The organism is Candidatus Allofournierella merdavium (assembly GCF_944382735.1).
GTDB lineage: Bacteria > Bacillota > Clostridia > Oscillospirales > Ruminococcaceae > Allofournierella_A > Allofournierella_A merdavium.
In genome coordinates, this window is sequence record NZ_CALWND010000005.1 from 108,681 (window position 1) to 164,522 (window position 55,842).

A 55,842-nucleotide genomic window follows, 5' to 3' on the forward strand; every position below is an offset into this window, starting at 1 on the left:
ACCCACGACCAGAGTTACCGCTATTTCATGAACACCAACCTGTTCGACCACATCAACATCGACAAGGCCAACACCTATGTGGCCAGCGGCATGGGCGACCCCCAGGCCAACGCGGCCGCGCTGGAGGCCAAGGTGCGGGAGGGCGGCGTGGCCGACCTGCAGCTGCTGGGCATCGGCAACAACGGCCACATCGCCTTCAACGAGGCGGCGGACAAGCTGCACGCCACCGCCCACATCGAAAAGCTCACCGAGAGCACCATCCATGCCAACTCCCGCTTCTTTGAAAAGGAGGAGGACGTGCCCACCACCGCCATCACCATGGGCATGGGGGACATTCTGGCCGCCAAGTGCGTGGTGCTGATCGCCACCGGCCTGGCCAAGACCGAGGCCATCCGGGGCCTGGTGATGGACGACGTCATCACCACCCACAACCCCAGCACCATGCTGAAGATGCACGGGAACGTGTATGTGGTGATCGACCGCGAACTGGCCGACGCCGTGGGCTACAAGGGCTGAGCCGAATCATACAAAAGGCGGGCTGCCGGCTGTTTGCCGGCGGCCCGCCTTTTTGCTGTTAAATGGTCCTGTTCTCGCTGTCGGAGGGCGCGTCCTCCTGATCCGCCTTTTGACCGGAGACCGTCCCCATGGCCCCCTCCGGCGCAGCGCCCGGATCGGTTACTGCCGGATCCCGCATTACCTCCGCGCGGCAGGCGGCCCGCAGCGGACCTTCGATGAGGATTCCCGCGGGCAGGCCGCTGAATCGATCCGCCCCGTTTCCAAGATTTGACATGGTCGTTTCCTCCTTTGTTCTACAGGCGGGCGGAGCCGGCCGGGGGGCAGGGGTCCGCTTCATAGAGCGTGCGGCACAGCTGCCTGCCCGCCTGCGTCCGGAACACCCGCTCCAGCGCCGCGTGCACGGCGTCCGGCCCCGCCTCGTCCTCGTAGAGGTTCACAAGGAAATCCGCCTCCACAAGGATCTGGTAATCCATGCCGTCAATATGGGTATAGGTGTGATGGTGCCCCACAAGGTAGCAGATCCGCTCCACGTCGGCCCCGTCGAACCCCAGTTCCGTCAGCAGCGCGCGGGCATAGGCCGGGCCTTCCTTTTCCTGCAGCCTGCCGTCGCAGCTGCCATACTTCTCCTCTGCCGGGCGGATGCCGATGTCGTGCACCAGCGCGGCGCATTCCACGAGCCACTGGGTGTGATCGTCCAGCTTCTCCATGCGCCCGATCAGCTGCGCGAAGCGGTGCACCTTCACAAGATGCTGGATCCGCTTTGCATCGCCCCGGTTGAACGCGAACATCCGCAGTGCCAGCCGGTCTATTTTCTCCAGATCCTGCACGGTTCCTTCCCCCTTTTTCCATATGTATACAGAAAGATCCCGGACGCGAAAGCGTCCGGGATCTTGGTGGGAGCGGGTGGATTCGAACCACCGAAGCAATTATGCAACAGATTTACAGTCTGCCCCCATTGGCCGCTCGGGAACACTCCCACATGTTCCGCGCTCAATCGAGTGCTTAACTATTATAGCAAGGAGGTCAAAAAAAAGCAAGTGTTTTTTTCTTTTCGGCGGATATTTTTTTGAGCGTTCCTCGGGAGGAGTCTTTCTGTTCAAAAATTCGTCACATTTATAGGGAATTTTTATGGTATGATAATATAGTAAAGTATTTAGCAGGTGAATCAATACGGCGGTCGCCGCCGGAAAAGGAGGCGTTTATCATGGCGGAAATTTCAGAGTACTCCCGCATCACCCCCCAGCTGGAGGCGTTGGCGGCCATCTGTCTTTCCAACAACCAGATCAACAAGGAAGACTATGTGCGCTACAACGTCAAGCGGGGCCTGCGCGATCTGGACGGCACCGGTGTGCTGGCGGGTCTCACCGAGATCAGCGAGATCATCAGCAGCAAGGTGGTGGACGGCAAAAAGGTGCCCTGCGACGGTGAACTGTACTACCGGGGGTATCCGGTGGAAAAACTCACCGGCGGCTTCATCCGCGACAAGCGCTTCGGCTTTGAGGAGACGGCCTATCTTTTGATGTTCGGCCAGCTGCCCACCGCCGAACAGCTGAAGGAGTTCAACGACCAGCTGGCTTTCTACCGCAGCCTGCCCACCAACTTTGTGCGGGACGTCATCCTGAAGGCCCCCAGCAGCGACATGATGAACACCCTGGCCCGCTGCGTGCTGACCATGGCCAGCTACGACGACAAGCCGGATGACATCAGTCTCGCCAACGTGGTGCGCCAGTGCATCGACCTGATCGCCATCTTCCCGCTGATCGCGGTGTACGCCTACCAGGCCTACAACCACTACAAGAACGGCAACAGCCTGTACATCCACACCCCCCGGCCGGACCTGTCCACCGCGGAGAACATCCTGACCCTGCTGCGGCCCGACGGCCAGTACACCCCGCTGGAGGCGCACATCCTGGACCTGTGCCTGGTGCTGCACGCCGAGCACGGCGGCGGCAACAACTCCACCTTTACCACCCATGTGGTCACCAGTTCGGGCACCGACACCTACAGCTGCATGGCCGCCGCGCTGGCCAGCCTGAAGGGTCCCCGCCACGGGGGCGCCAACATCAAGGTGGTGCAGATGTTCGAGGACCTGAAGGCCAGCGTGAAGGACTGGACCGACGAGGACGAGATCCGCGCCTACCTGCTGGGCTGCCTGGAGGGGCAGCGCTTTGACAAGAGCGGCCTGATCTACGGCATGGGCCACGCGGTGTACTCCATCAGCGACCCCCGCGCCACCCTGCTGCGCACCTTTGTGGAGCAGCTCTCGGAGGAGAAGCACATGCACGAGGAGTACGCCCTCTATTCCGCGGTGGAGCGGCTGGCGCCCCAGGTCATCGGCGAGAAGCGCAAGATCTACAAGGGCGTTTCCGCCAATGTGGACTTTTACAGCGGCTTCGTATATCGGATGCTGGGCCTGCCCACCGAACTGTACACCCCCATCTTTGCCATCGCCCGGGTGGCGGGCTGGAGCGCGCATCGCATGGAGGAGCTCATCAACATGGGCAAGATCATCCGCCCGGCCTATATGGCGGTGCAGCCCCACCGGGAGTATGTGCCGCTGGAGGACCGGGGCTGACCGCGTCGGAAAACAAACGATGGACAAGGAGGTTTCTTATGGGCATCGGTCTGGGACCGCACGCCGCGGGCCTCTTCGCGGGTCTGGGCTGGCTGTTCAACGGGGCGTTGGGCCTGTTGCAGGCGGCCGCCTGTGTACTGGTGATCCTGGCCTGCATCAAGTATCTGAAAAAATGACCTTTGTCAGAATCGCGGCCCCGCGGCGGCGCCCGCACGGCCGCGGCGCAAAAACCGCCAACAGCAAAACCGCCCGCCCCGAAATTCGGGGCGGGCGGTTTTTGTTTGTCTCAGCCCTCGCTCACGGGCGCACGATGACGCCCTTGGGGCAAACCTCCACGCACTGACCGCAGCCGGTGCACTTGGAGTAGTCGATGCTGGCCAGGAAGTTCTCCACCTTGATGGCCTCGCTGGGGCAGGTCTTCTGGCACTTCATGCAGCCGATGCAGCCGGTCTGGCACTCCTTGTTGGTGAGAGCGCCCTTCTCGGTGTTGTGGCAGAGCACCCGGGGTTTCTGCTCCATGTTGGCGGACAGCTCGATCACGCTCTTGGGGCAGGCCGCCGCGCAGGCGCCGCAGCCGGTGCACTTTTCCGGGTCCACCTTGGCGATGCCGTCCACCACATGAATGGCGTCGAACTTGCAGGCCTTCACGCAGTCGCCCATGCCCAGGCACCCGAAGACGCATGCCTTGGGGCCGCCGTACAGGGCAGCGGCGGCGGCGCAGCTGGAAACGCCGTGGTAATCAAAATTCTGGGTGCAGACGCCGGGTTTGCCCTGGCAGCGCACCGTCGCCTTGATGGTGGCGGTGGCGCCGGCCTCCACGCCCATGACCTTGGCCACCTCGGCGGCCGCCTTGGCGCCGCCGGGCACGCATTTGTTCACCGGCGCGCCGCTCTCCACAATGGCCTTGGCGTAGTCGGCGCAGCCGGCATAGCCGCAGGCGCCGCAGTTGGCGCCGGGCAGGCAGCCGGCCACCTCGCCGATGCGGGGATCCTCCTCCACCGCCATGAACTTGGCGGCCAGCACCAGAATGACAGAGCCCAGAAGGCCGGCCACGGTAACGATCGCAATAGCAAGTGCAATGTTCATCTCAGCCGCCTCCTCACATAGTACCGAAGATGTTTTCGACGATGCCGCCAAAACCGCCGAAGCTCAGCGCGGCCACCGACGCGGCCACCAGGGTGATGGGCAGGCCCTCAAAGCACTTGGGGGGCTGCGCGTCCTCCAGCCGCTTGCGCACGCCGCTGAACATCACCATGGCCAGCATGAAGCCCACGCCGGCGCCTACGGCGCACACCATGCTCTCGGCAAAGTTGTAGCCGTTGTCGATGTTCAGCACGGTGACGCCCAGCACGGCGCAGTTGGTGGTGATCAGGGGCAGATACACGCCCAGGGCCTTGTGCAGGGGAGGCATGAATTTCTTCATGATGACCTCCACCAGCTGCACCAGCACGGCGATGACCAGAATGAAGACGATGGTCTGCAGGTAACCCAGGTCCCACTTGGGGGTGCCGTCGGCGTTCACCGGGGTCAGCAGATAGGTCTGGATGGGCCAGGTGACGGCGGTGGCCAGGGCCATGACGAAGATGACCGCGCAGCTCATGCCGAAGGCGGAATCCAGTTTTTTGGACACGCCCAGGAAGGGGCAGATGCCCAGAAATTGCACCAGAACGTAGTTGTTCACCAGGATCATGGTGAAGAAGATAGCAGCCAAACCTGCCATTATTCATTGCCCCCTTTCGCGCCACAGGCGCCCCTGGAGGGGCAACCCTCGCAGCCGATGCTGCGCTTTCTCCGGTCGCCCAGCTTGGTCTCCACGAAGATCACCAGAGCCATCAGCAGGCCGAAGGTAAAGAAGCCGCCGGCGGGGCTGGTCATGAAGGTGAAGCGGTCGATGGACTCGGGGATGATCTTGATGCCGTACCAGGTGCCGGCGCCCAGCACCTCGCGGATGGTGCTCATGAGCAGCAGGGTCAGGGTGAAGCCCAGGCCCATGCCCAGGCCGTCCAGCGCGGAGTCCACCACGCCGTTCTTGGAAGCGAACATCTCGGCGCGGCCGAGGATGATGCAGTTCACCACGATCAGGGGCAGATACACGCCCAGAGCGGCGTCCAGGTCAGGCAGGAAGGCCTTGACCAGGTTCTGCACGATGGTCACGAAGGTGGCGATGACGGTGATATAGGCCGGCAGGCGAACCTGCTCGGGGATCACCTTGCGCAGCGCGGAGATGGCGATGTTGGAGCAGATCAGCACAAAGGTGGCCGCAAAGCCCATGCCGAAGGCATTGGACACCGCCGTGGTCAGAGCCAGCGTGGGGCAGGTGCCCAGCACAAGGCGGAGCACCGGGTTTTCCTTCACGAGGCCGTTGGTAAGAATTTTCAGTTTACCCATGGTTCAAACAGCCTCCTCTCTCAAGACGCGGACGAGGCGCTGGCGGCCCCGCTGGAAGCGGCGGACGCAGCCTCGCTGGCCGGGGCGCTGGTGGCCTCGCCGGCCGGGGCGCTGGTGGCCTCGCTGGCCGGGGCGCTGGTGGCCTCGCCGGCCGGGGCACTGGTGGCCTCGCTGGCGGGCGCGCTGGTGGCCTCACTGGCGGGGGCGCTGGTGGCGCCGGCCGCGGCGGCCATGTTGGGGTTCAGCGCCGCCATGGCCTGCACGCACTTGCGAACCGCCTTCTTCACGCCCACGGTGGACTCGGTGGCGCCGGCCACGGTGTCCACACCGTCCAGCCCGGCCTCACCGGTGATGCCGGTGTACTGGCCCAGGTAATCCTCGCTGCCGGCCACGTCGCCGATGCCCGCGGTCTGGGTGGACACATCCACCCACACGCCGGTGATGGCGCCATTGGCGTCAAAGCCCACCGCCACGGTCATGGGGGCGGTGGCGTACTCCCAGCCCTTGTCCTCGGCGTAGAGCACATAGCTGCCGTCATCGCCCTGCCAGGCCTCGGTCAGGCCCTCGGGGGTGTCGATCTGGGTCATGGAGGTGGCGTTCGGCGCCAGCTGCGCGCGCACTTCCTCCGGGCTGAGGGTCACGGGGCCCTCGTCCACCACAGCGGCCTGGCCCAGAGCCACCTCGTTGAAGCAGTTCATGGCGCTGGTCACCGCGGACGCGGCAGCCTTGGAGGAAACGGTGGCGCCGGTCATGGCGTCGATGTTGGTGCCCACCACGGGCGCCTCGCTCATGCCGATGAACTGCTGGGTGAAGGTCACGCCCTTCTCGCTGCCGTCCACCAGCTGCTGGCCGTAGCCGGAGGTCTCGTTGTTGGCCAGGAACTGAATGCCCACGATGGTGCCGTTTGCGTCAAAGCCCACGATCACGGGCACGTCGCCGCCGAAGCCCTTGCCGTAGGCCTGGATGGCCCAGCCGGCGCCGTTGGAGGCCTTCATCACGGCCTGGATGTTGCTGGTCTGGTAATCGGTGACCGCCTCAAAGGTGTCGGCGTCGGGCAGGACGGCATAATAGGCCTCGTTGGCCGCGGCGTCCTCCTGCGCCTTGATGATGGGGGCCGTCACCTCATTGACGGCGGCCAGCGCGCCGCTGGCCACCAGGCAGATGGCGCCCAGAACCACGATGGGTTTTACGATCTCGCTCCAGGTTTTGCCTTTCATGCCTTCTTCGCCCCTTTCTTGTGTTTTTTATAGCCCAGGGGCACCTGCCGGGTCAGATCGTTGATATACGGCACGAACAGGTTCATGAGCAGGATGGCGTAGGACACGCCCTCGGCCATGTTGCCGAAGGCCCGGATGCCAAAGGTGATCAGGCCCAGGCCGATGCCGAAGACGATCTTGCCCTTCAGGGTGAAGGGGCTGGTGACATAGTCGGTGGCCATGAACACCGCGCCGAAGAGCAGGCCGCCGGCCAGCACCTCGTGCAGCACCAGCATGGCCGCGTCCGCCGCGCCCAGCTCGCCCACATTGAGCAGGAAGCTGAACACCGCGTAGCTGCCCACATAGGTGACGGGGATCGCCGCGCTGATGGTGCGGGTGAACAGCAGGATGGCAAAGCCGATCAGGATGGCCAGGGCGCAGGTCTCGCCCATCACGCCGCCGTGGGTGCCCAGGAACAGATCCATCAGGGGGTACTTGCCCACGCCGCCGGGCACCTGCAGGGGGGTGGCGCCGGAGGCGGCGTCCACGCCCAGCATCAGGAAGGTGCGGGTGCACTTGTCGGGGTAGACCCAGGCGGTCATGCGGCTGGCAAAGCCGGTGAACAGCACGATGCGGGCCAGCAGCGCGGGGTTGGCAAAGTTCATGCCGATGCCGCCGAACAGCTGCTTGGCGATGACGATGGCGATGAACGCGCCCACCACGGCGATCCACAACGGCATGCTGACCGGCATGTTCATTGCCAGGATGATGCCGGTGACCACGGCGGAGAGATCCCCCACCGGGTTGGGCTTTTTCATCAGGAAACAATACAGATACTCGAACAGCACGCAGGCCGCCACGGTGACGCCGGTCACCAGCAGGGTGTTGGCCCCGAAGATGATGGTGCTGGCCGCAACACAGGGCAGCAGCGCGATGATCACGTTCAGCATCAGCTTGCGGGTGCTGGAGTTGTCCTGAATGTGCGGGGAGGCGGTAACATTCAAACGGTTTTCCATATTACTTGCTCGCCTCCTTCTTGGCAAATTCCTTGGCCAGGCTCATGGTCTGGGTGACCGGCCGCTTGGCGGGGCAGACAAAGCTGCAGCTGCCGCACAGCATGCACAGGTCGATGCACAGCTTGTTCAGCTCCTCGGCGTTCTTCTTGCTGAAGGCGCCCGCGATCACCACCGGCTCCAGGCCCATGGGGCAGGCGTCGATGCAGCGGCCGCAGCGGATGCAGGGCTGGGGAGCCGGCAGGGTGGCCTTCTGGGCGCTGAGCACCACCAGGCCGTTGTTCTGCTTGAGCACCGGAGTGGCGGGATCGGCCACTGCCACGCCCATCATGGGGCCGCCCATGATGATCTTGCCGATCTGCACGCCCTCTTTCAGGCCGCAGAAATCCAGCACCTCCTGGATGGGGGTGCCCACGATGACTTCAACGTTCTGGGGCTTTGCCACGGCGTCGCCGTCAATGGTCATCCGGCGGGTGACCAGAGGCATGCCGGTGGCCAGGTACTTGCCGATGGTGGACACGGTGGTCACGTTCAGCACGATCACGCCCGCGTCGGCGGGCAGGCCGCCCTGGGGCACCTCACGGCCGGTGACCGACTCGATCAGCACCTTCTCAGCGCCCTGGGGGTAGCGGGTGGGCAGAGGCTTGACCTCCACGCCGGCCACGCCCTTGGCCAGGCTGCACATCAGGTCGATGCACTCGGGCTTGTTGCGCTCGATGCCGATGAGGCACTTTTTGATGTCCAGATACTTCATCACGGCCTGGATGCCGCTCATCACCGTCTCGCTGTTCTCCAAAAACTCCCGGGCGTCGGCGGTCAGGTAGGGCTCGCACTCGGCGCCGTTGATGACCAGGGTGTCCACCGGGGTCTTGGGGCTCAGCTTCACGGCGGTGGGGAAACCGGCGCCGCCCAGACCCACAAGGCCGCAGGCCTGCACCGCAGCGATCAGGCTCTCCTTGTCGGTCACCACAGGCGGTTTCACCGCCGGGTCCACAGTCTGCAGCCCGTCGGGCTGGATGGTCACTGCCGGGCAGGATCTGCCGTTGGACAGGCGGATATCTTCCACACCGGTGACCGTGCCGGACACGCCGGAGTAGATGTTGGCGCCCACAAAGCCGCCGGCCTTGCCCACCAGGGTGCCCACCTGCACAGTGTCCCCCTTTTTCACCACCGGCGCACAGGGCGCGCCAATATGCTGCTGCATGGGAAGAACCACCTTGGAGGGAACGGGCATCCTGACCGTTTCCATCCCGGCGGTTCCTTTCTCATGCGGGACGCGGGCGCCCAGCGCCGCGCGCTTTAGCTTTTTCAACATAAGTTGAACGATCCCCCATTTCTGTTTGTCTCGGGCAGCCGTTCCGCCCGGCTGGCGGACGCAAAATGCCCGTTAACTTATATTTTAACATTTTTCTTTTTCAAGTCAACTGTTCCTTGTACCTTTCCCACTGGATAATTCCACCTTTTGCCGCCCTTTTGCCGGCACGAAAACTGTTTGCACAAACAGTGCGGGATGTGGTATACTATATAATAAATAGAAGTGCACTCACCCGGCGGGCGGCCTGCCGCCCGCTTTCGATACAAAAGGAGGTCGCGTTTCATGAAACTGCTTGGCAAACTGGTAATGCTCATGCTGGCCGCCGGGGCCGTGATCTTCGGCCTGGCCCTGCTGCGGGAGACCCGGCCGGATTACATCCCGGTGTACGACACCGAGGAGGACGATCTGTATTGATCTCCGGGGCCTGTTCCCCACCGAAAAAAGGACCTGCCGCGAGGCAGGTCCTTTTTTGTCTTGTACGAAACGCGGGTCAGCCCTCCCCTTCCGGGGCCAGCCGGCAGCTGCCTTTGTAGGGGGGCTTCGCGGTCACTGTGACCGTTCCGTCCGCCGCCGCGGCACAGGTGTACTGCTCCGGCTTCAGCGTCACCACCTCGGCCACACCGTCCAGGTTGCCGTCGGTGTAAAGGGTGACCTTCAGGATGCCGTCCGCCTGCCGCTCCGCTTCCAGGCCGGGGCGGTGCAGGGTCAGCTCGGCGGTGCCGGTGGTCTTGAGCAGCCGCCCGTCGCCGTCCACCGCCCAGGCCACCACCGTGAGGAACAGCGGGACGTGGGGCTTTTTCATCGCAGCGCCGGTGAGGTTCAGCACCAGGGTGGCCTCGCTGCCGACGCCCGCCACCACCGGTACCACCGCTTTCAGCCCCTCGGGGCATACGGCGGCGGGCAGGTAGTGCCAGCGCAGGCCCTCGCCGCCCGACACAGTGAGTTCGATGTCCACCGCCGCGCCCTTGGTGTTCACCAGGTCGTCGAAGGGCCGGTAGAGGGTGAGGCTCACCGAGGGGGTGTCCTCCTGGGGCAGGTCCGGCGTCTCCTCGGGCAGACCGCTCTGGTCAAGATCCTCCCGGCGCCGGGAGGCGGGCACGTTCTCCAGCACCGAGGACAGGCCGTTCAGCACCGCGGAGCCGCCCAGGCCCAGGGCCGCCGCGCCGGCGCTGACCGCCGCCGCGCGCCGCACCGCGGCGCTTCCCTCCCGCATCGGGATGCCGGTGGAGACCGCGTCATCCGCCATCACCAGCAGCGAGCAGCCGAACTCCAGGGGCGTATCCTCCAGGTGCTTCACCTCGTACGTCTCCCCCTGGAGCTGCCAGACAAGGCTCGCCTTGTTGCCGCTGCCCGCCCGGGGATACCCGATGCGCCATTCAACGGGCACGCCGCCCGACCTCCAGTCCGGATTAGAGGCCGGGATGTCGCCCCGGAAGGTCATCTCCAGCACCGCCTCCTTCGGCTGCGGCAGCTGTGCCGCCGGGTCGTCCAGCGCCTGCTGCACCAGCGCGTCGTATTCCAGCGCCAGTTCCTCCTCCGGGAACTTCCAGTCGCCATCCTCCTGTACCGCGCCCTCGGGCAGCGGGACCCGGGCTACCGCCTCCACCATGCAGCGCACCTGCACCTGAGCGTCCGCCGTGAGGTCAGGCCGGACGGCGGGCCAATCGTCGGACAAAAGCACACTGGCTTTGTTGCTGAGGCGCAGATCGGAAAATTCCATGTGGATGGTCACCTCCGACTTCGGCACCGGCCGGGCAAAGGTGACCGTGTCGCCGTCGCAGGCGAGGAGCATATACTCCTGCGCATTGTCCAGATTGGTATCATAGCGCAGCTTCGTGCAGGCCAGGAGGCCCCAGGAAGCGTAGGCGCTTTCCACCGCATTAAAGGAGGCGTCGGCGGTGATCTCATACCGTTTTCCTTTTTCCAGGAGAAGGGCGCCGTCCTGGGCGTCCCGGCCGCTGAGCGTCACCGAGGGGCGCGTTATGATGGAGTGGGCATAGTTGGTGCCCACCCGCGTCTGCTTCAGATATTCCCACTCCGTTTCCTCCGCGAACGCCGGCGCGGCGCAGGCAAGGCACAGGCCAACCGCCCCGGCCAGGGCCAGCGCCCGGCGAAAAAGCTTGCGGCTCATCATGCCCGCGCCTCCTTTCCGCCGGCAGGGCCGGCTTTCTTTTTCCGCCACCAGGGCATCACAAGGCAAAGCACGCCCCCCGCCGCCAGCAGGATGGGCAGGCCCCAGGCCAGCAGCGGCCAGACGAAGGCCGGCGCCATGGTCTTGGTGACCGAGACGGGCACCGCGACGGCCATGCCCACCGCGAAACCGGCAAAGATGCGGTCGATGAGGCTGCGGTTCACCGTATGCAGCGCCTTTTTGGCCAGCAGCAGGTTGAGCAGGGTGATGAGCAGGCCCCGCTGGCGGGCGATCTGACCGCCGATGCTCAGAAACAGCGCCACGCAGACCATGCTGTTCACCGGGCTGCCGTCGCCGGTGAGAAAGGGGTAGGCCGCCAGCGCCAGCGCGCCGCCCAAAAGGCCCGCCGCCAGCATGCGGGGCGAGCGGTCCTTCCAGAGCAGCTTCAGATTGGAATACTGGGGGATGCGGCTGAGCAGCTGGGCCTTGGTCTGGCTTTTCAGCTCGCTTTTCACGTTGTCCCGACGGCGTCCGTCCCACTTGCGGTGCATCAGCAGCCCCCGGAACAGGCTGTTGAAGCACACCAACAGGATCGCTTTGCCGATGGTGCCGCCCAGCGCGCTGCCCTCCATGCCGGCCAGCGCGCCGGTGAGAAAGTTCAGCGGCCACAGGATCGCCCACTGGATGCCTGCCGACCGCACCCAGCTGAGCACCAGCCACAGCACCGCCAGGATGGCCGTGGGGGCAAGGCTTGTCTTGAGGGTCTCCAGCATCGTTCTCCAGAATCCCGGTTTTTTCTTCATCTGCGGCTGTGCCGCCGCGTTCAGGGTCTCTTCCATGATCCTTCCCCTTTTCCCTTTTTTCCGCAAAAGAATCCGGCTTTCGCCTCCATTTTATCCAATTATAATACAGGTCTTTTCCTTTGGAAAGCCCTCTTCGAAAAAAAACGCCGCCGTCCCCGAAGGGGCGCGGCGGCTTGCTCATCCTTGTTTTTGGGTTGCGGCGGGCATGCGGCGCACCAGCGCGGTTTTGACCTGATGGGAGCGGAACTCCGCCTCCCGTATCTCCAGCCCCGCCGTGTTTACCTCGGCAGCGGCGCCGTCCGGCGGGATGAAGCCCAGGGCGCTGAGCACCAGCCCGTTGAAGGTGTCGAATTCATCGCAGGGCAGCGGCATGTCCAGCGCGGCGGCCACCGCGGTGAGAGGCGCGTCGCCCCGCACCCGCCAGATGCCGGGGCTCACCTGCTGCACCGGCGCGGCCTCCTCGCCGCCGCGGCCGTCCAGTTCGCCCACCAGCTGTTCCAGCAGGTCGTTCATGGTCACGATGCCCTCGAAGCCGCCATATTCATCCAGCACCACGGCCATGGGCTCGCCGGTGCGCTTCATGTTCCGGAACAGCACGTCCGCACGCACGCACTCCGGCACAAAACAGGCGGGGCGCATCGCCTGTTCCATCACGGTGGCGCGGCTTTTATCCTCCAGACAGAGGTAATCCCGCACGTCCAGCACGCCCACCACATTGTCGGCGCTGCCCTCGCAAACGGGATAGCGCGAGTGGCGGCCGGTGCGAATGGTACGGTCCCATTCCTGCTGCCCATCCTCCGTCCAGAGCAGCTGCACCTCGGTGCGGTGGGTGGCGATCTCGCCGGCGGTGCGGTCGTCAAACTCGAACACGTTCTGGATGAACTCCTTTTCGGTGGGGTCGATGACACCCTTTTCGTTGCCCGCATCCACCATCATGCGGATCTCCTCTTCGCTGACAGTCTCCTCGTCGGCGTCGGGGTCCACTCCCAGCAGGCGCAGCACGCCGTTGGTGGAGGCGGTGAGCAGCCAGACGATGGGAGCGAAGGCCCGGGCGATGGTGCACAGCAGGGCGGACATGCCCAGGGCCAGGGGCTCGGCCTTGCGCATGGCCAGTCGCTTGGGCACCAGCTCGCCAAAGACCAGCGTGAAATAGGAAAGCACCAGCGTGATGAGCACCACGGCCACCGCGTCCAGCGTGGCGGCCGGCACCGGCGCGCCCAGGCTCAAAAGCCAGCTCACCAGCCCGTCGGAGAAATTTTCGGCCGCGAAGGCGCTGCCCAGAAAGCCGGACAGGGTGATAGCCACCTGGATGGTGGCCAAAAAGCGGGCGGGCTGGCTGGTGAGGCGGGCAAGGCGGGCGGCCCGCTTGTCGCCGGATGCGGCCAGCCGCGCCAGGCGTGTGTCGTTCATGGAAATGACGGCGATCTCGGCGCAGGCGAACACGGCGTTGAGACCGATGAGGGCCGCCTGAAGCAAAAGCATGAGAGCAAGGGAATTTTTCAAAGCAACGTTCCTCCTTGAGAACTGAAAGCACTGTTTTGAAACGCAAACGGACACAGCCCGGCGCCTACTCTCGCAGGCACAGGCTATGTCCGATAAAACTGCATATGTGCGGTAAAGGAGGGTTTTCTCCGCCGGTACTGTCGCCGTCGTCCATGGTTTTGCGCGTCACGCTTCCCTTTCATACGATTTGCAAAATAGCATAGCATACTCGCCAGCCCCTTGTCAAGGAGCGGGCGGCCGGGGCCCCCGCGAAAGTTTGCGCAAGCAAAGTTTCGCGGGGAAACGACTGCGCCCGCAGGCGCGTTTCGAGGCCAACCGCCGCAGCTGCGGCGGCTCTTGGGCCGAGATGGAGCAGCAGAGTGAGCGCGCGATGAGCTTTTTCGTGAAACGAAAAAACTCGTCGCAAGCGATACGCCGCTTGCACTTTACCGCCCACCGGGCGGCCGGGGCCCCCATGAAAATTTGCACAAGCAAAATTTCATGGGGAGGAGGAGGAATGACGGAGCGGTATGAGAAAAGCCCAGCCAAACGGCTGGGCTTTTTGAATGGAGCGTAGTCCATTCCGACGTGGAGCCGGCAGACGGATTCGAACCCCCGACCTGCTGATTACAAATCAGCTGCACTACCAGCTGTGCTATGCCGGCAAAGGCGGCGCGGCGCGCCGTAAGGACATTATAACAAAACTTGCCCTGCGGGGCAAGGGGGATTTTGGCCGTCCCTTCAGCCGCCAAAGGCCGCCAGCTGCCGCTGCAGCCGGGCGAAATCTTCCAGGGTGAGCTGCTCGGGCCGGGCCGTCGCCGGCAGGCCCGCCGCCTCCAGCGCCGCCGTCACCGCGGCCTTGGGGATGCCCAGCGCGCCGCTGACAGCGTTGGCCGCCGTCTTGCGACGCTGGCTGAAAGCCGCCCGGATCAGCCGGAAAAAGCCCGCCTCGTCCGCGGTTTCCACCGCCGGCGCCTGCCGCACCTCCAGCTGGATCACCGCGCTGGTGACCTTGGGCGGCGGGTAGAAGCTGCCCGGCTGCACGCTGAACAACAGGCGCGGCGTTGCGTAGTAGGCCACCGCGTAGCTGATGGCCCCCGCCTGGCGGCTGCCCGGCGCAGCGGTGATGCGCTGGGCGGCCTCCTTCTGCACCATCACCGTGATGTGGCGGATGGGCAGTTTTTCCTCCAAAAGGCGCATCAGGACGGGGCTGGTGATGTAATAGGGCAGGTTCGCGCACACCGCCACCGGCATCCCCGCGAATTTCTCCCGGATCAGCGCCGCGATATCTACTTTTAGTATATCCCGCAATACAATTTCCACATTGTCAAATTCCGCCAGCGTCTCGGCCAGCAGGGGCGGCAGGCGCTTGTCCACCTCCACCGCCACCACCTTTTTGGCCCGCAGGGCCAGTTCCTTGGTGAGCACCCCGATGCCGGGGCCGATCTCCAGCACGCCCCAGTCCCCGTCGATGCCGGCGGCCCCGACGATCTTGGGGCAAACGCCGGGGTTGACGATGAAATTCTGGCCAAACCCCTTGGAGAGGGCGAAATCATACCGCGCGCACAGGTCCCGGATGGTGGAGAGGTCGGTGAGGTTGGGCATAAACAGCCTGCCTTTCTGATAAAAAGACGGGCAGCGCCCCGCGGGCGGGTCGCTGCCCTCTGTGTTTCTGGTTATTCCTCGCCGGAGGTGGCGGGGGCGGAGGAGGTATCCTCCCCGGCCGCCGCGTCGCCGGCGGAGGCGGGCTCGGAGGTGCCGGCAGAGGTGCTGCCGGAGGTGGAGGCGGGGCTGTCCGTGGAGGAGCCGGTGAGCAGCTTGGCCGCCGCCAGGGCGCGGCTCACCTGGGGATCGCTGGTGAGCGGAGCGCCCGCGTCGGTATTGCTGGAGGCGGCCACTTCCACATCCACCGAAAGGCCGGTGCCGTCAAAGCTCTCGCCATTCGAGGTGATCATCTTGGCCACCGTCACCACCACGGCGCTGCCGTCGCTCATGCGGTGGGGCTCCGCCTGGATGGTGCCTTTGCCATAGGTGTTCTGGCCCACCAGCTGCGCGCCGGAGAACTGCCGCAGGCTGGCGGCGAACAGTTCGGCGCTGCTGGCGGTCTGGCCGTCCACCAGCACCACCATGGGCAGGTCCACGCTGGAATCGTCGCTCTCACCCAGCAGGGTGCGCTCGCCGGTCTTGTACTCGGCCCAGACGATGTTGCCCTTGGGCACCAGCAGGTCGATGCAATCCACCGCGGCGCTGAGCAGGCCGCCGGCGTTGCCCCGCACATCAAACACCAGCGCCGCGGCGCCCTGGCCGGTGAGGTCGTTCACCGCCCGGCTGAACTGGGTCAGGGTGGTGGAATCGAACTGGATGATCTTGATGTAGCCGATGGAGCCGTCGGTCATCTGGTACTCCACGCTGGGGATGACATACTTGCTGCGGATGACGGTGTACTCGGCGGTCTCCGAGTCGGGCGACATGTAGCCCAGCACCACCTGGGTGCCGCTCTCGCCCTGCAGACGGGTGAGGACGTTGTCGCGGGTGAGGTTCTTCACGTCGGCGCCGTCGATGGCGGTGATGAAGCCGCCCACCTGCAGGCCCAGCTCCTCGGCGGGGCTGCCGGAGTAGATCTGGGTGATGCGGGCATAGCCGGAGGTGTCCTTCACCACGTCCACGCCCACGCCCACGATGTTGCCGCTCTGCACCTCCAGCAGTTCGGTGTACTGCTTAGCGGAGTAATAGGTGGCGTTGCGGTCGCCGGTGCCCAGGATGTAACCGTAGCTGATCATGTCAAAGAGGGTGGAATCCTGGATGTCGCCGTAGTAGTTGGCGCGCACATATTTATCCAGCTCGGCCAGTTTCGAGTACATGCTTTCCTTTTCCTGCACCGAGGGAATGGTCTGATCGAAGATCTGCCGCGCCAGAATCATGGTCACCGAGAAGGTCACCGTCATGGCGATGATGGCGATGGTAAGCGCCAGACTGACGCTGATTTTTTTGTTCATGGGCTCTCCTTTTCGGGTCAGAAACCGTATGCCAACTCAAGGATCACGGTGCTCAGCACCGAGGCGACCATCAGGGCCGCGATCACAAAGCAGACAACGCGCACAAAGGGTTTATGCTTCATCGAATTTTCCTCCATCCCGTCACGGGGGACTGACGTAGTTGCGGGGATTCTGACGCACCCCGTTCACCCGCACCTCGAAGTGCAGGTGGTTGCCGCTGGAATTGCCGGTGGAACCCACATAGCCGATCACCTGGCCCTGGGTCACCGTTTGACCCACGCCGACAGCGATGCTGGACATATGGGCATAGAGGGTGGAGATGCCGTCGCCGTTGTCGATCATGGCCACGATGCCGTAGGTCCAGGAGGTAGGCGGCGAGACCACCGTGCCGTTGTGGGCGGCGTAGATGGGGGTGCCGCCGGCGATGGCGATATCCAGCCCCTTGTGGCCGCTGCTGAAGACGCCGTTCACCCACTGGTCCGCGCCGAATTCGGTGGTGATGCGGCCCGCGGAGGGCAGCGGCCAGATGAAGCCCTCGGCGGACACGCCGCTGCCGGTGGAGGCGTTCTGCCGCACCCACTGCTCATAGGCGGCCTCCGCCTCGTCGGCCAGCTTCTGCTTTTCGGCCACCACCTGCTCCTGCACCTTGGCGTCGGCGTCCAGCTTGCTGATGGTGGCGTCCTGGGCCTGGATGTTGGCGCTCAGCTGGTTGGATTTTTCGTCCAGGGCGGCCTTGGCGCTTTCCAGGTCGGCCTTGGCCTGCTCCAGCTGCTGCTTTTCCTCCTCCAGTTCGGCCTTCTGGACGTTCATCTCCTCCAGCACGTCGGTGTCCTTCTGGCTGATCTGCTGCAGGGTGGTGGAGAAGGTGAGCAGGTCGTAGAGGCTCTGGGCGCTGGTGATCATGGCCACCGCGCCGGAGTCGTGCATCACCTGCATGGCCTGCATCCGGTCCTTGAAATCGGCCCAGCGGGCGTCGATCTCGGCCTGTTTGTCGGCGATGACCTGCTCCTGATTGGCGATCTCCACATCCTTCGCGTTGATCTGCTCCAGGGCCTGACTGATCTGGTCCAGAATGATGGTCTGCTGGTTTTTCAGGCTCTGCTTTTGCTGCTGGGCCTGCTTTTTATCGTCCTCGATCTGCTCGTACTTTTCCTTTTCCTCTTTCAGTTCCTGCTCTTTCTGCTGCCAGTCGCTCTTGTAGTCGGCAGCGGCCGTGCCCGCCAGCAATGCCGCCGACAGCAGACCGCAGGCGAGGCGGCGCAGCGCGGATCTTGTTCGCTTCATGGCGGTCCCTCCCTGTCAGACGGTCAAACTTTGAGATACTTGCGGATGGAACTGGCGGTGCCGATGCTGCCGATGAGCATGCCAAAGGCGAGGAAGCCCCCCAGCACCAGATACCACACCTTGTCCAGGGGCAGCAGCGTGCCGCCCAGCAAAGTGCCCCAGAACCCGGGCAGCTTCACGGCGTAGATCAGCAGCAGCTGGTAGCCGCCCAGCACCAGGGCGGTGGAGATGAGCCCCGCGATGAGGCCCACGGTGATGCCCTCCACGAAGAAGGGCAGGCGGATGAAGCCGTTGGTGGCGCCCACATACTTCATGATGTTGATCTCCTTGCGGCGGGCGAAGACGGTGAGCCGGATGGTGTTGCTGATGACCACCACGCTCACAAACCCCAGCACCGCCACCAGCACCACGCACACTGCGCTGACGCCCTGGTGCACGCTGGTGAACATCTGGCTGAGCTGCATGGGCGCGCCCACGCTCTCCACACCCTCGATGGCCTCCAGCTGAGGCTGGATCTCGGGCAGGTCGCTCACGTCGTCCAGCACCACCCGGTAGTTGGCCAAAAAGGGGTTTTCGCTGCCCTCGAACACGTCGAAGAGGTAGGCGCTGTCGCCCATGCTCTCCTTCATGCGCTCCAGCGCTTCCTCCTTGGAGACATAGGTCACTTCCCGCAGGCCGCTGATGCTGCGCAGGGCGCTGTCCACCGCGGCCAGGCCCTCCTCGGTGAGGTCCTCTTTCAGATAGACCACCGTCTCGTTCTGGCTGCCCAGATAATCCATCAGGCTGCCCACGTTGAGGGTGAACAGGCCGGCCACGCCGGTGATGAGCAGGCAGACGGTGAGCACGCCGATGCTGGCGACGCTCATCAGCCGGTTTTTGACCATGCTGTGCAGGCCCTGATGGGCCAGATACTTGAAACTGGACCAGTTCACAGCAGCACCTCCCCCACCGGCTCGGCGGTGTCGTCCACCACGTTGCCGTGGTCGATGCGGATGACCCGCTTGCTGAAGCGGCGGGCCAGTTCGTGCTCATGGGTGACCACCACCACCGTGATGCCCACCGAGTTGATGGCGCTCAAAAGGCCCATCATCTCCACGCTCAGTTCGGGGTCGATGTTGCCGGTGGGCTCGTCCGCGATGATCAGCTGGGGGCTGTGCACCAGCGCCCGGGCCAGCGCCACCCGCTGCTGCTCGCCGCCGGAGAGCTCGTCGGGGTATTTGTCCATCTTGCCGGACAGCCCCACCAGGTTGAACACATAGGGCACCCGGGTGGCGATCTTCTTTTCGGCGATGTTGGTCACCCGCATGGCGAAGGCCACGTTCTCGTAGGCGGTGAGGGACGGGATGAGGCGGAAGTCCTGGAACACCACGCCCATGTTGCGGCGCAGATAGGGCACCTCCCGCTCCTTCAGGCGGGAGAGATCCTTGCCGTCCACCAGCACATGACCGCTGGTGGCCTTCTCCTCCCGCAGGATCAGCTTTAAAAAAGTGGACTTGCCCGCGCCGGAGTGCCCCAGCACGAACACGAATTCGCCCTTGTGGATGTGCAGGCTGACATTCTTCAGGGCGGTGTTCCCGCCGGGATACACCTTTGTCACATTGTCAAAAACGATCATTGCAATACCTCTGCTGTGGTTGGGCGTGGGCGCAAAACAGCCGGTCACGGGGTGCGACCGGCCGCATGCTGGCGCTTGCGCTGTTCATAAAACGCGGGCCGGGCCCCTTTCATTGCATCCCGCGCGGCAGCGCGGTGGAACGGGGCCGGACCCGCAGGCCCGGCTCAATACTTGGCCGGGTTGGCACTCAGGTATTTTTTGACCATCAGCGCCACCTTGAAGACGATGGCGTCGTCGAACTCCCGCAGGTCAAGGCCGGTGAGCTTTTTGATCTTCTCCAGCCGGTAGACCAGGGTGTTGCGGTGCACGAACAGGCCGCGGCTGGTCTCGGAGACGTTCAGGTTGTTCTCGAAGAAGCGCTGGATGGTGAACAGGGTCTCGGCGTCCAGGCTCTCGATGCTGCCCTGTTTGAACACCTCCCGCAGGAACATCTCACACAGGGTGGTGGGCAGCTGGTAGATCAGCCGGGCGATGCCCAGGTTGTCGTAGCTGATGATGGACTGCTCGGTGTCGAACACCTTGCCCACCTCCATAGCCACCTGGGCCTCCTTGAAGCTGGTGGCCAGGTCCTTCACGTTGCCGACGGGGGTGCCGATGCCCACCACCGCCTTTATGTAGTGCTCGCCGGAAAGGGTGTCCACGATGGAGGCGGCCAGCTTTTCGATGTCCCGCTGGTCGATGCCGCGGCGGATCTCCTTCACCAGCACGGTGTCGGTCTCGCTGATGTTGAACACAAAGTCCTTCTGCTTGTCCGGGAACAGGCCGCTGACCACGTCGTAGGCGGAGATGTCGGTGCCGGAGGTGACCCGGATCAGCAGCACCACCCGGGACACGTCGGTGGCGAAGTGCAGCTCCCGGGCCTTGGCGTAGATGTCGCCGGGGAGGATGTTGTCCAGCACCACGTTCTTGATGAAGTTGGCCTTGTCGAACTTTTCGTCGTGGTACTGCTTGATGCTCTGCAGGCTGATGGCCATCAGGCTGGCGAACTGGCTGGCGCACTCGTCGGTGCTCTCCACATACACAGCGTAGTCGTTGTGCTTGTTGGAGCTGAACTGATGGTAGGTGCAGCCGCCGCACTGGAAGCTGTCGCCGGTGAGACGCTCGGCGGCAAAGCCGTCCCGCACTTCGCCGATCATATTCAGATCCGAGCAGGAAATGACGGTGCCGGTCTCGTCCACGACGCCCACCGTACGGCCAATGGCGTCCTTCATCTGGTACACGACGCCCTGAAACACTCTGTTCGCCATAGATATGCTCCCCTTTTTTATATTCGATGATAAACCTTCCAGCCGCGTTTGTGATTTTGAACAATTACAAACAGTGTCTGTGTATATATTACACAATAAAATTTACTTTTGCAACATATTTCCGGCAAAAAAAATGCCATTTATTGTGTAGTTTTGAGTTTTGGGTCAAAAAGGGGCGAATCCGCACCTTTTTATCCTATCCGATAATTGTGAAGGTTGTTTGAAAAAAGTTTGAAAACCGGCCTGCGGCGCGGTTTTTCACCCCTCCGCGCCCCCTTGCAGCAGAGCCTTTTCCGCCGGGGTGATGAGCCGCCACCGCCCCGGGGCGAGGCTCTCGTCCAGCCGGAGGCCGCCGATGGCGGTGCGGTGCAGCCCGTTCACCCCCGCGCCCAGGGTGCCGAACATCCGCTTGATCTGGTGGTACACCCCCTGGCGCAGCACCACGGTGGCGGCGCAGGGGTCGGCGGCGTCGGGAAAAAGCTGCGCCGGCTGCATCCTCTGGCCGTCCGCCAGGGTGACGCCGTCGGCGAAGGCCCGGGCCATTTCCGGGGTGACGGGGGTGTCCAGCACCACATGGTAGGTCTTGGGCACATGGCGCTTCGGGGCCAGGATATCGTGGGCAAAGGCCCCGTCGTCGGTGAGCAGCACAAAGCCGGTGCTGGTCTTGTCCAGCCGGCCGGCGGGAAACAGCTGCCGCCGGGGGAAGGCCCCGTTCAGCAGGTCCACCACCGTTTTGTCCCGTCCGTCGGTGCTGGCGCTCACCACCCCCGCGGGCTTGTTCAGCATAATATATACATATTCCTCGCTGGCCAGACTCTTGCCGTCGGCCCGCACGTCGTCCGCCTCTTTCACCGGCCAGTCCGCTTTTTTGCACACCTGGCCGTTCACCGTCACCCGGCCCTTCGCGATGAGGCCCCGGGCGGCGGAGCGGGTGAGTTGGGCGGCGTCCGCCACAAATTTATCCAGCCGCACGGTCAGCGTCCCTCCATCAGGCGGCCCCGGTTGCCCTTGCCCTGGAAGGCGTCCACCTCCATGGCCAGCATCACCACCGCCGGCATGCCCCGCATGGCCCGCTCGTGCTCGGGGCTGCCGATCCAGGCGGAGGAATACTTTTCGCAGATGGCCCGCATGCCCGCCTGGCGCTCGGCCTCATCGGTGACCGTGCGCACCTTGCCCTCGGCCACGCAGCTGGCGTAGACGTAGGTGAATTCCCGGGGCTGGTTTTCCGCGTAGAGCACGCAGGAATAGCAGGCCCGGGGCCGGGCCGCCAAGTTTTCCAGCTTCTGCCCCGCCCTGGCGCAGTGGAAGTAGAGGGTGCGGCCCACCAGCGCGGCGCAGATGGGCACCGCGTAGGGGGTGCCGTCCTCGTTCACCGTGCAGAGAAAACCATACTCGCTCTCCCGCAGAACGGTGAGGGCGTCCTCCTCGCTGAGTTTTCGGTCTGTTCGGCGCAGTTCGCGCATGGAAAAAATCCCCCTTCTTCTCCGGCCGGCGCATCGCGGGACGCGGCGTTTTTGCCGCCCCCGCCCCGGATGTGTTGTCTCGCGTGACTGATTATACCACATTTCACCCGGATTTGCTTTGCACGGGGAACTTTTTTCGCACGGCATAGAAAAAAGGCCGCCGGGGCAAAAGTCCCGGCGGCCTTTTCGGCCGGCCTCACATCTCTTTTTCCAGTTTGCAGCGGTCGTAGACGGCACTGAACTCCACAAAGAGATAGGCCGCCACCAGCAGCAGCACCGCCGCCAGTTCCACCTCCATCAGGGCGAAGGTGAGCATCAGCGCGCTGTAAACAAAGGTCATCCGGTCAAAGGCCCGGCCCTTGGCCCGGTCGGAGATGGCCCGATTGCGCTCGTCTGCCCGCTCCACCTCCAGCCTTCTTTGCAGCGCCGGGTCGCCCCTGACCGCCCGGGCCGCCAGCAGCTCGCCCGCGCCCTGGCCGAAGAGGCCGCAGCCCACTCCGATGCACACATAGGGCAGCGCGCGCGCCGCGCCAAAGCCCGCCCCCGCCCGCAGCAGCCACAGCCCCGCCGCCACGGCCAGCAGGCCCAAAAGAACGAAAAGGACGTTCCAGGCGTTCTTTTTCATTTCGTCTCCTCCTCGTAGATAAAAATGTCCTCGATGGTGAGGGAAAAATACCGCGCGATCCTGAAGGCAAGCTGGATGGAGGGATTGTAGCGCCCGTTTTCCAGCGAGCCGATGGTCTGGCGGGACACCTCCAGCGCGTCCGCCAGTTCCTCCTGGCGCAGGCCCCGGGCTTTGCGCAGTTCTTCCAGTCGGTTTTTCATGGCTGCCTCCCTTCTCCCTGTTTTATGGAAAGTTTACTTTCCATGGCTTCAGTATAGCACATGCAGGGAAAATGTCAAGCGCGCTTTCCATTTCTCCGCAAAAAAATTTGCCTGCGGCAAAGGGGGCGGGCAGGGCGCGAAACGGCAGGCCGCCGGGACGAACGCTCGCCGGACAGAACGAAGAGGGGCAGGACGGAGCGATGGCGGAAGCAGACCGGGCGGCGGCTGCGGCGAAACGTACGCGGGGCCGCCGGACGGCAGCAGCGGCAAAGGGCGAGGGGGCAACCGGCGGGCCGGGCCGGCAGCAACGGGGCGGACTTTGCTTTGTCGGGCAGGCCGCCGGACGGCAACAACGGAAGAAGGGCCGGGGGGCGGCGGGCAGTGAAGCGGCGGCAGGGGCCGGCGGTGAAAACGCCCGGCGCGCCGCAAAGGGCGCACCGGGCAGAAAGTCACTTGGCGGCGGCGGAGGCCGCCGCCTGTCTGACCCAATCCATCAGCTCATTGTCGATCTCCTCTGTGCGGGAGAGGACGATGTGATGGGTCCAGCGGTTCGGGTACGGCTCGGTGACCGCCGCCACCCGTGGGCTTTGGAGGGGCCGGTCCAGCCCCAGGGTGAGGACGATATAACGGGCGGGAAGTTCGGCCTTGCGTTTCGCCCGCAGGAAGGAGACGCAGGCGAACAGGCGGCGGTTGTAAAAGGAGATCTGGGTTTTGCCCACCTTGAGACGCACGTTTTCAATTTCCGAGAAGATGCGCCCTTCCAACGCCTCGTAGAGAGCCAGTTCCTCCGGCTTGCCGTCGAAGAAACGCAGTGCGTCGCCGTTCATCGCAAGGGCCTCCTTGGGGGGCGTTCCTCCCCTGTTTTTTCTCCTTTATTATACCACAAAAAGAACAAAGGCGACCATGCCGCAGTTCACATCTCGCCGGGCGGTGTCGGAACCGCCGGTGTGTCAGGGGTCGGCGCCGACTGTGCCCCCCGCCAACCGCCGGGAGGCGAGCTCCGCCAAGGGGCTTCGGCAGATATTCCCAGGTTATTTCCAATGCTTTAACTGCGAAAGATACGAATCAAACTGATTGCGTCTGGTTTTCTCGTCCGCGTTATCCGGATTGGGCATATTCGCAACCAGATAATCCAACAAAGATTCCTTGGATTGATAGGCAAATTTACCATCCGCATAGCACCATTTACAGTAGTCCTCGTTATAGCTTCCATCTGGTTCTCGGCTAATCAGACTATCCTCATTCAATGGCATTCCGCAGCACTGACACACAAGTTGCCGTGGGTGGCCTAACAGCGTATTGATCGATACATCAAATACCTGCGACAACAATTGTAATGTGTCTGTATTTGGCTGCGTTTCTCCCGTTTCCCAGCGGCTGACCGCCTGCCTGGTAACTCGCAACCGCTCTGCCAATTCTTCCTGTGTAAGATTGTTCTTTTCACGCAAATTCTTCAGAATATCCCGTACTTCCATAGCAGTTCCCTCCTGTGGAATATGTTGCTGTATTTAGTATAAATTCAAAACCTTACTTTAACAAGCAACTCGCTGTTGCTGTGGGGTCGCGGATGCTGTCGATCAACTCCCTGCCTGTTGCTTTACGGCATAGGGGCATTTACGTAGGGCGTGCATTTGCCCGCATGCGGCAAGCGGCGATACCCCGATCGAGGAGTACCGCCGCTTTACTGTATCATCTATAAAATTCATCACATCAAGGCGCTTTCAAAAATGGTGTAGTCGTGGTGCAGTAAGCGCCTTCCTGTATCGTGAAACCATCGATCTTACTGGTTTTCCCGGGATTTTTCGAGCTGCTGCCGTGGCAGACAATGAGTACGTGGCTCACACGCTCAGTTCGGCGGTCTGGCCGGCGGCCTCGGGGTTCGCCGCCAGCACCGGGCCCAGCACGTTTTTCAGGAAATCCTCCACCTGGTGCGCGCTGCGGCCGGTGAATGCCTCGGGGCGCAGTTCCGACTCGATCTCCTCCCGGGTAAGGCCGAAGGCGGGGTCCGCCTCGATGCGCCCGATCATGTCGTTGGGCAGGCCCTCCTGCTTGACCTGGGCCGCCGCGGCGATGGCGTGCTGACGCAGCCGCTCGTGGAGCTCCTGCCGGTCGCCGCCCTTTTTCACCGCCTTCATCATGATGTTCTCGCTGGCCATGAAGGGCAGTTCCGCCATGACCCGGGCGCGGATGACCTTGGGGTAGACCACCAGCCCGTCGCAGACGTTGAGCAGGATGTTCAGGATGGAATCGGCGGCCAGGAAGGCCTCCGCCACCGCGATGCGCTTGTTGGCGGAGTCGTCCAGGGTGCGCTCGAACCACTGGGTGCCGGCGGTGAAGGAGGGGTTGAGCACGTCCACCATCAGGTAGCGGGCCAGGGCGCACACCCGCTCGCAGCGCATGGGGTTGCGCTTGTAGGGCATGGCGGAGGAGCCGATCTGGTTTTTCTCAAAGGGCTCCTCCATCTCCTTGAAATTGGCCAGCAGGCGGATGTCGGTGGCCAGCTTCATGGCGCTCTGGCCGATGCCCGCCAGCGCGTTCAGCACCATGGCGTCCACCTTGCGGCTGTAGGTCTGGCCGCACACCGGCACCACCTTGTCAAAGCCCATGGCGGCGGTGATGTCCGCCTCCATGGCCTTGATCTTCTCCTCGTCGCCCTCGAACAGCTCCATGAAGCTGGCCTGGGTGCCGGTGGTGCCCTTCGCCCCCCGCAGGGCCAGGGTGGCGATGCGGTGGTCCACTTCCTCCAGGTCCATGTAGAGCTCGTTGGCCCAAAGGGTGGCCCGCTTGCCCACCGTGGTAAGCTGGGCGGGCTGGCCGTGGGTGTAGGCAAGGCAGGGCATGGCCTTGTATTCATCGGCGAATTTCGCCAGCAGGGAGAGCACCCCCAGCAGCTTTTTGCGCACCAGCTGCAAAGCCTGGCGCATAACGATGATGTCGGTGTTGTCGCCCACATAGCAGCTGGTGGCGCCCAGGTGGATGATGCCCTTGGCCGCCGGGCACTGCAGGCCGTAGGCGTAGACGTGGCTCATCACGTCGTGGCGGCACTCCTTTTCCCGGCGGATGGCGTCCTCGTAGTTGATGTCCTCGGCGTGGGCCTTCAGCTGGGCGATCTGCTCGTCGGTGATGGCAAGGCCCTGCCGCTGCTCGGCCTCGGCCAGGGCGATCCAGAGTTTGCGCCAGGTGCGGAACTTGTTGTCGTCGGAAAAGATATACTGCATCTCCCGGCTGGCGTAGCGGGTCTGGAAGGGGGAAATGTATCTGTCGTGTTCTGCCATAGTGCTCCTCGTTCCCTTTCTTTTATAAAGGGCCGCCCCGCCGGGGGCGGCCCTTGGGCTGTGTGCGGGTTACAGGCGGAAGTAGTCCACGCCGCCCTCAAACAGGGGCTGGTACTTGTCGCCCGGCACGTTCTTGTACAGGTCGTTGCCGCTGCGCTCGGTGTGGCCCATCTTGCCCAGCACCCGGCCGTCCGGGCTGGTGATGCCCTCGATGGCCCAGACGCTGCCGTTGGGGTTCACCGACAGGTCCATGGAGGGGTTGCCCGCCCCGTCCACATACTGCGTGGCGATCTGGCCGTTCTTCAGCATCTCGTTCAGCACATCGTCGCTTGCCACAAAGCGGCCCTCGCCGTGGCTGATGGCCACGGTGTGCACCTGGCCGGGCTCACAGCGGCTGAGCCAGGGGCTGAGGTTGGAGGCCACCCGGGTGTTCACCAGCATGCTCTGGTGGCGGCCGATGGTGTTGAAGGTGAGGGTGGGGCACTCCGCGTCCATGGGGCGGATCTCGCCAAAGGGCACAAGACCCAGCTTGATGAGGGCCTGGAAGCCGTTGCAGATGCCCAGCATCAGGCCGTCCCGCTGGCCCAGCAGCCGCTGCACCGCCTCGGTGACGGCGGGGGCCCGGAAGAAGGCAGTGATGAACTTGGCGCTGCCGTCCGGCTCGTCGCCGCCGGAGAAGCCGCCGGGCAGCATGACGATCTGGCTCTCGTCGATGGCCTTCACCAGCGCCTCGCAGCTTTCGGCCACGGCGGCGGGGGTGAGGTTGTTGATGACCAGCACCCGCGGGTCGGCCCCGGCGCGGCGGAAGGCGCGGGCGGTGTCGTACTCGCAGTTGGTGCCGGGGAACACCGGGATGATGACCTTGGGCTTTGCCGCGCCCACGGCCGGGCCCTTGCGGGCGGGCACATCGAAGGTGACGGGCAACACCTCTTCGCCCTTGCCCCGGTAGGGGAACACCGGCTCCAGCTTGCCCTGCCAGGCGTCCTCCAGCGGGGCCAGGTCCACGGTCTCGCCGCCCAGGGTGAAGGTGTAGTCCTCGGTGACGGCGCCCAGTTCCAGGGTGTTTTCCACCTCTTCGCCGTCGGCCAGTTCCAGGATAAAGCTGCCGTAGGCGGGGCGGAAGAGATCGGCGGGGTCCACCCCGCTTGCCAGCTTGAAGCCCAGCCGGTTGCCCAGGCACATCTTGAACAGGCCCTCGGCGGCGCAGCCGTAGCCGGGGGTCCAGGCGGCGCGCACCCTGCCGGAGGCGATGAGGCCCTCCACCTGCTCGAACAGCGCCTTCAGGCTGTGGCGCTCGGGGCGCAGATCGTCGTATTCCGGCCGCAGCCACACCACCCGGCTGCCCGCGGCTTTGAACTCGGGGCTGATCACATTGCCGGTGGTGCCGATGGCGGTGGCAAAACTCACCAGCGTGGGGGGCACGTCCAGGTCCTCAAAGCTGCCGGACATGCTGTCCTTGCCGCCGATGGCGGCGATGCCCAGATCCACCTGGGCCTTCAGCGCGCCCAGCAGAGCGGTGAAGGGCTTGCCCCAGCGCTCGGGGTCGGTACCCAGCCGCTCGAAGTACTCCTGGAAGGTCAGATAGGCCTTCTTGTGGTCGAAGCCGGTGGCCACCAGCTTGGCCACGCTCTCCACCACCGCCAGGTAGGCGCCGCTGTACTGCTTTTTCTCCATCAGGAAGGGATTGTAGCCCCAGGCCATGCCGCTGCAGGTGGTGGTCTCGCCGTCCACCGGCAGCTTCGCCGCCATGGCCTGCGCCGGGGTGAGCTGGCGGCGGCCGCCGAAGGGCATGAGCACGGTGGCCGCGCCGATGGTGGAGTCGAACCGCTCGCCAAGGCCCTTCTGGCTGCAGACGTTCAGGTCGGTGACCAGGTTGCGCAGCCGCTCCTCCCAAGTGTCGCCCGCCCACTCCCGCTCGTAGGGCAGGCAGTCGTAGACCAGCACGTCGGCGTGCTTTTCGGCGCCGTTGGAGGCAAGGAACTTGCGGCTGACATCCACGATGGTCTTGCCGCGCCAGGTCATCGTCAGGCGGGGCTCCTCGGTGACGGTGGCCACCACGGTGGCGTCCAGGTTCTCCTCGTGGGCCAGGGCCACAAAGGCCTGCACGTCCTCGGGTGCCAGCACCATGGCCATCCGCTCCTGGCTCTCGCTGATGGCCAGTTCGGTGCCGTCCAGCCCGTCGTACTTCTTGGGCACGGCGTCCAGGTCGATGGCCAGGCCGTCGGCCAGTTCGCCGATGGCCACGCTCACGCCGCCCGCGCCGAAGTCGTTGCAGCGCTTGATGAGACGGGTGGCCTCCGGCCGGCGCAAAAGGCGCTGCAGCTTGCGCTCGATGGGGGCGTTGCCCTTCTGCACCTCGGCGCCGCAGGTCTCCAGGCTCTTGCGGCCGTGGGCCTTGGAGGAGCCGGTGGCGCCGCCGCAGCCGTCCCGGCCGGTGGCGCCGCCCAGCAGCACCACGATGTCGCCGGGCTTGGGCTCCTCCCGCCGCACGTTGGCGGCGGGGGCAGCGCCCACCACCGCGCCGATCTCCATCCGCTTGGCCACATAGCCGGGATGGTACAGCTCGGTGACCTGGCCGGTGGCCAGGCCGATCTGGTTGCCGTAGCTGGAATAGCCCGCGGCGGCGGTGGTGACCAGCTTGCGCTGGGGCAGCTTGCCGGGCAGGGTGTCCTCCACCGGCACCAGCGGGTCGCCCGCGCCGGTGACCCGCATGGCCTGGTAGACGTAGCTGCGGCCGGACAGCGGGTCACGGATGGCGCCGCCGATGCAGGTGGCCGCGCCGCCGAAGGGCTCGATCTCGGTGGGGTGGTTGTGGGTCTCGTTTTTGAAGAGGTACAGCCAGTCCTGCTCCTGGCCGTCCACGTCGCACTTGATCTTGACGGTGCAGGCGTTGATCTCGTCCGATTCGTCCAGGTCCTTCAGCTTGCCGATGGCTTTGAGGTACTTGGCGCCGATGGTGGCCAGGTCCATCAGGCACATGTCCTTCTTGCGGCCGGCGTACACCGCCTTGCGCATGGCCAGGTAGGAGTCGAAGGCCTTTTTCACCTGCACGTCCTCGATGCGCACCTCCTCCAGGATGGTGCCGAAGGTGGTGTGGCGGCAGTGGTCGCTCCAGTATGTGTCGATCATCCTGATCTCGGTGATGGTGGGCGCGCGGTGCTCACTCTGGAAGTACTCCTGGCAGAAGGTGATGTCCGCCAGGTCCATGGCCAGGCCCCGCTGCTGGATAAAGGCGGCCAGGCCCTCCTCGTCCAGTTCCAGAAAGCCCTCCAGCACCTCCACGTCGGGAGGCACGGGGTAGTCCACCCGCAGGGTGTCCACCGGCTCGAGGGAGGCCTCGCGGGCCTCCACCGGGTTGATGACATACTTCTTGATCCGCTCCAGCTCTTCGGCGGGGATGTCGCCCTCCAGCAGGTAGACCCGGGCGGTGCGCACCTGGGGCCGCTCGCCCTGGCTGATGAGCTGGATGCACTCGCTGGCGGAGGAGGCGCGCTGGTCGAACTGACCGGGCAGATACTCCACCGCGAAGACGGTTTTTGCCGCAGGCAGCGCATCACAGATGGCGTCCACCGGGGGCTCGCTGAAGACGGTGGGCACGCAGGCGTCGAACAACTCCCGGCTGATGCCCTCCACATCGTAGCGGTTCAAAAGGCGCAGGCCGGCCACGCTGCCGATGCCCAGGATGTCCCGCACCTCGGTCAGCAGGCTCTGGGCCTCGTGGTCAAAGCCCGGTTTCTTTTCCACATAAACACGATATACCATGGGGTACCTCCCTTGAAACTGTGGGGTTTAGCGCAGGGCCTCCAGCGCCCGGCGGCCGATGTCGCCCCGGCGGTGCAAGCCCTCAAAGGTGATGTTGTCGGCGGCGGCGTAGGCCTTTTTCAGCGCCGCCGCAAGGTCCGGCGCGGTGGCGGTCACGCCCAGCACCCGCCCGCCGGCGGTGACCAGTTTGCCGTCTTTCAGGGCGGTGCCCGCGTGGTACACCACCGCCCCGCCGCCGGGCAGCTGGCCATTCACAAGGCCGGAGATCTCCTTGCCCTTTTCGTAGTGCTCGGGGTAGCCGCCGCTGGCCAGGATGACGCAGGCGGCGCTTTCGGAGGAGAATTCCACCGGGGTGTCGGCCAGGGTGCCGTTCGTGCAGGCCAGCATGATCTTCAAAAGATCGCTTTTCAGCAGGGGCAGCACCACCTGGGTCTCGGGGTCGCCGAAGCGGCAGTTGTACTCGATGACCCGGGGGCCCGCCGGGGTGATCATCAGCCCGAAGTAGAGGCAGCCTTTGAAGGGGCAGCCCTCGGCGGCCATGGCCGCCATGGTGGGGGCAAAGATGGTTTTTTCACACTGGGCCGCCACCTCCGGGGTGTAGTAGGGGTTCGGGGCCACGGTGCCCATGCCGCCGGTGTTCAGGCCCTTGTCGCCGTCCAGCGCCCGCTTGTGGTCCATGCTGGACACCATGGGCTTCAGGGTCCTGCCGTCGGCGAAGGCCAGCACGCTGACCTCGGGGCCGGTGAGGAACTCCTCCACCACCACCCGGCTGCCGGAGGCGCCGAACACCTTCTCCTCCATCATCTGATGCAGGGCCTGCCGGGCCGCCGCCTCGCTGTCGCAGATGAGCACGCCCTTGCCCAGGGCCAGGCCGTCCGCCTTGATGACCACCGGGTATTTTCCCTTTTCCCGGATGTACTCCAGGGCCTTTGCCGGCTCGTCGAACACCGCGTAGTCGGCGGTGGGGATGCCGTACTTCTTCATCAGGTCCTTGCTGAACACCTTGCTGGCCTCGATGCGGGCCGCGGCGGCATTGGGCCCGAAGGCGGGGATGCCCGCCTGGGCCAGTTTGTCCACCAGCCCCAGGGCCAGGGGGTCGTCGGGGGCGACCACCACATAGTCCACCTGTTCCCTTTTCGCCAGCTCCACCTGACCCTCGATGTCGGTGGCGGCCACCGGCACGCAGCGGGCGTCGGCGGCGATGCCCCCGTTGCCCGGCGCGCAGAGAATTTCGGTGCACAGTTCGCTCTCTTTGAGCTTTCTCACGATGGCGTGTTCCCGGCCGCCGCCGCCCACGACCAACAGTTTCATGGGTAAATTTCCCCCTTCCTTTTTTCCCGAGCCCTGACACACCAATGCCCGGCGCGGCAAAAACCGCGCCGGGTGGTACGCTTTTGTTTAATGGTGGAACAGCCGCAGCCCGCAGAAGGCCATGGCGATGCCGTATTTGTTGCAGGTGTCGATGACCTGCTGGTCGCGGATGGAGCCGCCGGGCTCCACGATGGTGGTCACGCCGCTGCGGCGGGCCCGCTCGATGTTGTCGCCGAAGGGGAAGAAGGCGTCGCTGCCCAGGCACACGCCGGTCACCTTGGCCAGCCATTCCTTCTTCTCGGCGGCGGTGAGGGGCTCGGGGCGGGTGGTGAAGGTCTCGGCCCACACGTCCTCGCCGATCACGTCCTCGTACTCATCGCTGATGTACACGTCGATGGCGTTGTCCCGGTTGGGGCGGGAGACGTCGGGCTTAAAGGGCAGGGCCAGCACCTTGGGGTGATGGCGCAGCTGCCAGATGTCCGCCTTGTTGCCGGCCAGGCGGGTGCAGTGGATGCGGCTCTGCTGGCCGGCGCCCACGCCGATGATCTGGCCGCCCTGGGCGTAGCACACCGAGTTGGACTGGGTGTACTTGAGGGTGATGAGGCAGAGCACCAGGTCCCGCTTCTGCTCGGGGCTGAGGGTCTTGTTCTCGGTGACGAGGTTCTGCAGCATCCCCTCGTCGATGCGCAGGTCGTTGCGGCCCTGCTCGAAGGTGATGCCGAACACCTGCTTGTGCTCCACCGGGGCGGGCACATACGAGGCGTCGATCTGCACGATGTTGTAATTGCCCTTGCGCTTGGATTTGAGAATTTCCAGGGCGGCGGGGGTGTAGCCGGGGGCGATGATGCCGTCGGACACCTCGTGCTGGATGACCTTGGCGGTGGACTCGTCGCACTCGTCGGAGAGGGCGATCCAGTCGCCAAAACTGCTCATGCGGTCGGCGCCGCGGGCCCGGGCGTAGGCGCAGGCCAGGGGGCTGAGCTCCAGCCCCTCGCAGAAGTACATCTTTTTGAGGGTGTCGTCCAGGGGCAGGCCCAGGGCCGCGCCCGCCGGGGAGACGTGCTTGAAGGAGGCGGCGGCGGGCAGGCCGGTGGCCTCCTTCAGCTCCTTCACCAGCTGCCAGGAGTTGAGCGCGTCCAGAAAGTTGATGTAGCCCGGCTTGCCGTTCAAAACGGTCACCGGCAGCTCGCCCTCTTCCATATAGATGCGGGCGGGTTTCTGGTTGGGGTTGCAGCCGTATTTCAGTTCCAGTTCCTTCATCTTTCGTTTTCCCCCTTATTCTTCACAAACTGCGTCGTATTTATTGATGATCACATCTTCCGTCTCGCCGGTGGCAAGGTCGATGCCCCGCACGAAGAGGCTCACCTTGTTGTCCTCGTTCAGCGCCTCCCACATCTTCACCGCCAGTTCCTCCGCGTCCTCCGGCAGGGCCACCCGCTCCGGCTCGCCCTCAAAGCTGGGGATGGGGCTGCCGTCGCACTTGTAGGTGTGCAGGAAGTGCCCCTCCCCCGCCACCGGCTGCGGATACTCGAAGAAGTACCGCCGGCAGCTTTCGCCGTTGCCGTCGGCGCTTTTGAGGATGGACAGCTTGTAGCTGCAAGCGCCATCGGCCAGCTCCACCACACCGCTGATGCGGGGGGTCCAGTTGGGGCCGTCCGGCTCAAACGTCCGGGTGCGCAGGGCGGCCTCGAAACTCTCGCCCCGGCTCATGAATTCATAAACGGTGTCGGTCTGGTCGCCGTTGGTGACGATGTGGGTATCCTCCCCCACCGTGCGCACCGGGTTATAGATGATGAGGCTGGGGTCCTGGAGCTTTTCCGGGTCCGTCGCCAGGGTGCGGATGCCGCCGATCTGGGGCACCGGGTCGAACACCCGGTTGCGGCTGTTGGCGCTGCGGCCCATGATGAAATAGGCGATGAGCGCCTTTTTGCCGCTGGGGGCAAGGCCCAGCACGATGCCCCGGCCGGGGTAGGCGTTGGTCTTCAGCTGTTCGTACAGGTCAAGCAGTTCCATTTCCTCATTCTCCCTTTTTGTAGTCAGCGCCCGGGGCGCGGGTTCAGCCTTTGTCGTACGCGGCGCACACCTTGGCCAGCGCCGCGGGCAGCAGTTTCCACTCGGCCTGCTCCATCACCCGCCGCTGCAAGGTCTCGGGGGTGTCGCCCTCGGCCACCTCCACCGCCTTCTGGGCGATGATGCGCCCGCCGTCGCACACCTCGTTCACAAAGTGCACCGTGGCGCCGGTGACCTTGACCCCCTTGGCCAGGGCCGCCTCGTGGACCTTGAGACCGTACATCCCTTCGCCGCAGAAGCTGGGGATGAGGCTGGGATGCACGTTCAAAATGCGCTCGGGGTAGGCGGCGATGACGCTTTTGCCCAGGATGGACAGAAAGCCCGCCAGCACCACGATGTCGATGGCGTTTTCCTTCAAAACGGCCAGCAGGGCCGCGTCGAATTCCTCGGCGGTGGCGTAGTCTTTCCGGCGCACCACCACGCCGGGCACGCCGGCGTTTTCGGCCCGCTCCAGAGCGTAGACGCCGGGCTTCGAGGCCACCACCAGGGAAATTTTGCCGTGGGGGTTTTCGCCCCTGGCCTCGCTGTCCAGCAGGGCCTGGAGGTTGGTGCCCCCGCCGGACACCAGAACCGCTACCCTCAGCATAGTTCCACCCCGTCGCCGGCCACGATCTCGCCCAGCACCCAGGCGTCCTCGCCGTTGGCCTTCAGGATCTCCACGGCGCGGGCGGCGTCCTCTTTGGCCACCACCAGGATCATGCCCACGCCCATATTAAAGGTGTTGAACATGTCCCGCTCAGGGATATTGCCGGCAGCCTGGATGTGGTTAAAGAGGGCGGGGGTGTGCACATTGGCCTTTTCGATGCGGGCGGCGCAGCCTTTTTTCAGGCAGCGGGGGATGTTCTCGTAGAAGCCGCCGCCGGTGATGTGGCTCACGCCCTTGACGGTGATCTCGTCCATCACCGCCAGCACGGGCTTGACGTAAATTTTGGTGGGGGCCAGCAGGGCCTCGCCCAGGGTGCGGCCCAGGTCGGCGTGGTACTCTTTCAGCACCTCCGGGTGGTGTTCCAGGTCAAAGACCCGGCGCACCAGCGAAAAGCCGTTGGAGTGCACCCCGGAGGAGGGCAGGGCGATGATGGCGTCGCCCTCTGTCATGGTGCTGTTGTCCAGCAGTTTGGCCTTGTCCACAGCGCCCACGGTGAAGCCCGCCAGGTCATACTCGTCCTCGGGGTAGAAGCCGGGCATCTCGGCGGTCTCGCCGCCCACCAAAGCGCAGCCCGCCTGCACGCAGCCCTCGGCCACGCCGGCTACCAGCTGGGCGATCTTTTCCGGCACGTTTTTGCCGCAGGCGATGTAGTCCAGAAAGATGAGGGGCTTCGCGCCGGCGCAGATCACGTCGTTCACGCACATGGCCACGCAGTCGATGCCCACGGTGTCGTGCTTGTCCATCAGAAAGGCCAGTTTCAGCTTGGTGCCCACGCCGTCGGTACCGCTCACCAGCACCGGGTGGGGCATGCCGGTGCAGTCCAGTTCGAACAGGCCGCCGAAGCCCCCCAGGCCGCCGATGCAGCCGGCGGTCATGGTGCGGGCGACGTGCTGCTTCATCAGTTCCACCGCCTTGTAGCCGGCGGTGATGTCCACCCCGGCGGCGGCGTAGCTGGCGGAATAACTCTTTTCCATGGCGCTCTGGCTCCTTTTAATCAATGGTCTCGGAAATTTTGTTCTCGAACTTGCTCTTCTCGGTCACCGCCGGGGGCTCCACAGGGTACTGGCCGGTGAAGCAGCCGGTGCACAGACCCAGCTTGCAGCCCTCGGCGATGGTCTTCACGCCCTCCACGCTCAAAAAGCCCAGGCTGTCCACCCCCAGGATGTCCCGCATCTCCTCCAGCGTGTGATTGGCGGCGATGAGGTTCTCCCGGCTGTCCACGTCCACACCGAAGTAGCAGGGATAGAGAAATTCCGGCGCGCTGGACAAAAAATGCACCTGGGTGGCGCCCGCCTCCCGCAGCAGCTGCACGATCTGGCGGCTGGTGGTGCCCCGGACGATGGAGTCGTCCACCAGCACCACCCGCTTGCCCCGCACCGTGTCGGCGATGGGGTTGAGCTTGATGCGCACAGTGTTCTCCCGCAGCTTCTGGTCGGGCTGGATGAAGGTGCGCCCGATGTACTTGTTCTTCAAAAAGCCGATGCCGTAGGGGATGCCGCTCTGCTGGGAGTAGCCCAGCGCCGCGTCCAGCCCCGAGTCGGGCACGCCCACCACCACATCCGCCTGGATGGGGTGTTCCAGCGCCAGCATGGCGCCGGCGCGGCGGCGGGCCCGGTGCACCGAGGCGCCGTCCACCACCGAGTCGGGCCGGGCGATGTAGACGAATTCAAAGACGCACAGGCTGGAGGGCGCGCCGCAGTGGGTGCGGATGGAGCGCATGCCGTCCTTGTCAAAGACGATGATCTCGCCGGGCTCCACGTCCCGCACGAACTCGCCGCCGGCGGCGGCGATGGCACAGCTCTCGCTGGCGATGATGTCGCTGTCGCCCAGCTTGCCGATGCACAGCGGCCGGAAGCCCTGAGGGTCGCGGGCGGCGATCAGTTTGCGGGGGCTCATGATCACCAGGCTGTAGGCTCCCTTGAGGATGGGCATGCTCTTTTCCACCGCCTCCTCGATGCTGCGGCTCGTAAGGCGCTGGCGGGTGATGGTGTAGGCGATGACCTCGGTGTCGCTGGTGGAGTGGAAGATGCCCCCCTCCAGCTCGATGTCCCGCCGCAGTTCGTAGGAGTTGGTGAGGTTGCCGTTGTGGGCCAGGGCCATGGGGCCCTTCACATGGCGGATGACAAAGGGCTGGGCATTGGCCCGCAGGGGGGTGCCGGTGGTGGCGTAGCGGCAGTGGCCGATGCACATCTGGCCCCGGGGCATGGTCTCCAGCACCTGCTTTGTGAACACCTCGTTCACCAGACCCAGGTCCCGGCGCTTGTAGATCACGCCCCGGTCGTTCACCGCCATGCCGCAGCTCTCCTGCCCCCGGTGCTGCAAAGCGTACAGGCCGTAATAGGTGGTGGCCACCACGTCCTGCTCCGCGTTGCGGCGGTAGATGCCGAACACGCCGCACTCCTCGTGCAGCTTTGCGTCAAACTGTTCCATACTGTTCCTTTCTTTGCCGTTGGTTGCCGCAAGCGCCGGGGCTCAGCCCAGCAGACGGGCCATGACCTCCTGATAGGCCTCCTCCTCGCCGCCCAGGTCCCGGCGGAACAGGTCCTTGTCCAGGTGGGCGCCGGTGGTGGCGTCCCAGAAGCGGCAGGTGTCGGGGCTGATCTCGTCCGCCAGCACGATGGTCCCGTCCGCCAGGCGGCCGAACTCCAGCTTGAAGTCGATGAGGCGGATGTTAAAGCCCAGCAGGTACTCGCTGAGGATGCGGTTCACCTTGAAGGCGTAGTCGCTGATGGTGTCGATCTCCTCCTGGGTGGCGAGGCCCAGGGCCAGGGCGTGATAGTGGTTGATGAGGGGATCGTGCAGGTCGTCGTTCTTATAGCTGAACTCCAGGGTGGGGCACTTGAGCACGGTGCCCTCGGGCACGCCCAGCCGCTTGGTGAAGCTGCCGGCGGCCACGTTGCGCACGATGACCTCCAGCGGCACGATCTGAACCTTCTTCACCAGGGTCTCCCGGTCGCTGAGTTCCTGCACAAAGTGGGTGGGCACGCCCTTTTCCGCCAGCATCTTCATCAGGTTGTTGGTCAGGCGGTTGTTCACCACGCCCTTGCCCCGGATGGTGCCCTTCTTGGCGCCGTCGCCGGCGGTGGCGTCGTCCTTGTAGTCCACGATCACCAGGTTGGGGTCGTCGGTGGCGAACACTTTCTTGGCTTTGCCCTCGTACAGCTGCTCCATCTTTTTCATCGTCAAAACGCTCCTTTTATATTGTAAAGTTGTGGCTGCGATTTTTACAGTTCCGCCAGCTGGGCCTGCAGCGCCTCTTCCTTGCGGGCGATCTGGGCGGCCATGGCCTTGCGGTCGGCGGCCAGCACGGCGGCCAGCCGCTCGTCGGTGACCGCCAGAATCTGAGCGGCCAGCACCGCGGCGTTCTTGGCGCCGTTCAGCGCCACGGTGGCCACGGGGATGCCGCTGGGCATCTGCACGGTGGCCAGCAACGCGTCCAGCCCGTCGGCGGCGCCCCCCTTCAGGGGGATGCCCACCACCGGCAGGGTGGTGTTGCCCGCCACGGCTCCCGCCAGATGGGCGGCCATGCCCGCCGCGCAGAGGATGACGCCGAAGCCCTTCTCCCGAGCGGACTTGGAAAACTCCGCCGCCTCGGCGGGGGTGCGGTGGGCACTGAGGATGTGGGCCTCGAAGGGGATGCCCAGCCGTTTCAGCTCGGCGCAGGCGGCTTTCACCACCGGCCAGTCGCTGTCGCTGCCCATCAAAACGGCCACTTTTTTCGTCTGTGTCACCTTTGTTCGACCTCCTGTTTTGAAAAAAAGAAAAGGCGTGGTGCACACTTACACCACTGCCTTTGTGTCACTTGGATAAAGAGGTGCTCTTTCCCCGCTGCCCCGCAGCGCGGCGCTCTGCCCCGCCGTGGGAACCGGGACGCCCGAACGCACAATGCCCCATTGCCGTGCACCTCCGCCAAAAAAATCCTGCCCACCGCCGCTGGGCGCGGCGCGCGGGCGAACCTTCTACCCTTTCAGTTTAAAGGGTGCGGCGGCAAAATGCAACCCGTTTCGCACCCCGCGAAAGGATTTTCAGAACAATTGCTTTGCCCGCCCGCCTTTGTCCTGTGATTTTTGGCACGATTACCAACAAAGGGGCCGGTAGTCATACTTTGGCGGGGGCGGTGACGGCGGCGTAGCGCCCGCCGGTGACCGCCAGCAGGTCGGCGGGGGCCAGTTCCACCTGGGCCCCGATGCGCCCGGCGCTGACCATGATGGTCTCCTTATCCTCCGCGGAGGTATCCACCACCGTGACAAAGGGCTTTTTCATCCCCACCGGGCTGCAGCCGCCCCGCACATAGCCGGTGGTCTTGAGCAGGTCCGCCACATGGAGCATGGCCACGCTCTTCTCCCCCACCGCCCGGGCGGCGGCCTTCAGGTCCAGCTCCTCCGCCACCGGGATGACGAACACATAAAAGGCACGGCTGGCGCCTTGGGTCACCAGCGTCTTGAACACCCGCGCCGGGTCCTGCCCCACCTTTTTGGCCACGGCCAGGCCGTCGATGGCCCCGTCGGAATGGTCGTACTCGTGGAATTGATAGGCCACCTTCGCTTTGTCCAGCATCCGCATGGCGTTGGTCTTGGGTTGTGCCATCTTCCCCGTCCCCTTTTCATCGCCCGGGGTGTCCGGGCGTTTTTCTTTTATTGTAACACGCCGCGCAAGAGCCTTCTTCTTGACAATCGGCCGCCGGCGTGCTATGCTTTGCACAATCTTTTTAAAACGCGAGGTTCGCCATGCACGTTCTGTTTACCGCCAGCTATTATTACGGCTTTTACTTTATGATGGGTAAAGGCCTTGTTTGCTGCGGTCATCCGGGGATGTGAGGGCGCCGGGCGCGTCGAGTCGCACCAAAAGCCGGGAAACCTGCGGCAGCAGGCTTCCCGGTTTTTATTTTGAAACAAGGGGGAGACTGAGATGATCATCATTTTAAAGCAGAACGCCGATCAGGCGGCGGTGGAGGAACTGTGCCGGGAACTGGAAGGCCGGGGCCTTTCCATCCACGAGAGCCAGGGCGCCGAGACACACATTCTGGGCCTGGTGGGCGACACCAAGTCCATCGCCGAGAGCTGGGTGCGGGCCAACCCGGTGGTGGAGGACGTGCGCCGGGTGAGCGAGCCCTACAAGAAGGCCAACCGCAAGTTCCACCCGGCGGACACGGTGGTGGATGTGAGCGGCGTGCCGGTGGGCGGCGGCCACTTCGCGGTGATCGCCGGGCCCTGCAGCGTGGAGAGCGAAAGCCAGATCGAGACGGTGGCCGCCGCGGTGCAGGCCGCGGGGGCAAAGCTTTTGCGGGGCGGCGCCTTCAAGCCCCGCACCTCCCCCTACTCCTTCCAGGGGATGCGGGCGGAGGGGCTGGAGCTGCTGCGCCACGCCCGCAGCCGCACCGGCATGCCCATCGTCACCGAGATCATGAACACCGAGCACCTGCCCCTCTTTGCCGACGTGGACCTCATCCAGGTGGGGGCGCGGAACATGCAGAACTTTGAACTGCTCAAGGCGGTGGGCCGCAGCGGCCGGCCGGTGCTCTTGAAGCGGGGGCTTTCCGCCACGCTGGAGGAACTGGTGATGAGCGCCGAGTACATCATGGCCGAGGGCAACGACCAGGTGATCCTGTGCGAGCGGGGCATCCGCACCTTCGAGCCCAGCATGCGCAACACGCTGGACATCAGCGCCGTGCCCATGCTGAAAAAGATGACCCACCTGCCGGTGGTGATCGACCCCAGCCACGCGGCGGGCATCGCCTGGATGGTGGAGCCGCTGGCGGCGGCGGCGGTGGCCGCCGGGGCGGACGGGCTGATGATCGAGGTGCACAACGACCCGGCTCACGCCCTGTGCGACGGCGCCCAGAGCCTGACCCCCGACCAGTTCGCGGCCCTGATGGAAAAGCTGCGCCCGCTGGTGCGCCTGGTGGGAAAAACGCTGGACTGAGCCGTCACGCCTTGCAACGGCGCCGCGGATGCGCTAAAATAAAATGATAGACCGTTCCGCCCGCCGGGCGGGGCAGACAAACGGGGAGGGTTTTAAAAATGGATCTGCATCTCAACAGCATCTGCGTACAGGGCGGCTACACGCCGGGAAACGGCGAGCCCCGCCAGGTGCCCATCATCCAGAGCACCACCTTTAAATACGCCACCAGCGAGGACATGGGCAAACTGTTCGACCTGGAGGCCAGCGGCTACTTCTACAGCCGGCTGCAGAACCCCACCTGCGACACGGTGGCCGCCAAGATCTGCGCGCTGGAGGGCGGCAGTGCCGCCATGCTCACCAGTTCCGGCCAGGCGGCCAGCTTCTACTCGGTGTTCAACATTGCCGGCTGCGGCGACCATGTGGTGAGCAGCAGCACCATCTACGGCGGCACCTACAACCTCTTCGCCGTGACCATGAAGCGGATGGGCATCGAGTTCACCTTCGTAGACCCGGACTGCACCGAGGAGGAACTGAACGCCGCCTTCCGGCCCAACACCAAGGCGGTGTTCGGCGAGACCATCGCCAACCCGGCCCTGACGGTGCTGGACATTGAAAAGTTCGCCAAGGCGGCCCACGCCCACGGCGTGCCCCTCATCATCGACAACACCTTCGCCACCCCGGTGAACTGCCGGCCCTTCGAGTGGGGTGCGGACATCGTGACCCACTCCACCACCAAGTACATGGACGGCCACGGCGCGGCGGTGGGCGGCTGCATCGTGGACAGCGGCCGCTTCGACTGGACCAGGTACCCCGACAAGTTCCCCGGCCTTTGCACCCCCGACGAGAGCTATCACGGGGTGGTGTACACCGAGCGGTTCGGCCTGGCCGGGGCCTACATCACCAAGGCCACCGCCCAGCTGATGCGGGACTTCGGCAGCATCCAGAGCCCCCAGAACGCCTTTTTGCTGAACCTGGGTCTTGAGAGCCTGCATGTGCGGATGAAGCGCCACTGCGAGAACGGGCAGGCGGTGGCGGAGTTCCTGCACGACCACCCGAAGATCGCCTGGGTGAACTACTGCGGCCTGCCCGACGACAAGCACTACGCCCTGGCGCAGAAGTACCTGCCCCACGGCGGCTGCGGCGTGGTGAGCTTCGGCGTGAAGGGCGGGCGCAAGGCCGCCGAGACCTTCATGAAGCACCTGAAGCTGGCGGCCATCGAGACCCATGTGGCGGACGCCCGCACCTGCTGCCTGCATCCGGCCAGCGCCACCCACCGCCAGATGAACGACGAGGAGCTGGCCGCCGCCGGGGTGAGCCCGGATCTGGTGCGCTTCAGCTGCGGTCTCGAGGACAGCCGCGACCTCATCGCCGACATCGCGCAGGCCCTGGACCAGGTGTGAGCATCCCACTGTGAAAGGAGGGCGGCTTTGTGCCCCTCATCATCCCCAAAACGCTGCCCGCCTACGGGGTGCTGGGCAGCGAGAACGTGTTCGTCATGCACAAGCGCCGGGCCCGCACCCAGCACATCCGCCCACTGCGGATCGTGGCGCTGAACCTGATGCCCACCAAGATCGCCACCGAGACCCAGCTGGCGCGCCTGTTGGCCAACAGCCCGCTGCAGGTGCAGCTGACGCTGCTGCACACCGCCAGCCACACCGCCAGCCATGTGCCCGGCGGCCATATGGAAGCCTTCTACAAGACCTTTGACGAGATCCAAAGCGAGCGCTTCGACGGCATGATCATCACCGGCGCGCCGGTGGAGCAGATGCCCTTTGAGGAAGTGGATTACTGGCCGGAGCTGTGCCGCATCATGGACTTCACCCGCACCAATGTCTACTCCACCCTCCACGTCTGCTGGGGGGCCCAGGCGGGGCTTTACCACCACTTTGGCATCGAAAAGCGCCCCCTGCCCGAAAAGATGTTCGGCATCTTCCCCCACCGGGTCGTGCGGCCCTCGAACCCCCTGGTGCGGGGCTTCGACGAGGAGTTCTGGGCCCCTCACTCCCGCCACACCGGCGTGGATGAGGACCAGGTGCGTGCCTGCGGCGCGCTGCGGGTGCTGGCCGAGAGCGACGAGGCGGGCATCTACCTGATGAGCACCGACAGCGGCCGGCAGATCTTTGTCACCGGCCACCCGGAGTACGAGCGGCTCACCCTGGACGCGGAATACCGGCGGGATGTGGCCAAGGGCCTGCCCATCCAGCCGCCCAGGCACTACTATCCCGACGACGACCCGGCCCGGGAACCGGTCTACCGCTGGCGGGCCCACGCCTTTTTGCTTTACACCAACTGGCTGAACTATTATGTGTACCAGAACACCCCCTACGACCTGGAGGATCTGGACACCCTGTAAACCCATCCTGCAAACCGGCGGGGGCGGGGGCCTTCGCCCCCGCCCCCTGCCTGCGTTCCGCGGGCGGTCAAAAACGAGAAAGGAGTTCTTTTTCATGCGCATCCTGGTGGTGGAGGACACCAAAGATATGAACCGGCTGATCGTCAAGGCGCTCACCAAGGCGGGCTACAGCGTGGACGGCTGCTACGACGGCGAAGAGGCGCTGGACTATCTGGCCGGGGCGGAGTACGACGGCATCGTGCTGGACGTGATGATGCCCAAGATGGACGGCCACCAGCTGCTGGCAAAGCTGCGGGCGGCGGGCAGCGACATCCCGGTGCTGTTCCTCACCGCGCGGGACGCGGTGGCCGACCGGGTGGCAGGGCTGGACCTCGGGGCGGACGACTATCTGGTAAAGCCCTTCGCCTTTGAGGAGCTGCTGGCCCGCATCCGGGCCATGACCCGCAAGCACGCGGGCAGCCACACCGACATCCTCACCGTGGCCGACCTGGTGCTGGACACCCGGGGCCACACCGCCGCCCGGGCGGGGCGGGAGATCCAGCTGCTGCCCAAGGAGTACGCCATTCTGGAGCATCTGATGCGCAACCAGGGCACGGTGCTCAGCCGGGAGCAGCTGGAGGATCGGATCTGGAACTACGAAAAGGCCGGCAGTTCCAACAACATCGACGGCTATATGAGCCGCCTGCGCAAGAAGATCGACGCCGACGTGCCCGAAGACGAGCGCCTTCTGCACACCGTGCGGGGCGCCGGCTGGGTGCTGCGGGCGCCGAAGAAAGGGGGCGCGGCATGAGACCCTCCTCCATCAAGACGAGGATCACCTTGTGGATCACCCTGCTGGTGGTGGCGCTGTTTGTGGTGATGCTGCTCTTCGCCCGGGCGGTGAGCAGCTCGGTGGTGCAGCGCACCACCCGGGAGCAGCTGGTGAACGCCGTGCGGGCCAATGCCGCTTATGTGAAGCTGGAGGGCGGCAAACTGACCACCGAGACGGGATTCTCCTTTTCCCACGGCGGCGTGACGAGCCTTGTGTACAGCAAGGCCGAGGCGCTGCTGGCGGGGCAGCTGCCGGTGGGCTTCTCCGCCACGGTGCCCTTTGAGAACGGCATGGTGCGCACGGTGGACGCCGACGGCGTGGATTACTATCTGCTGGATCTGTGGATCCCCAGCGGCTGGGAGGACGGCGTGTGGCTGCGAGGCCTGGAGGAGGTGCCGGACAGCGGCGCCACCACCCGCAACCTGCTCACGGTGGCGGCGGTGGCCCTGCCCCTCTTTGTGCTGGCGGGGGCGCTGGGCAGCTTCTGGATCGTGCGCCGCTCGCTGCGGGGGCTGGACATCATCAACGAGGCCGCCGCCTCCATCGACGAGGGGCGGGACCTCTCCCGCCGCATCGGCCCGGTGCCCGGCGGCCGGGAGCTGACCACCCTGGCGGAAAACTTCGACGGCCTTTTGGAGCGGCTGCAACACAGCTTTGAGGCCGAGTGCCGCTTTACCGCCGACGCCTCCCACGAACTGCGCACCCCGGTGTCCATCATCAAGAGCGCCTGCGAGTACGCCGAGGCCTACGACGAGACCGACGCCGAGCGCCGGGAGACCCTGGACATGATCCACCGCCAGGCCAACAAGATGACGGCGCTGATCGGGCAGCTGCTGGCCCTCACCCGGCTGGACCAGGGCACCGAACAGCTGTCCGCCGAGCCGCTGGACCTGGGGCAGCTGGCCCGGCAGACCCTGCAGGAACAGAACTACGACCCCGCCCGCCTGCGCCTGGCGCTGGCCCAGGGCATCACGGTACGGGGGGACGCGGCGCTGCTGGGGCGGCTGCTGGCGAACCTTGTGGACAACGCCCTCAAGTACGGCCCGGCCGAGGGGGTCGTGTCGGTGGGGGTGGCCGCCGGCAGCGGCGAGGCCCTGCTCTCGGTGCGGGACGAGGGGCCGGGCATCCCCGTCGACCAGCAGCAGCGCATCTGGCAGCGCTTTTACCAGCTGGACGCCGCCCGCGGCGACGCCCAGGAAGGTGTGGGGCTGGGTCTCTCGCTGGTGCAGCGCATCGCCCAGCTCCACGGCGGCCGCATGACGCTGGACAGCACCGAGGGGGTGGGCAGCACCTTCACCCTGCACCTGCCCCTGGCATGAACACCCAAACGCCGCTCTCCCCGCCGGGAGGGCGGCGTTTTCAAAGGTCCCGCCGGGGGCGGCAGGGCCCTCCCTTCGCCTTCGAAAGGGGGAGAAGGCCGCTCACGACCGCCTCAAAAAAATTTTTGAGAATGATTCCCAAATTTCATGTTCGTTTCATGTTGGGGGCCTATACTGGCATCAGAACAAAACAGGAAGGAGATCACCCTGATGAAAAAATTTCTTTTAACTGCCCTGGCCGCCCTGGCCATCGCTCTTTTGACCGCCTGCTCCGGCAATGGCCAGCTCAGCTACATCGGAGATGAGGCCGCCCGCACCGCGGCCCTCTCCGGCGCCGGCCTCTCCGCCGACAGCGTCACCTTCACCGGCACCAAGCTGACCAACCGGGACGGCGTGGAATATTACCTCGTTTCCTTCACCTCCGGCGCGAACCAGTACCAGAGCCAGGTGGACGCCCTCTCCGGCGTGGTCATCCAGACCGAGACCCAGCCCCTGAGCCAGAGCGCCGCCACCGCCGCCTCCGGGGCGACCATCACCGCCGAGGACGCCAAGGCCAAGGCCCTGGCCCACGCCGGCCTGACCGCCGACGCGGTGACCTTCGTCACTGCCCAGCTGGACCGGGACGACGGCCGCCTGGTCTATGACGTGGAGTTCTACACCGCCGACTACAAGGAATACGACTACGAGATCGACGCCGCCACCGGCGATGTGCTGAGTTTTGACTTTGACGCCGACCACTACGCTCCCGCCGCCAACCAGCCCCCCGCCGCCAGCGCCTCCATCACCGCCGAGGACGCCAAGGCCAAGGCCCTGGCCCATGCGGGTCTCTCCGCCGACGCGGTCACCTTCGTCACCGCCCAGCTGGACCGGGAAAACGGCCGCCTGGTGTATGACGTGGAGTTCTACACCGCCGACTATAAAGAATACGACTACGAGATCGACGCCACCACCGGCGAGGTGGTGAGCTACGACTACGACGCCGAGCATTACGCCCATACCACCACCCCCGCCGCTCCCGCCCAGACGCCCGCCCCCGCGGCCGCTGCCACTCCTGCGCCTGCGGCCCAGACGCCCGCCCCCGCGGCCCAGGCTCCCGCCCAGGCTGCCACCGGCGCCACCATCTCCGCCGAGGACGCCAAGGCCAAGGCCCTGGCCCACGCCGGCCTCGACGCCGGCAGCGTGACCTTTGTGAAGGCCCGGCTGGACTGGGACGACGGCCGCCAGGTGTATGAAGTGGAGTTCTACACCGCCGACTACAAGGAATACGACTACGAGATCGACGCGGCCACCGGCGCGGTGGTGAGCTACGACTACGACGCCGAGGGCTACGCCCCGCCGGCCGCCACCTCCGGCACCATCTCCGCCGACGACGCCAAAGCCATCGCCCTGGCCCAAGTGCCCGGCGCCTCCGCCTCCGACATCTGGGAGTTCGAGACCGACCGGGACGACGGCCGCATCCAGTACGAGGGCAAGATCGTCTACGGCGGCATGGAGTACGAGTTCGAGATCGACGGCTACAGCGGCGCCATCCGCAACTGGGAAGTGGAGCCCGCCCATCACTGAGCGGTTTTCCCCAAAGACAACAAAGCGCCGGGGCGGCAATGCCGCCCCGGCGCTTTCTGTTGTTTCGTGGTCGTGTGCTCAGTTTTCGTCCAGCAGCAGCTGGTCCACCTTGCCGATCATCACGTCCTGCTTGATGTAATTCAGGCCGTAAGTGTCCACATAGGTCTGGTAGTTGTCACCCAGCATCTCCTGCAGCTCCTCCTCGGTGACGGTCATACCCTCCTGCTCGGCGATGGCCTGGCGGATCAGGCTGAATTTGGCCGCCTCGGGCAGCTGCTCCTCCAGCATGGCCAGATACTCGTCCTCGCTGCCGTAGCCGGAGAGCATCATCAGGGTGTCCACCGACACGCCGTAGCTGGCCGCCTGGTTGTTCACCGACGCCAGCTGAGCCTCCCGCATGTTGTTGGCGATGGCCTCGGGCACCTCGGTGATCTGGGCGTTCTCCGCCAGATAATCCAGCATGTAGTTGTACTTCTTCGAGTTGCGGATGGCGGTGGCGATGCCCTCCTCCGCCTCGGCGGCGGTGGTCCAGCCGTAGGTGGCCTGCAGGTTCTCCGCCACAAAGGCGTCGTCCATCTCGGGGTAGATCAGTTCGTCGCCCTGGATGTAGTTGATGGTGGTGGTGAACACCGCATCCTTGCCGGCCAGCACCACGGTGTTGCCGTCGGCGTCGGTGGAGTCGCTGTAATCCTCGGGGAAGGTGACGTTCACGTCAAAGGTCTCGCCCGGCTTGTGGCCGATCAGCTGCTCCAGGAAATCGTCGATGTATCTGGTCACGCCGATGGTCACGGTGGTGCCGGCGCCATTCGTGTTGCCGCCGGTGAACTCCACGCCGTCCACGCTGCCCACATAGTCGATGTTCACGGTGTCGCCGTCCTCCACCGCCCGGTCGGTGATCTGATTATAAGAGGCCCACTGGCTCAAAAGGCTCTCCCGGTTGCTCTGCAGCTCCTCCTCGGTGGGCTCGATCTCCTCGGCGGGGATCTCCACCCCCTTGTACTGGGGCAGGGTGACGTAGTCCAGCGCGCGGATGTCCTTCCAGAAGCCGTTCTCGTCGATGTATTTGCTGAAGTCGATCTCCACCGTCTCGGGCACATCCTCGGAAGCGGACGCGCTGGAACCGGACGTGGAGGCGGAGCCGGACGTGCCGCTGGTGGAACCGCAGCCCGCCAGCGCGGCGATCATGGCAAGCGCCAGGGCGGCGGCGCCCAGGCGGATCATCTTGTTCTTCAAGGTGGTATTCCCTCCTGTAATATGGCGGCCCGCAGGGCCGCGCAGTGTCGGCTTTTATTATAGCACGCAAAGTCAAACCGTCGAGGCCTTTGGGTCAAAAATTCACAATTCTGTTTCCTATTTAATACTATTTGTAAATTGCGTTATCTATTATACATGTTTTTGTTTGGCTTGCGCCCGGGAATACGCTATAATACAATGGAAGTCGGTTCTTTGTGGCCCGCGCAGTGCGCGCCGGAGGTGTGATATCGTGATCGACAGGAGCAAAAGGTACTGGACGGGCGATTCGCCCGCGGACATTGAGGAATGGCTGCGGCTGTATGTTCCGGAAGAAACGCTGGACATCAAGCCGGTGGTGTGCCACGGCTGCGGCGGCGATGTGTTCCGCCTGCGGGTGGACCAGGACGAGGGGGTCATCCAAGTGGTGTGCACCGCCTGCGGCGCCAAAAAAATTTTACTGGACGGCGAGGACTATTGGGCGGACGCGCGGCCCCGGCTGCGCAGATGCCCGGTGTGCAAAAGCTGCAGGGACTACAACGTGGACGTGGGCTTTGCCCGCCGGAAAAACGGCAGCGTGAAGTGGGTGTACATCGGCAACCGCTGCACCGGCTGCGGCACGCTGGGCTCTTATCTGGACTGGAAGGTGGACTATGAGCCCACCGACGGGATGGAGCGCAATATTTGATGTAAAAAACCGGCCCGCCGGGCCGCGGAGAAAAGAAAGAGGGGCACAGGATGGATTACAACAAAGAATCGCTGGCGCTGCACGCGGCGCACAAGGGCAAGCTGGAAGTGGTGGGCAAGGTGCCGGTGAAGACGCGGGACGACCTGTCCCTGGCCTACACCCCCGGCGTGGCGGAGCCCTGCCGGCGCATCGTCAAAGACCCGGACGCGGTGTACGACTACACCGGCAAGGGCAACCTGGTGGCGGTGGTCACCAACGGCACGGCGGTGCTGGGTCTGGGGGACATCGGCCCCAGGGCCGCGCTGCCGGTGATGGAGGGCAAGGCGCTGCTGTTCAAGGCCTTCGCCGGGGTGGACGCCTTCCCCATCTGCCTGGACACCAAGGACCCCGCCGAGGTGGTGCGGGCGGTGGAGCTCATCGCGCCGGGCTTCGGCGGCGTGAACCTGGAGGACATCCGCAGCCCCGAGTGCTTTGAGATCGAGCGCCTTTTGCAGGAAAAGCTGGACATCCCCGTCTTTCACGACGACCAGCACGGCACCGCCATCGTGGTGACGGCGGCGCTGCTGAACGCCCTGAAGCTGGTGGGCAAAAAGCTGGAGGGTGTGCGCATCGTGCTGAACGGCCCCGGCGCGGCGGGCACCGCCATCATCAAAATGCTGCTGGCGGCCGGCGCGACGGACGTGACCGCCGTGGACGAGCACGGCATCCTGTACGAGGGCCGGCCGGCGGGCCTGGCCGACCACAAGGCGTGGCTCGCCACCGTCACCAACCCCCGCCGTCTCACCGGCGGGCTGGCCGAGGCGGTGAAGGACGCGGATGTGTTCATCGGCGTGTCGGTGCCGGGGGCGCTGAAGCAGGAGATGGCCGCCTCCATGGCGAAGGACGCGGTGGTGTTCGCCATGGCCAACCCCACCCCGGAAATTCTGCCGGAGGAGGCGAAAGCCGCCGGCGTGCGGGTGATGGGCACCGGTCGCAGCGATTTTGCCAACCAGATCAACAACGTGCTGGCCTTCCCCGGGGTGTTCAAGGGGGCGCTGGCCGTGCGGGCCACCTGCGTCAACGACGGGATGAAGGTGGCGGCGGCCAAGGCCATCGCCTCGCTGGTGAGCGAGGGCGAACTGTGCGAGGAGTACATCATCCCCGGCGCCTTCGATGACCGGGTGGCTCCCGCCGTGGCGGCGGCGGTGGCGCAGGCCGCCCGGGAAAGCGGGGTGGCCCGGCTGTGAGAGAGATCAAGGCGGCGGCCGTCGCCGATGCGGTGGCGGCCCTGTGCATCGAGGCCAACGCCCACCTGCCCGCCGATGTGGAGGCGGCGCTGGCCGCCGCCCGGGCCGCCGAACCCTGGCCGCTGGCGCGGCACACCCTGGGCCTTTTGGAAAAGAATCTGGAAATGGCCTGCGCCTGTGACCTGCCCATCTGCCAGGACACCGGCATGGCGGTGGTGTTCGCGGAAGTGGGCCAGGAGGTGCACATCGACGGCGGCTTTGAGGCCGCGGTGAACGAGGGGGTGCGCCGGGGCTACGGCGAGGGGTACCTGCGCAAGAGCATCGTAGGCGACCCGCTGCGCCGGGTGAACACCGGCGACAACACCCCCGCCGCTTTGCACCTGCGACTGGTGCCCGGCGACAAACTGAAGCTGACGGTGGCCCCCAAGGGCTTCGGCAGCGAGAACATGAGCCGTCTTGCCATGCTGCGCCCCGCCGACGGGGTGGAAGGGGTGGAGCGCTTCGTGCTGGAGACGGTGCGGCTGGCGGGCTCCAACCCCTGCCCGCCCATGGTGCTGGGGGTAGGGCTAGGCGGCAGCTTCGACGGGGTGGCGCTGCTGGCAAAGCAGGCGCTGCTGCGCCCGCTGGACACCCCCAACCCGGATGGGTACTACGCCGCTTTGGAGAAAAAACTGCTGGCCGGGGTGAACGCCCTGGGCATCGGGCCCCAGGGCTTCGGCGGCAGGACCACCGCCCTGGGCCTTGCCATCGAGGCCGCCCCCACCCATGTGGCGGGGCTGCCGGTGGCGGTGAACGTGAGCTGCCACGCCACCCGGCGGGCCAGCGCCGAACTTTGAAAGGGGGCCGCGAAGGATGGAACACAGACTGACCACCCCCTGCACCCGCGAGGCGCTGGCCGCGCTGCGTGCGGGGGACACGGTGCTGCTGTCGGGCGTTGTGTACACCGCCCGGGACGCGGCCCACAAGCGGATGATGGAGTGCCTGGACAAGGGCGAACCGCTCCCCTTCCCCCTGGAGGGCAGCGCGGTGTACTACGTCGGCCCCACGCCGGAAAAGCCCGGCCGGGTGATCGGCGCGGCGGGGCCCACCACCAGCGGGCGGATGGACCCCTACTCCCCCCGGCTCATCGCGCTGGGCCAGTGGGTGATGATCGGCAAGGGCGCCCGGGACGGGGCGGTGAAGGCCGCCCTGCAAAAGGCGGGCGGCGTGTATCTGGCGGCGCTGGGCGGCGCGGGGGCGCTGATGGCCGCCTGCGTGAAGGAACTGGAGGTCATCGCCTGGCCGGACCTGGGCTGCGAGGCGGTGCGCCGGCTGGTGGTGGAGGACATGCCCCTCACTGTGGTGCTGGACCCCGCCGGGGGCGACCTCTACGCCAGCGGCCCGGCGGCCTATCTCGCCAGCTTGTGAGGCGGACGGGCAGGGCGGCTGTCCCCCTTTCCCCGAGGGGGTACGGCGGCGGCGTGTCCTGCCGCTGTCCCCTCCCGCCCGCCGCTTTGGGCGTTTTCGCTGCCGCGAGGCGCGGCGTGCAGGGGCAAAGGCGCTTTCCCGCGGGGCAATTTCCCCGATGGAGTGCCTGGGCGGCATGTCCGGCCGTGGTTCTCTCCTGCCCGCTTCGGGTCTTTTCTCCGCCGTGAGGCGCGGCGGGTAGAGGGTCGAAAGCGCTTTTTTGCGGGGCAATTTTTCCGGCGCGGGGGTCCCGTCGGCGGCCGTCCGCCTCGGCCCGTTCCCGGCCCCGCCGCTTTTCCACTTTAAACCGCTGAAAAAATTTTGCTTGACAAACGCCCGCGGCTGTGGTTTAATGTCAGTAAATCAATGAGGCGGAGATAAAACTGCACAGCGCGCCTACAGAGAGCCCGGAGGCTGGAAACGGGCGGAAAGCGGGGCAGACAAATGGACCGCCGAGAGCAAGGTGAACCGGGCCTGTGGCCCCCAGTAGCTGCGCCGGGAGGCTCCCGTTACAGGGCGCAGGGCGTGTTGGCGCCCTCACGAGAGGCCCGCGTTTTGTCGCGGGCAAGCAAGGTGGCACCGCAGGTTTTTCCAAGACCTGTCCTTGTAGCAGTACAAGGACAGGTCTTTTTCTATTTCGTTTTCGAGAGGGGGCGCCGTTTCATGACAACCCATCATCCGTATCACCGTTTCTCTACCCGATGGCGCCGATGGCGACTGTCCCGCTGACCGCCATCCACCCTTTTGACCAAGAGAAACGAGGTTTACACCATGAAAAAGAATCGTCTGTTCGCAGCCTTCACCGCCGCCGCCCTGGCCCTTTCCCTGGCCGCCTGCGGCTCCTCCCCCGCTTCCACCGCCTCCACTGCCTCCGGCAGCGCGCCGGCCTCCGCCAGCGCCGCCGCCGAGAGTTTCAAGGTGGGCATCGTGCAGTACACCAGTCACTCCAGCCTGGACGAAATTTGCAACGCCATCCAGAGCGAACTGACCAGCCTCTCCGAGGAAAGCCTTGCTGCCGGCGGCCCGGCCATCCAGTTTGAGGTACAAAACGGCCAGGCGGACACCGCCACCCTGAACGACATCTGCAAGCTGTTCGTCTCCGACGGGGTGGACCTGATCATCCCCATCGCCACCCCCGCCGCCACCGCCGCGGCCGCCGCGGTGCAGGGCACCGACATCCCGCTGGTGTACAGCGCCGTGACCGACCCGGTCGGCGCCCAGCTGGCGGACAGCATGGAGGCCCCCGGCCAGAACATGACCGGCACCAGCGACTACATCGACACCAACAAAATTCTGGACCTGGCCCTGGCGGCAAACCCTGAGCTCAAGACCCTGGGCCTCATCTATAACCTGGGCGAGCCCAACAGCGTGACCACCATCGCCAACATGAAGCCGGTGCTGGAGGAGAAGGGCATCACCGCGGTGGAGAGCACCGTGACGAACGCCGGCGAGGTGCAGCTGGCCACCCAGAACCTGCTGGCCCAGGGGGCGGAGGCCATCTTCGTGCCCATCGACAACACCGTGGCGGACGGCATGGCCGTGCTGGCCACCACCGCCATCGAGGCGGGGGTGCCGGTGTACACCGCGGCGGACAGCATGGTGCGGGACGGCGGCCTTGCCACCACCGGCGTGAACTACACCAAACTCGGCCAGCTGACCGCCCAGATGGCGGTGGACATCCTGAACGGGGCCGACCCCGCCGCCACCCCGGTGCAGGTGCTGAACGACGGCATCACCACCGTGAACACCACCACCGCGGCGGCCCTGGGCATCGACCCGGAAATTTTTGACCTGACCGGCGAAGGCTACATCGCCGTGGAGTAAGTTTTTAAAAAAAGGGGCCGCCCCCGGTGCGCCGCCGGTCCGGACGCTTTTGCCGCCGGCGGGCCGCCGTGGGGCGCGTTCCCTTTTCCCGCTTGTACACTTTGCTTAAAGGAGCGCTTTACTCATGACCGCAATGCTTTTGGAGAGCGCGGTGGAACAGGGCTTTATCTACGCGCTGGTGGCGCTGGCCCTCTTCCTGTCCTACCGCGTGCTGGACATCGCCGATCTCACCACCGACGGCACCTTTGTGCTGGGCAGCGCCGTGTCCGCCGTGTTTTCCGCGGCGGGCAAGCCGGTGCTGGGCCTGGTGCTGGCCTTCTTCGCCGGCGGGGCGGCGGGCTTCGTCACCGCCTTCCTCCACACCCGGATGAAAGTACAGGCCATTCTGGCGGGCATCGTCACCATGACCGGCCTGTACACCATCAACCTGTGGACCATGGGCAACCGGGCCGACCTGCCCCTGCTCAAGGCGGACACGGTGTTCACCCGGGCGGCGGCCCTGCTGGGGCCGGGCTGGAGCAAGATGATCGTCTGCGCCGCCATCACCCTGGCCGCGGGCGCGGCGATGGCCCTCTTCCTCAAGACCCAGATCGGCCTGTCCATCCGGGCCACCGGCGACAACCGGGACATGGTGAGCGCCTCCTCCATCGACCCGGCCTTCACCATCACCGTGGGGCTGTGCATCGCCAACGGCTGCACCGCCCTGTCCGGCGGGGTGCTGGCCCAGTACCAGATGTCCAGTTCCATGAGCCTGGGCACCGGCGTGGTGGTCATCGGGCTGGCCAGCCTCATCATCGGCGAGATCTTCACCCGCCGGGGCGGGGTGTGGCGGGGGGTGGCCGCCGCGGTCATCGGCTCCATCGTCTACCGGGTGCTGATGGTGTTCGCCCTGCGCACCAGCGCCAACCCCTCCAACCTCAAACTGATCAGCGCCGCCATCGTGGCGGTGGCCGTGAGCTGGCCCGCCCTCACCGCCTGGGTCCGTCTGACCCGGCGCAGGCTGGCCGCCAAGGGAAAGGAGGGCCGCTGAGATGCTCACCCTCACCAATGTCACCAAGACCTTCAACCCCGGCACGCTGAACGAAAAAAAGGCGCTGCGGGGGGTGGACCTGCACCTGGAGGCGGGGGATTTCGCCGCCATCGTGGGAAGCAACGGGGCGGGCAAATCCACCCTGTTCAACGCCATCGCCGGCAACTTCTTCACCGACGCCGGCCGCATCGAGCTGGACGGGCGGGACATCACCTTTGAAAAGGAGTTCCGCCGCAGCCGGGACATCGGCCGCCTGTTCCAGGACCCGCTGCGGGGCACCGCCCCCCACATGACCATCGAGGAGAATCTGGCCCTGGCCTACCTGCGGGTGGCAAAGCGGGGGGCGGGCTTCTCCCGCGTCTCCCGCAGGGAGCGGGCGCTCTTCCGGGAGCGGCTGGCCCAGCTGGGGCTGGGTCTCGAGGACCGGATGGGGCAGCCGGTGGGGCTGCTCAGCGGCGGCCAGCGTCAGGCGCTGACCCTTTTGATGGCCACCCTGGTGACCCCCAAACTGCTGCTGCTGGACGAGCACACCGCCGCCCTGGACCCGGCCACCGCCGACAAGGTGCTGGCGCTGACCACCGCCATCGTGGCCGAGCGAAAGATCACCTGCCTGATGATCACCCACAACATGCACAGCGCCCTGGCCCTGGGCAACCGCACCCTGATGATGGACGACGGGCGCATCGTGCTGGACGTAAAGGGCGCCGAGCGCGCGAAGATGACGGTGGAGGACCTGCTGGCCGCCTTCCGCAAGAACGCCGGCCGCGCCATGGAAAACGACCGAATCCTGCTGTCCACCGTGGAACAGTGAACACGGCGGCGCGGCGTTTTTTCCGCCCCGCGCCGGGGACCCTGTCCCCCGCTGCCGAAGGGGCGGGCCGCCGCCACAAACACGCCTGCCCCCTCAGGCCGGTCTTGCCCCCCGCCTCCATGGGGCCCCGCAGCGGCAAGCCCGGCCGGATGATGCCGGACGACTTGCCCCCCTTCATGAGGCCAGCCGAAGATCCCTTGATCTGCGCACCACATGAGACCACAAAAGCACCGGCGCCCTGCAAATTGCAGGGCGCCGGTGCTTTTGTATCCGCGCGGGCATTTGAGTCCTTTTGTTCGCGGGCGGATCGTCACTCCGCCTGTTTCAGGCTGGCCTCAAAGCCGCTGGAATTGACCACGTCGTTCTCGTCGTTCATCATCCACATGGCCTCCACGCCCTCCAGGCTCTCCACCAGGGCCTGCCCCTGTTCCAGCGGCATGCAGAACAGGCCGGTGGACAGGCAGTCGGCCAGGCCGGAATCCGGGGCCAGCACGCTCACCGCCGAGTAGTAATTGGCGGGCATCAGGGTGTCCGGGTCGATGAGGTGGTGGTAGCGCACCCCGTCCACCTCGTAGTAGCGCTGGTAGTTGCCGCTGGTGACCAGCGACATGTCCTCCACCTCCACCACGGCCACGTATCCCCCCGACTCGGTGGGCACCGCATCGGCGGTGGTGGTCCAGGGATTCTGGATACCGCCGGTCCAGCGGGTGTAGTCCGGTTTGTGGCCGATGCTGCGCAGGTTGCCCCCCACGCTGATCAGGGCGCTTTTCAGGCCCCGCTCCTCGGCGGCCCGGGCCACCATCTCCACCGCATAGCCCTTGCCCACGCTGCCCACGTCCAGCTGCAGCTCCGGGTCGGCAAAGAACACCGTGGAGGCCTCCTCGTCCAGGATGAGGTCGTTGATGTCACAGTGCTGGGCGGCGGCCTCCAGCTCCTCCATGGAGGGCACGGCAGCCTGGGCCGGGTCGTCCAGCGCCGCCTCCCGGTAGTTGTGCCAGATCTTGAGCACCGTGCCGAAGGCCACATTCATCTTGCCGCCGGTGGTCTCGCACATCTCCTTGGCCTCGGTGAGAAGGCCCATGATGCGCCCGTCCACCTCCACCGGCTCCTGGCCCGCCCGGTCATTCACGTCCCGCAGGTTGGTCACGCCGGAATAGGTGTGATAGATGTCGTAGAGCTGGTGGTACTCCACCAGGTCGGAATGAAGGGCCTCCATCTGGCTGTCCCATTCCTCCTGGCTCGCGGCGTAACCGATCACGGTGGTCACCGTGTCAAACACATCGAACCAGGTGACGGTGTACCGCTCGTACCCCGCCAGCTCCGGGTCCTGGGAGGCGGAGGCCGCCTCCTGTCCGCAGCCGGCCAGCAGCGTCGCGCACAGCGCAAGGCTCAGCACAAAACACACGACTCGTTTGCCCATGGCTTCTCCTTTTCGAAGGCGGCGCCAGCCGCCGGATTGCAAAAGGGGCCGGGCCTTGCGGCCCAGCCCCGGGGTTGTTTGTTTTCAGGCGTCTGCCTGGCCTTAGGCCATAGCGCGGCCCACAGCGTCGATGAAGCCCAGCACGTTCATGGTGCAGGAAGCGCTCAGGTCGGCCACGTCGGGAGCGTTGTGGTCGCCGGTCACGCCGATGGCGCTCACCTCAGCGGCGGTCTTGCCGGTCAGGTAGGCAGCGAAGGCGTCAGCCTGCTCGTTCCACTCCTTGCCGATGGCGCTGGCGGCACGCATG

54 protein-coding genes and 2 tRNA genes (2 of these 56 running past the window's edge) are annotated in these 55,842 nt (G+C 65.1%); 17 read left to right on the plus strand and 39 right to left on the minus strand.

The window, feature by feature from the left end; genetic code table 11:
* On the plus strand, positions 1-516 hold the 3' portion of the coding sequence (nagB, locus tag ACH2A7_RS05210) for a glucosamine-6-phosphate deaminase (protein ID WP_394960619.1). It extends 222 nt beyond the left edge of the window; only the last 516 of its 738 coding nucleotides appear in the window; its start codon lies beyond the left edge, outside the window; the stop codon is at positions 514-516.
* A gap of 58 nt (positions 517-574) precedes the next feature.
* Here the strand turns inward: nagB and ACH2A7_RS05215 are convergent, their stop codons facing one another.
* From ACH2A7_RS05215 to ACH2A7_RS05225, 3 genes are all read right to left on the minus strand, one after another.
* A complete protein-coding gene (locus ACH2A7_RS05215; RefSeq protein ID WP_394960620.1) occupies positions 575-790 on the minus strand; it encodes a hypothetical protein in 216 nt (71 codons plus the stop codon).
* A 19-nt stretch (positions 791-809) separates the two neighbouring features.
* Positions 810-1,343, minus strand: coding sequence for an HD domain-containing protein (locus ACH2A7_RS05220; protein WP_394960621.1), 534 nt, complete (start codon positions 1,341-1,343; stop codon positions 810-812).
* A 64-nt stretch (positions 1,344-1,407) separates the two neighbouring features.
* A tRNA-Tyr gene (locus ACH2A7_RS05225) sits at positions 1,408-1,493 on the minus strand.
* A gap of 227 nt (positions 1,494-1,720) precedes the next feature.
* On the opposite strand from ACH2A7_RS05225, the gene ACH2A7_RS05230 reads away from it, so the two are divergent.
* Both ACH2A7_RS05230 and ACH2A7_RS05235 read left to right on the plus strand, forming a co-directional pair.
* Positions 1,721-3,091, plus strand: coding sequence for a citrate/2-methylcitrate synthase (locus tag ACH2A7_RS05230; protein WP_394960622.1), 1,371 nt, complete (start codon positions 1,721-1,723; stop codon positions 3,089-3,091).
* A 38-nt stretch (positions 3,092-3,129) separates the two neighbouring features.
* Positions 3,130-3,267, plus strand: a complete 138-nt coding sequence (locus tag ACH2A7_RS05235) for a hypothetical protein (RefSeq protein WP_394960623.1) — start codon at positions 3,130-3,132, stop codon at positions 3,265-3,267.
* Between the two features lie 121 nt (positions 3,268-3,388).
* Here ACH2A7_RS05235 and ACH2A7_RS05240 read toward each other — a convergent pair whose 3' ends face one another.
* Genes ACH2A7_RS05240 through rsxC form a run of 6 tightly spaced genes read right to left on the minus strand, consistent with a single transcriptional unit; the run spans position 3,389 to position 9,003 of the window.
* Positions 3,389-4,177, minus strand: coding sequence for an RnfABCDGE type electron transport complex subunit B (locus ACH2A7_RS05240; RefSeq protein ID WP_394960624.1), 789 nt, complete (start codon positions 4,175-4,177; stop codon positions 3,389-3,391).
* Between the two features lie 13 nt (positions 4,178-4,190).
* The gene (locus tag ACH2A7_RS05245) at positions 4,191-4,811 is read right to left on the minus strand and encodes an electron transport complex protein RnfA (protein WP_394960625.1); all 621 of its coding nucleotides are present in this window, start codon (positions 4,809-4,811) and stop codon (positions 4,191-4,193) included.
* Positions 4,811-5,479: an electron transport complex subunit RsxE gene (rsxE, locus tag ACH2A7_RS05250; RefSeq protein WP_394960626.1), complete on the minus strand. Its 669-nt coding sequence runs from the start codon at positions 5,477-5,479 to the stop codon at positions 4,811-4,813. Before rsxE ends, ACH2A7_RS05245 begins: the two co-directional genes overlap by 1 nt.
* Before the next feature lie 20 nt (positions 5,480-5,499).
* On the minus strand, positions 5,500-6,696 hold the full coding sequence (locus tag ACH2A7_RS05255) for an FMN-binding protein (RefSeq protein WP_394960627.1): 1,197 nt from the start codon (positions 6,694-6,696) through the stop codon (positions 5,500-5,502).
* Complete coding sequence (locus ACH2A7_RS05260) at positions 6,693-7,691, minus strand: RnfABCDGE type electron transport complex subunit D (protein ID WP_394960628.1); 999 nt, start codon at positions 7,689-7,691, stop codon at positions 6,693-6,695. The genes ACH2A7_RS05255 and ACH2A7_RS05260 overlap by 4 nt, the downstream gene beginning before the upstream one ends.
* Position 7,692: 1 nt before the next feature.
* Positions 7,693-9,003 carry an electron transport complex subunit RsxC gene (gene rsxC / locus ACH2A7_RS05265; RefSeq protein ID WP_394960629.1) on the minus strand — a complete coding sequence of 437 codons (1,311 nt, stop codon included), beginning with the start codon at positions 9,001-9,003 and terminating at the stop codon, positions 7,693-7,695.
* Positions 9,004-9,285: 282 nt separating this feature from the next.
* On the opposite strand from rsxC, the gene ACH2A7_RS05270 reads away from it, so the two are divergent.
* The gene (locus ACH2A7_RS05270; protein ID WP_394960630.1) at positions 9,286-9,417 is read left to right on the plus strand and encodes a hypothetical protein; all 132 of its coding nucleotides are present in this window, start codon (positions 9,286-9,288) and stop codon (positions 9,415-9,417) included.
* Positions 9,418-9,493: 76 nt separating this feature from the next.
* Here the strand turns inward: ACH2A7_RS05270 and ACH2A7_RS05275 are convergent, their stop codons facing one another.
* From ACH2A7_RS05275 to ybaK, 27 genes are all read right to left on the minus strand, one after another.
* Positions 9,494-11,134 carry a hypothetical protein gene (locus ACH2A7_RS05275; RefSeq protein ID WP_394960631.1) on the minus strand — a complete coding sequence of 547 codons (1,641 nt, stop codon included), beginning with the start codon at positions 11,132-11,134 and terminating at the stop codon, positions 9,494-9,496.
* Positions 11,134-11,973, minus strand: a complete 840-nt coding sequence (locus tag ACH2A7_RS05280) for a hypothetical protein (RefSeq protein ID WP_394960632.1) — start codon at positions 11,971-11,973, stop codon at positions 11,134-11,136. The genes ACH2A7_RS05275 and ACH2A7_RS05280 overlap by 1 nt, the downstream gene beginning before the upstream one ends.
* 141 nt (positions 11,974-12,114) lie before the next feature.
* Positions 12,115-13,440 (minus strand): hemolysin family protein, encoded by a 1,326-nt coding sequence (locus ACH2A7_RS05285; protein ID WP_394960633.1) that lies wholly within the window; start codon positions 13,438-13,440, stop codon positions 12,115-12,117.
* Positions 13,441-14,008: 568 nt separating this feature from the next.
* Positions 14,009-14,084, minus strand: a tRNA-Thr gene (locus ACH2A7_RS05290).
* 76 nt (positions 14,085-14,160) lie between these two features.
* The gene (gene rsmA, locus ACH2A7_RS05295; protein WP_394960634.1) at positions 14,161-15,024 is read right to left on the minus strand and encodes a 16S rRNA (adenine(1518)-N(6)/adenine(1519)-N(6))-dimethyltransferase RsmA; all 864 of its coding nucleotides are present in this window, start codon (positions 15,022-15,024) and stop codon (positions 14,161-14,163) included.
* 71 nt (positions 15,025-15,095) lie between these two features.
* On the minus strand, positions 15,096-16,415 hold the full coding sequence (locus ACH2A7_RS05300; RefSeq protein WP_394960635.1) for a S41 family peptidase: 1,320 nt from the start codon (positions 16,413-16,415) through the stop codon (positions 15,096-15,098).
* 141 nt (positions 16,416-16,556) lie between these two features.
* Positions 16,557-17,699, minus strand: a complete 1,143-nt coding sequence (locus ACH2A7_RS05305) for a murein hydrolase activator EnvC family protein (protein ID WP_394960636.1) — start codon at positions 17,697-17,699, stop codon at positions 16,557-16,559.
* 23 nt (positions 17,700-17,722) lie between these two features.
* Entirely contained in the window at positions 17,723-18,631 is a 909-nt protein-coding gene (gene ftsX / locus ACH2A7_RS05310) for a permease-like cell division protein FtsX (RefSeq protein ID WP_394960637.1), read from the minus strand.
* Positions 18,628-19,314, minus strand: coding sequence for a cell division ATP-binding protein FtsE (gene ftsE / locus ACH2A7_RS05315; protein ID WP_394960638.1), 687 nt, complete (start codon positions 19,312-19,314; stop codon positions 18,628-18,630). Before ftsE ends, ftsX begins: the two co-directional genes overlap by 4 nt.
* A 164-nt stretch (positions 19,315-19,478) precedes the next feature.
* Positions 19,479-20,561 carry a PucR family transcriptional regulator gene (locus tag ACH2A7_RS05320; protein ID WP_394960639.1) on the minus strand — a complete coding sequence of 361 codons (1,083 nt, stop codon included), beginning with the start codon at positions 20,559-20,561 and terminating at the stop codon, positions 19,479-19,481.
* A gap of 258 nt (positions 20,562-20,819) precedes the next feature.
* Positions 20,820-21,533, minus strand: coding sequence for a pseudouridine synthase (locus ACH2A7_RS05325; RefSeq protein WP_394960640.1), 714 nt, complete (start codon positions 21,531-21,533; stop codon positions 20,820-20,822).
* Positions 21,534-21,535: 2 nt separating this feature from the next.
* Positions 21,536-22,024 carry a pyridoxamine 5'-phosphate oxidase family protein gene (locus ACH2A7_RS05330; RefSeq protein WP_394960641.1) on the minus strand — a complete coding sequence of 163 codons (489 nt, stop codon included), beginning with the start codon at positions 22,022-22,024 and terminating at the stop codon, positions 21,536-21,538.
* Positions 22,025-22,220: 196 nt separating this feature from the next.
* On the minus strand, positions 22,221-22,649 hold the full coding sequence (locus ACH2A7_RS05335; protein ID WP_394960642.1) for a hypothetical protein: 429 nt from the start codon (positions 22,647-22,649) through the stop codon (positions 22,221-22,223).
* Positions 22,646-22,849 carry a helix-turn-helix transcriptional regulator gene (locus ACH2A7_RS05340; RefSeq protein WP_394960643.1) on the minus strand — a complete coding sequence of 68 codons (204 nt, stop codon included), beginning with the start codon at positions 22,847-22,849 and terminating at the stop codon, positions 22,646-22,648. The genes ACH2A7_RS05335 and ACH2A7_RS05340 overlap by 4 nt, the downstream gene beginning before the upstream one ends.
* Positions 22,850-23,298: 449 nt before the next feature.
* Positions 23,299-23,676, minus strand: a complete 378-nt coding sequence (locus tag ACH2A7_RS05345) for a DUF5655 domain-containing protein (RefSeq protein ID WP_394960644.1) — start codon at positions 23,674-23,676, stop codon at positions 23,299-23,301.
* A 204-nt stretch (positions 23,677-23,880) separates the two neighbouring features.
* Positions 23,881-24,324 (minus strand): zinc ribbon domain-containing protein, encoded by a 444-nt coding sequence (locus tag ACH2A7_RS05350; RefSeq protein WP_394960645.1) that lies wholly within the window; start codon positions 24,322-24,324, stop codon positions 23,881-23,883.
* Positions 24,325-24,687: 363 nt separating this feature from the next.
* Entirely contained in the window at positions 24,688-26,124 is a 1,437-nt protein-coding gene (gene purB / locus ACH2A7_RS05355) for an adenylosuccinate lyase (protein ID WP_394960646.1), read from the minus strand.
* A 69-nt stretch (positions 26,125-26,193) separates the two neighbouring features.
* Positions 26,194-29,886, minus strand: a complete 3,693-nt coding sequence (locus ACH2A7_RS05360; protein ID WP_394960647.1) for a phosphoribosylformylglycinamidine synthase — start codon at positions 29,884-29,886, stop codon at positions 26,194-26,196.
* Between the two features lie 27 nt (positions 29,887-29,913).
* Positions 29,914-31,197 carry a phosphoribosylamine--glycine ligase gene (gene purD, locus ACH2A7_RS05365; RefSeq protein WP_394960648.1) on the minus strand — a complete coding sequence of 428 codons (1,284 nt, stop codon included), beginning with the start codon at positions 31,195-31,197 and terminating at the stop codon, positions 29,914-29,916.
* Between the two features lie 87 nt (positions 31,198-31,284).
* Positions 31,285-32,457 (minus strand): phosphoribosylaminoimidazolecarboxamide formyltransferase, encoded by a 1,173-nt coding sequence (locus tag ACH2A7_RS05370; RefSeq protein WP_394960649.1) that lies wholly within the window; start codon positions 32,455-32,457, stop codon positions 31,285-31,287.
* Positions 32,458-32,472: 15 nt separating this feature from the next.
* Positions 32,473-33,210: an IMP cyclohydrolase gene (locus ACH2A7_RS05375; protein WP_394960650.1), complete on the minus strand. Its 738-nt coding sequence runs from the start codon at positions 33,208-33,210 to the stop codon at positions 32,473-32,475.
* A gap of 43 nt (positions 33,211-33,253) precedes the next feature.
* Complete coding sequence (purN, locus tag ACH2A7_RS05380; RefSeq protein ID WP_394960651.1) at positions 33,254-33,853, minus strand: phosphoribosylglycinamide formyltransferase; 600 nt, start codon at positions 33,851-33,853, stop codon at positions 33,254-33,256.
* A complete protein-coding gene (gene purM / locus ACH2A7_RS05385) occupies positions 33,847-34,887 on the minus strand; it encodes a phosphoribosylformylglycinamidine cyclo-ligase (RefSeq protein WP_394960652.1) in 1,041 nt (346 codons plus the stop codon). Before purM ends, purN begins: the two co-directional genes overlap by 7 nt.
* 16 nt (positions 34,888-34,903) lie before the next feature.
* Positions 34,904-36,343: an amidophosphoribosyltransferase gene (gene purF / locus ACH2A7_RS05390; RefSeq protein WP_394960653.1), complete on the minus strand. Its 1,440-nt coding sequence runs from the start codon at positions 36,341-36,343 to the stop codon at positions 34,904-34,906.
* 42 nt (positions 36,344-36,385) lie between these two features.
* Positions 36,386-37,093, minus strand: coding sequence for a phosphoribosylaminoimidazolesuccinocarboxamide synthase (purC, locus tag ACH2A7_RS05395; protein ID WP_394960654.1), 708 nt, complete (start codon positions 37,091-37,093; stop codon positions 36,386-36,388).
* 44 nt (positions 37,094-37,137) lie between these two features.
* Complete coding sequence (gene purE, locus ACH2A7_RS05400) at positions 37,138-37,644, minus strand: 5-(carboxyamino)imidazole ribonucleotide mutase (protein WP_394960655.1); 507 nt, start codon at positions 37,642-37,644, stop codon at positions 37,138-37,140.
* 367 nt (positions 37,645-38,011) lie between these two features.
* Positions 38,012-38,500: a Cys-tRNA(Pro) deacylase gene (gene ybaK / locus ACH2A7_RS05405; RefSeq protein ID WP_394960656.1), complete on the minus strand. Its 489-nt coding sequence runs from the start codon at positions 38,498-38,500 to the stop codon at positions 38,012-38,014.
* A gap of 321 nt (positions 38,501-38,821) precedes the next feature.
* On the opposite strand from ybaK, the gene aroF reads away from it, so the two are divergent.
* The 6 genes from aroF (at position 38,822) to ACH2A7_RS05435 (ending at position 45,860) form a co-directional block, all read left to right on the plus strand.
* Positions 38,822-39,835, plus strand: a complete 1,014-nt coding sequence (gene aroF / locus ACH2A7_RS05410) for a 3-deoxy-7-phosphoheptulonate synthase (RefSeq protein ID WP_394960657.1) — start codon at positions 38,822-38,824, stop codon at positions 39,833-39,835.
* A gap of 98 nt (positions 39,836-39,933) precedes the next feature.
* Positions 39,934-41,214, plus strand: coding sequence for an O-acetylhomoserine aminocarboxypropyltransferase/cysteine synthase family protein (locus ACH2A7_RS05415; protein WP_394960658.1), 1,281 nt, complete (start codon positions 39,934-39,936; stop codon positions 41,212-41,214).
* Between the two features lie 29 nt (positions 41,215-41,243).
* On the plus strand, positions 41,244-42,167 hold the full coding sequence (metA, locus tag ACH2A7_RS05420; RefSeq protein ID WP_394960659.1) for a homoserine O-succinyltransferase: 924 nt from the start codon (positions 41,244-41,246) through the stop codon (positions 42,165-42,167).
* A gap of 94 nt (positions 42,168-42,261) precedes the next feature.
* The gene (locus ACH2A7_RS05425; RefSeq protein ID WP_394960660.1) at positions 42,262-42,957 is read left to right on the plus strand and encodes a response regulator transcription factor; all 696 of its coding nucleotides are present in this window, start codon (positions 42,262-42,264) and stop codon (positions 42,955-42,957) included.
* Entirely contained in the window at positions 42,954-44,297 is a 1,344-nt protein-coding gene (locus ACH2A7_RS05430) for an ATP-binding protein (protein WP_394960661.1), read from the plus strand. The genes ACH2A7_RS05425 and ACH2A7_RS05430 overlap by 4 nt, the downstream gene beginning before the upstream one ends.
* Positions 44,298-44,507: 210 nt before the next feature.
* Positions 44,508-45,860, plus strand: coding sequence for a PepSY domain-containing protein (locus tag ACH2A7_RS05435; protein ID WP_394960662.1), 1,353 nt, complete (start codon positions 44,508-44,510; stop codon positions 45,858-45,860).
* 78 nt (positions 45,861-45,938) lie between these two features.
* Here the strand turns inward: ACH2A7_RS05435 and ACH2A7_RS05440 are convergent, their stop codons facing one another.
* Positions 45,939-47,093, minus strand: a complete 1,155-nt coding sequence (locus ACH2A7_RS05440) for an FKBP-type peptidyl-prolyl cis-trans isomerase (RefSeq protein ID WP_394960663.1) — start codon at positions 47,091-47,093, stop codon at positions 45,939-45,941.
* A 250-nt stretch (positions 47,094-47,343) separates the two neighbouring features.
* Here ACH2A7_RS05440 and ACH2A7_RS05445 point away from each other — a divergent pair, with 250 nt between their 5' ends.
* The 7 genes from ACH2A7_RS05445 (at position 47,344) to ACH2A7_RS05475 (ending at position 54,115) form a co-directional block, all read left to right on the plus strand.
* Positions 47,344-47,778 (plus strand): hypothetical protein, encoded by a 435-nt coding sequence (locus ACH2A7_RS05445; protein WP_394960664.1) that lies wholly within the window; start codon positions 47,344-47,346, stop codon positions 47,776-47,778.
* 50 nt (positions 47,779-47,828) lie between these two features.
* Positions 47,829-49,004, plus strand: a complete 1,176-nt coding sequence (locus tag ACH2A7_RS05450) for an NADP-dependent malic enzyme (RefSeq protein ID WP_394960665.1) — start codon at positions 47,829-47,831, stop codon at positions 49,002-49,004.
* A complete protein-coding gene (locus ACH2A7_RS05455; RefSeq protein ID WP_394960666.1) occupies positions 49,001-49,840 on the plus strand; it encodes a fumarate hydratase in 840 nt (279 codons plus the stop codon). The genes ACH2A7_RS05450 and ACH2A7_RS05455 overlap by 4 nt, the downstream gene beginning before the upstream one ends.
* 16 nt (positions 49,841-49,856) lie before the next feature.
* A complete protein-coding gene (locus ACH2A7_RS05460) occupies positions 49,857-50,411 on the plus strand; it encodes a Fe-S-containing hydro-lyase (RefSeq protein WP_394960667.1) in 555 nt (184 codons plus the stop codon).
* Between the two features lie 810 nt (positions 50,412-51,221).
* Complete coding sequence (locus ACH2A7_RS05465) at positions 51,222-52,274, plus strand: ABC transporter substrate-binding protein (protein ID WP_394960668.1); 1,053 nt, start codon at positions 51,222-51,224, stop codon at positions 52,272-52,274.
* 124 nt (positions 52,275-52,398) lie between these two features.
* Positions 52,399-53,304: an ABC transporter permease gene (locus ACH2A7_RS05470; RefSeq protein ID WP_394960669.1), complete on the plus strand. Its 906-nt coding sequence runs from the start codon at positions 52,399-52,401 to the stop codon at positions 53,302-53,304.
* Between the two features lies 1 nt (position 53,305).
* On the plus strand, positions 53,306-54,115 hold the full coding sequence (locus tag ACH2A7_RS05475) for an ABC transporter ATP-binding protein (RefSeq protein WP_394960670.1): 810 nt from the start codon (positions 53,306-53,308) through the stop codon (positions 54,113-54,115).
* Between the two features lie 310 nt (positions 54,116-54,425).
* On the opposite strand, the gene ACH2A7_RS05480 is transcribed toward ACH2A7_RS05475, so the two are convergent.
* Positions 54,426-55,535 carry an FAD:protein FMN transferase gene (locus ACH2A7_RS05480; protein ID WP_394960671.1) on the minus strand — a complete coding sequence of 370 codons (1,110 nt, stop codon included), beginning with the start codon at positions 55,533-55,535 and terminating at the stop codon, positions 54,426-54,428.
* Between the two features lie 102 nt (positions 55,536-55,637).
* On the minus strand, positions 55,638-55,842 hold the 3' end of the coding sequence (locus ACH2A7_RS05485) for a hypothetical protein (RefSeq protein WP_394960672.1). The gene runs 782 nt beyond the window's last position; only the last 205 of its 987 coding nucleotides appear in the window; the start codon falls outside the window, past its right edge — the gene reads right to left on this strand; its stop codon occupies positions 55,638-55,640.

Excerpts from the sequence above, each read along its gene's own strand:
- ACH2A7_RS05430 (WP_394960661.1), top strand. The coding sequence starts at position 42,954 with ATGAGACCCTCCTCCATCAAGACGAGGATCACCTTGTGGATCACCCTG.
- ACH2A7_RS05235 (WP_394960623.1), top strand. The coding sequence starts at position 3,130 with ATGGGCATCGGTCTGGGACCGCACGCCGCGGGCCTCTTCGCGGGTCTG.
- ACH2A7_RS05245 (WP_394960625.1), bottom strand. The coding sequence starts at position 4,811 with ATGGCAGGTTTGGCTGCTATCTTCTTCACCATGATCCTGGTGAACAAC.
- ACH2A7_RS05340 (WP_394960643.1), bottom strand. The coding sequence starts at position 22,849 with ATGAAAAACCGACTGGAAGAACTGCGCAAAGCCCGGGGCCTGCGCCAG.
- purC (WP_394960654.1), bottom strand. The coding sequence starts at position 37,093 with ATGAAAAAGATGGAGCAGCTGTACGAGGGCAAAGCCAAGAAAGTGTTC.
- ACH2A7_RS05230 (WP_394960622.1), top strand. The coding sequence starts at position 1,721 with ATGGCGGAAATTTCAGAGTACTCCCGCATCACCCCCCAGCTGGAGGCG.
- ACH2A7_RS05470 (WP_394960669.1), top strand. The coding sequence starts at position 52,399 with ATGACCGCAATGCTTTTGGAGAGCGCGGTGGAACAGGGCTTTATCTAC.
- ACH2A7_RS05260 (WP_394960628.1), bottom strand. The coding sequence starts at position 7,691 with ATGGAAAACCGTTTGAATGTTACCGCCTCCCCGCACATTCAGGACAAC.
- ACH2A7_RS05450 (WP_394960665.1), top strand. The coding sequence starts at position 47,829 with ATGGATTACAACAAAGAATCGCTGGCGCTGCACGCGGCGCACAAGGGC.
- rsxE (WP_394960626.1), bottom strand. The coding sequence starts at position 5,479 with ATGGGTAAACTGAAAATTCTTACCAACGGCCTCGTGAAGGAAAACCCG.
- ACH2A7_RS05350 (WP_394960645.1), bottom strand. The coding sequence starts at position 24,324 with ATGGAAGTACGGGATATTCTGAAGAATTTGCGTGAAAAGAACAATCTT.
- purM (WP_394960652.1), bottom strand. The coding sequence starts at position 34,887 with ATGGAAAAGAGTTATTCCGCCAGCTACGCCGCCGCCGGGGTGGACATC.
- ACH2A7_RS05465 (WP_394960668.1), top strand. The coding sequence starts at position 51,222 with ATGAAAAAGAATCGTCTGTTCGCAGCCTTCACCGCCGCCGCCCTGGCC.
- ACH2A7_RS05335 (WP_394960642.1), bottom strand. The coding sequence starts at position 22,649 with ATGAAAAAGAACGCCTGGAACGTCCTTTTCGTTCTTTTGGGCCTGCTG.
- ACH2A7_RS05345 (WP_394960644.1), bottom strand. The coding sequence starts at position 23,676 with ATGAACGGCGACGCACTGCGTTTCTTCGACGGCAAGCCGGAGGAACTG.
- ACH2A7_RS05425 (WP_394960660.1), top strand. The coding sequence starts at position 42,262 with ATGCGCATCCTGGTGGTGGAGGACACCAAAGATATGAACCGGCTGATC.
- rsmA (WP_394960634.1), bottom strand. The coding sequence starts at position 15,024 with ATGCCCAACCTCACCGACCTCTCCACCATCCGGGACCTGTGCGCGCGG.
- ACH2A7_RS05280 (WP_394960632.1), bottom strand. The coding sequence starts at position 11,973 with ATGGAAGAGACCCTGAACGCGGCGGCACAGCCGCAGATGAAGAAAAAA.
- ACH2A7_RS05360 (WP_394960647.1), bottom strand. The coding sequence starts at position 29,886 with ATGGTATATCGTGTTTATGTGGAAAAGAAACCGGGCTTTGACCACGAG.
- ACH2A7_RS05460 (WP_394960667.1), top strand. The coding sequence starts at position 49,857 with ATGGAACACAGACTGACCACCCCCTGCACCCGCGAGGCGCTGGCCGCG.
- purF (WP_394960653.1), bottom strand. The coding sequence starts at position 36,343 with ATGGAACAGTTTGACGCAAAGCTGCACGAGGAGTGCGGCGTGTTCGGC.
- ACH2A7_RS05330 (WP_394960641.1), bottom strand. The coding sequence starts at position 22,024 with ATGCGCGAACTGCGCCGAACAGACCGAAAACTCAGCGAGGAGGACGCC.
- ACH2A7_RS05435 (WP_394960662.1), top strand. The coding sequence starts at position 44,508 with ATGAAAAAATTTCTTTTAACTGCCCTGGCCGCCCTGGCCATCGCTCTT.
- ACH2A7_RS05275 (WP_394960631.1), bottom strand. The coding sequence starts at position 11,134 with ATGAGCCGCAAGCTTTTTCGCCGGGCGCTGGCCCTGGCCGGGGCGGTT.
- ybaK (WP_394960656.1), bottom strand. The coding sequence starts at position 38,500 with ATGGCACAACCCAAGACCAACGCCATGCGGATGCTGGACAAAGCGAAG.
- purN (WP_394960651.1), bottom strand. The coding sequence starts at position 33,853 with ATGCTGAGGGTAGCGGTTCTGGTGTCCGGCGGGGGCACCAACCTCCAG.
- ACH2A7_RS05305 (WP_394960636.1), bottom strand. The coding sequence starts at position 17,699 with ATGAAGCGAACAAGATCCGCGCTGCGCCGCCTCGCCTGCGGTCTGCTG.
- ACH2A7_RS05300 (WP_394960635.1), bottom strand. The coding sequence starts at position 16,415 with ATGAACAAAAAAATCAGCGTCAGTCTGGCGCTTACCATCGCCATCATC.
- ACH2A7_RS05480 (WP_394960671.1), bottom strand. The coding sequence starts at position 55,535 with ATGGGCAAACGAGTCGTGTGTTTTGTGCTGAGCCTTGCGCTGTGCGCG.
- purB (WP_394960646.1), bottom strand. The coding sequence starts at position 26,124 with ATGGCAGAACACGACAGATACATTTCCCCCTTCCAGACCCGCTACGCC.
- ACH2A7_RS05215 (WP_394960620.1), bottom strand. The coding sequence starts at position 790 with ATGTCAAATCTTGGAAACGGGGCGGATCGATTCAGCGGCCTGCCCGCG.
- ftsE (WP_394960638.1), bottom strand. The coding sequence starts at position 19,314 with ATGATCGTTTTTGACAATGTGACAAAGGTGTATCCCGGCGGGAACACC.
- purD (WP_394960648.1), bottom strand. The coding sequence starts at position 31,197 with ATGAAACTGTTGGTCGTGGGCGGCGGCGGCCGGGAACACGCCATCGTG.
- ACH2A7_RS05240 (WP_394960624.1), bottom strand. The coding sequence starts at position 4,177 with ATGAACATTGCACTTGCTATTGCGATCGTTACCGTGGCCGGCCTTCTG.
- aroF (WP_394960657.1), top strand. The coding sequence starts at position 38,822 with ATGATCATCATTTTAAAGCAGAACGCCGATCAGGCGGCGGTGGAGGAA.
- rsxC (WP_394960629.1), bottom strand. The coding sequence starts at position 9,003 with ATGTTGAAAAAGCTAAAGCGCGCGGCGCTGGGCGCCCGCGTCCCGCAT.
- ACH2A7_RS05255 (WP_394960627.1), bottom strand. The coding sequence starts at position 6,696 with ATGAAAGGCAAAACCTGGAGCGAGATCGTAAAACCCATCGTGGTTCTG.
- ACH2A7_RS05475 (WP_394960670.1), top strand. The coding sequence starts at position 53,306 with ATGCTCACCCTCACCAATGTCACCAAGACCTTCAACCCCGGCACGCTG.
- ACH2A7_RS05370 (WP_394960649.1), bottom strand. The coding sequence starts at position 32,457 with ATGAAGGAACTGGAACTGAAATACGGCTGCAACCCCAACCAGAAACCC.
- ACH2A7_RS05415 (WP_394960658.1), top strand. The coding sequence starts at position 39,934 with ATGGATCTGCATCTCAACAGCATCTGCGTACAGGGCGGCTACACGCCG.
- ACH2A7_RS05320 (WP_394960639.1), bottom strand. The coding sequence starts at position 20,561 with ATGGCGAACAGAGTGTTTCAGGGCGTCGTGTACCAGATGAAGGACGCC.
- ACH2A7_RS05375 (WP_394960650.1), bottom strand. The coding sequence starts at position 33,210 with ATGGAACTGCTTGACCTGTACGAACAGCTGAAGACCAACGCCTACCCC.
- ACH2A7_RS05270 (WP_394960630.1), top strand. The coding sequence starts at position 9,286 with ATGAAACTGCTTGGCAAACTGGTAATGCTCATGCTGGCCGCCGGGGCC.